Below are 56059 nucleotides of genomic sequence, written 5' to 3' on the forward strand. Positions count from 1 at the left end.
AGTCGGCGACGTCGGCGGTGCGGAAGGCCGCCCGCCTACGACCCCTTCGCGGACGCCGCCGCCCCGGCGGCGGGGCTTTCGCCCGCGCCGCCCACGACTGCTCCCGCGGCCGTCAGCGCCAGGGCCAGCCCCGCCACCGCGGCCGCGAGCCGCCACTTCCGCAAGCCCGCGACGGGCATCACAGCACCGCCCCGTCGCGCCGCCGCATGCGCCACCACGCCAGACCGAGGCCCACGAGCACGATCCCTGCGCCCGCGGCCACCAGCGAGGTGGTGACCAGGGTGCCGTTGTCGCCGGCCGACGCCGTCAGTTCGGCCGAGCCGCCCTCCAGCTGGCTCCGGTTGCCGCCGCCCTGCCCCTGGGCGAGCGGGCCGTTCGAGCCCGATGCCGGCAGCGCGACATACGGGAAGGCGTCGCCGAAGGGCTGGTCGTTGGCGTTTACCGCGTCGCCCAAGTCGTTCTTCTGGCCGAGCAGTTCGCCCTCGACGACCTGCAGAGAGATGTCGATGACGTCGTCGGTGAGCCGCCGCCCGTTCGGGAAGCCCGCGTTGTCCCCGTCCAGCACACCGAGGCGCTTGGGCTCGGAGGCGGGCGGGATCGCGGTGTTCAGGCGCAACGCCTCGGCGGGCCGGACGTTCGGCGGCTGATTGAGGTCCTTCACGCCGGTGAGGAACACGGACACGAGGTCGTTCCGCGGCTCCTGCGGAGCGTCGATCTTGTAGATGGCCTCGATCAGCTTCGGCAGCTCGGGCTTGGTGACGAACGGCAGGAAGTCCGCGTCGTTCCACGGCGACGACGCGTTGAAGCGGTCCTTCGCATTGAGGGGAACGACGACCTCGTTCACGAGCGGCATCCCGAGCCGTGAGACCTGGGTCCAGTGGCCGCTCGCGTTCCTGCGGTGCGTGGTCGACCAGATGCCGATCACCGGCTGCCCGACCGACTGCCTGATGTGGTCCGACGGCACCTGGAGGGCGATGGTGTTGACGTTGTAGCCCTTGAGCGTGTCCCGGCCGACCTCCGACAGATCGCCTCCGTAGAGCAGGTCGAAGACGCGCAGATCGAGGAAGAACGGGTCGTCGGCCTGCCCGGCGAACGCCGTGCTGCCGTCGGGCAGTTGACGGATCGCCTGCTCCCTCAGCTTCGCATAGTCCGGCATGGAGGCTTTGCCCACGTTGGAGGGGGCGACCGGCACATCGTCGGCGATCTTCGTGGTGGAGATCACATGCTGGTTCCGCAGCCGCAGCAGTTCGATGTCGTACGTCTGGGTGATGTTGAGGTCCGGGTCGTCGAGGCTGGTCACCGGGCCGGTGTTGTGCAGGAAGGTGTCGCCGTTCCGTACGTGGTCCTTGAACGTCCAGCGGTAGAGCAGATCGCCCTGCGCGTCGCCGTCCGAGTCGATGTGGATGTCGTAGCGGGCGTCCTTGGCGAAGCGGTAGAAGTTCGGCCCGCCCGCGGGCTCCTCGAACGGCAGCCAGTTGGCGACGATCGTCGTCGTGTCCGGCTTGTCCGGGCTCACGAAGGCGTACACGTCGGTGTTGTCGTACTGCGGCTGGCCCGAGATCAGCGGCGCCTCACGGTGGCTGGAGGCGTTCGCCGCCCCCGGCGCGAGGGAGGTGGTGACGCCGGCGGCCGCGAGCCCCCCGGCGGCCAGCGCACCGCAGACGAGCGCGGCGAGACTCTTGCGCCCCCGTGCGCTCCTGTTCACAGTGGTCATCGCATCCGTCCTGTTCCTGAGCGAGGTATCCGGAAGTGCCTGGTGACCTGCATTCGGAGACAGGGGGCCGGAGGATTGGTGGCTGTTCGGCAACTGTCCAACTCGCCCTGGAATCAGATGGATTCGTAGAGTAGTCGTCAACACCCGTACGAGTGCGGTGAATCCTGCGACCGGGATACACGAGTGTCGTCGCGGGGCGATAGGGTTAACCTGCCCGGGCCGGGTGCCCTCGAACGGGTGGGGAGTGACATGGAACAGATAACGGTGCGCAGCAGGCCGCGAGTGCCTGCGATCACATGCGGGAGCAGTGCGACCAGCTCGCGTCTCGACCGCCATCTCTCGGTGCTGGGCGGCCCCGCCGTCCCGCAGGTCGAGACGGCAGAGGCGACGTCGCTGATGCGCGAGCTCACGTCGCGTGACGTGGCGCACACCCACAGAAGCAAGAGCGCGCGCGTCTCCCTCTTCGCGCCGCTGCGCAGGCTGCGGCGCTCACTGTTCGGCAGCCGCGGCCAGTAGCCAGGCGGGGTGGCCGGCCGGCGGTGCCGGGCTCGCGTGACCGTTCACGCGCACCCGTCCCCCGCGCTTCGCCCGGCCTGCACGGTCCGACCACCCCGACACGGCCCCTCATTCCGTCCACACCGGTCTTCTCCACACGCCCTGTTTGTGAGCCCCTGCCGGGTGAATCCCCGCCGGCGGGGGCCGGACCCCCTCTTGCCCAGGCCCCACGTGCGCGGCACCCGGTCGGCCCCGGACGCACGTGTCAGCGGCGCTGCTGCGGCAGGGCCGGCAGCTTCGTCTCGTACAGCCACATCGTGAACAGCTTGTCCAGCGGTCGCGCCGAGTGCCGGCGGGCGAGGGCGACGAACTCCTCCGTCGTCACCACGCCGTGCCGATGGGTCGCCGTCCACTCGCGCAGCAGCCCCACGAAGGCCGCGTGCCCGATCTCCGTGCGCAGCGCGTGCAGGGTCAGCGCGCCCCGCTCGTAGACCCGGTCGTCGAACAGCCGCCGCAGTCCCGGATCGCCGATCCTGACGTCCTGCCGCATCAGCGCGAGCCGCGCCCGGGACTTCGCCGCCATGGCCGACGCCGACGGGCCGCCGGACATCTCGGACCACAGCCACTCGGCGTACTTGGCGAAGCCCTCGTTGAGCCAGATGTGCCGCCAGTCGGCGACGGTCAGGCTGTTGCCGAACCACTGGTGGGCCAGCTCGTGCGCGACCAGGCGCTCGCTGCCGCGCCGCCCGTCGACATGGTTGGCGCCGAAGATCGAGAGGCCCTGGGCCTCGACGGGCACCTCGAGCTCCTCGTCGACGACCACCACCGCGTAGTCGTCGAAGGGGTACGGGCCGAAGAGGTCCGTGAACACGGTCATCATCTGCGGCTGCCGGGCGAAGTCGCGCTCGAAACGGCCGATCAGCTCGCGCGGCACCGCGGCCGGCTGCGGGACGGCACCCGCGTGCTCCACCTCGACCAGGTCGTACGGCCCGATCTGGACGGTCGCGAGATAGCTCGCCATCGGCGCGGGCTGCTCGTACACCCAGGTGGTGGTCGAGGCGCTGATCGTACGGGAGGTGAGCATGCCGTTCGCGACCACCGTGTACGGCGACGGGGCGGTCACCGCGATCCGGTAGGGCGCCTTGTCGTCGGGGCGGTCGTTGCACGGGAACCAGGACCGTGCGCCGCTCGGCTGCGAGGCCACCAGCGCGCCGTCCTCCAGGTGCTCCCAGCCCACGTCGCCCCAGTCGCGGGTGCGCACGGGGTGCGGGACGCCGGTGTAGCGCACCTCCACGGTGAAGGCGGCCCCGGCGCGCAGCGGCCGTGCCGGACGTACCCGCAGCTTGTCGGCGCGATGGGTGTACCGGGCCGGGCGGCCGCCGTCCACCAGAACCTTGGTGAGGCGGAACTGCCCGAGGTCGAGGACGACCTCGGGCAGCGCGCGCTCGGCGACGCCGCTGATCCTGGCCCGGCCGGCGAGCCGGCCGGTGTGCGGACGGTAGTCCAGCTCCAGGTCGTACTCGGTCGTCCGGTAGCCGCTGTCGCCGTGTTGCGGCAGGTACGAATCCGTCACGGTGGTGCGTCCTCCGGTCATGCCCTGTGCCGCGCTGTCGCGCTCGTGCTGCGCGGCCGCGCCGGTGCTCGCCGCACCGGCACGTGCCGCTCCTGTGCTCACGGCCTCGTCGCGGGCCGCGCCCGTCGTCACTGCTTCCATGCCGCGATCGGGTTGCCCAGCCAGCGGGTGTCCGCGGGAACGCTCTCCCCGCGCATCACCAGCGAAGCCGGACCGACCGCCGCGCGGTCGCCGATCACCGCGCCGGGCAGCGCGATGCCGTGCGGACCCAGCGTCGCACCCGCTCCGACAACGACATTGTCCATGCGCATGATCCGGTCGTGGAAGAGGTGGGTCTGCACGACACAGCCCCGGTTCACGCTGGCGCCGCTGCCGACGGTGACGAGGTCGGCCTCCGGCAGCCAGTACGTCTCGCACCAGGCGCCGCGGCCGATGCGGGCGCCGAGGCCGCGCAGCCACAGGTTCATCAGGGGCGTGCCGACGGTCGCGCCGACCAGCCACGGCACGGCCAGCACCTCCACGAACGTGTCGGCGAGCTCGTTGCGCCACACGAACGACGACCACAGCGGATGCTCGACCGTCCGGAACCGGCCGACCAGCAGCCACTTCATCGTGATCGCCACCAGACAGGCCACCAGTCCCGCGGCCGCCAGCACCACGCCACCGCTCAGCACCGCGACCGCGAAGCCGAAACGCCCGGCCAGCAGAGCGAAGGCCATGAACGCGAGCACGGCGAGCGCCACGCCGCACATGACCGGCACGACCCGGAACAGTTCGACGCACGCACGGGCCCACTTCAGCCGCGTCGGCGGGGTGAAGGTGCGGCTCTGGTCCCCCTCTTCGGCCGCCCGGGGCAGCTTCATCGGCGGCATGCCGAGCCAGGAAGAGCCCGGCTTCGCCCGCTTCGGTGTCGCGGACAGCACACCCACGAGGCCCCGCTTCGGCACCCGGCGGCCCGCGGCCGTCATCCCGGAGTTGCCGAGGAAGGCGCGCTTGCCGACACGTGCCTCGGCGATGTGCAGCCAGCCGCCGCCGAGCTCGTAGCTCGCGACCATCGTGTCGTCGGCGAGGAACGCGCCGTCGCCGACCGCGGTCATCGCCGGCAGCGCCAGCACCGTCGACACCTCGACGCCGCGGCCCACCTTCATGCCGAGCGCCCGCAGCCACACGGGCGTGAACAAGCTGGCGTACAGCGGGAACAGATGCACCCGCGCGATGTCCATGAGCCGCTCGGTGGCCCACGCCTGCCAGGCGATCCGGCCGTGGACCGGGTGGTAGCCCTCGCGCAGGCCGACGCCGAGTGCACGTACCCCGGCGAGGATCAGCAGGGCGTACGTGATCATGGCGGCGACCGTCGCGAGCGGGACGGCGGCCAGCGCGGCCGCCAGCGCCTCGCCGACGGCGGCACGGCCGCGCAGGAAGACGCCGATGACCAGCAGTCCGGGGACCGCCGCGAGGGCCGGCAGCAGCGTCAGGCCGAGGGACGTGAGGGAGTAGACGGCCGTCCAGCGGCGCCGGCGCACCGGCCGGTGTTCGGGGGTGCGACGGTTGGCTTTGCCCTTGCGGGACGCCGGCACGCCCGCCCAGCGCTCGCCCGCCGGGACGGTTCCGGCCACGCCGGAGCCGGCGGCGACCTCGGCCCGCTTGCCGATGCGTGCGCCCGGGAACAGCGTGCTGCGGGCGCCGACCGTGGCACCCGCCCCGATCCGGATGGAGCCGACCCGCAGCCGGTCGCCGTCCAGCCAGTGCCCGGACAGATCGACCTCCGGTTCGACGGCGGCGCCCTTGCCGAGCCGCAGCAGTCCCGTGACGGGCGGCAGGGCGTGCAGATCGACGTCCTCGGCGATGCGGACGCCGAGCGCCCGCGCGTAGTACGTGAGCCACACGCCGGCCAGGCCGGTCGCACCGCTCAGCTCGGCGAGCCGCTCGGCGGTCCACAGCCGGAGGTGGGTGCGACCGCCCCGCCGGTACGTGCCGGGGCGCACGCCGCGCAGCAGCAGCCGCGCTCCGCCCGCCGCGATCACGATCCGCCCGGGCGGACTGCCGACGAGCAGCCAGCCGAGCGCCACCCACCACCAGGACACGGTGGGCGCCCACGGCAGCCCGACGACGTTGTTGACGGCGGCGGCGACCACGCCCCAGCGCAGCCCGGCGACGCCGAGCAGCGGCAGCATGAGCAGCACCTGCACGGTCCCGGCCCACCGCGCCACAGGCCGCACGGCTCGGACCTTCGCCTTCCCGTCGGAGGTCTCCTCCAACGTCCGCGCGAGCGCTCCGAGCGCCGGGTTCTGGTAGACGTCACCGACGGACCCGGTGCCGTACCGCTCCCGGATCCGCGACACGAGCTGCGCGGCGGCGAGACTGCCGCCACCGCTCACGAAGAAGTCGGCATCGACCCCGGCGACGGGCACGCCGAGCAGCTCACCCCACTGCTCGGCGAGCCACGCCTCGGCCTCGCTGAACGCTGCCGCCCCGTCGGCGACCTCCGGAACAGCACTCGGCAGCGGCCACGGCAGCGCATCCCGGTCCACCTTCCCGGAGGTCCGGGTCGGCAGATCGTCCACGACGGCGATGAGCGGCACGAGGGCGGCGGGAAGCTCCTTGCGCAGTCGCGCCACCGCATCGACGACGTCGAAGTCACCCACGCCGTCGCCGGCTGGAACGGACATGTCCTCGGTGTCGGGGACCGCGCCGGCCGCGTCGGCGTCGCGGAGGGCGCCGGCCGTGGAGGTCGCCCCGAGGCCGTCGGGGTCCAGGTCGGCCGTGCCGCGGTTGGGGACCACATAGCCGACCAGGAGCTGGTGGCCCGCCGTGGTCGTGCGGACCGCAGCGGCGGCGCCGGCGACGCCAGGGAGGGCCTGGAGGGCGGCGTCGATCTCACCGAGTTCGATGCGGCGGCCGCCGAGTTTGATCTGTTCGTCGGCGCGGCCGACGAACAGCAGGCCCTCAGGCTCCGCCCGGACGAGGTCGCCGCTGCGGTAGGCGCGGTCCCAGCCCAGGGCGGGCAGCGGGGCGTACTTCTCGGTGTCCTTGGCCGCGTCCAGGTAGCGGGCGAGGCCGACGCCGCCGATGACGAGCTCGCCGGTCCCGCCCATGGCGACGAGCTCGCCGCCGGCGTCCACGACCGCGAGCTCCCAGCCGTCCAGGGGCAGGCCGATGCGTACCGGCCCTGAGCCGGTCAGCGGGGCCGCGCAGGCGACGACGGTGGCCTCGGTGGGGCCGTAGGTGTTCCAGACCTCGCGGCCCGCGACGGCCGTGCGCTCGGCCAGTTCGGGCGGGCATGCCTCGCCCCCGAAGATCAGCAGGCGTACGTCGTCCAGCGCGTCGGCCGGCCAGAGCGCGGCGAGTGTGGGGACCGTCGAGACGACGGTGATGCGCTGCTCGACGAGCCAGGGGCCGAGGTCGAGGCCGGTGCGTACGAGGGAGCGGGGGGCGGGCACCAGGCATGCGCCGTGCCGCCAGGCCAGCCACATCTCCTCGCAGGAGGCGTCGAAGGCGACGGAGAGCCCGGCGAGCACACGGTCGCCCGGGCCGAGCGGGGCGTCCGCCAGGAAGAGCCGCGCCTCGGCGTCGACGAAGGCAGCCGCGTTGCGGTGGGTGACGGCGACGCCCTTGGGCCTGCCGGTGGAGCCGGACGTGAAGATGATCCAGGCGTCGTCGTCCGGGCCGGGGCGGTGCCCGGTGACGCCGGACGGCGTGCCGATCGGGAGGATCCGGCGGCCCGCGCCGATCACGGCGCTGACCGCGGCCTCCTCGAAGACGAGATCCGCGCGCTCGTCGGGGTCCTCGGCGTCGACGGGGACGTACGCCGCGCCGGCCGCGAGTACGGCGAGGACGGAGACGTACAGATCGGCGGTCCCGGACGGCACCCGTACCCCGACCCGGTCGCCCGTGCCGATCCCGGCCCCGGCGAGCCGCAGCCGCAGCGTCTCGACCTCGTAGAGGAGGGCGCGGTACGTGAGGGGCCCGACGCCGTCGTCCACGGCCTGCGCGTCAGGGTGCCGGCGCGCGGTCTCGTCGAGGATGTCGAGGAGCGTACGCTCGGCCGGGGCGCCCCCGGCGGCGAAGAGCGCCGGTGCAGGTGCGGGCGTGTCGTCGAGGAGCGGGTCGATGAGGGCCGGGGTCTCCGGGGCGACGGTCATCCAGCGCACCGATCGCCGGCCGGCACTATGCACGAGGTCTCGTTCATACGTGTCTCACTCTCCGTCTGTCGGGCGATCGCGCTCCGCATTCTTGTTGCGCGCACGGCAAACGGGGAGTTTATCCAGCGTTCACTCGACTCGCCTGTTGTGCCTGGCCTCGGCTGCTGTAGGGGTTTCGTCGCTCTCGTGGGCCCTGGCCTGGCATCGTCACAGGTCAAAGGCCCGGAGCGGATGACGCTCCAGGCCTCGTGTCAGCCGTACGGGTGAACGTCCGGCTGTGTCGAAGGGCACGAACAAAACAGGCTACAAAGGGCATCCCGTCGAGGATCCGTGGATGCCGAAGGCGCCCGTACGGCGGTGGAGGCCGCGATCGCCCGTGCGGCGGATCAGACGCCCTGCCCGGCCGAGTGGTCTCTCACGCCACCACGCCGGCACCGCGCAGCTCCGTGATCTCCTCCTGCGTCAGGCCCGCCTCCCGCAGCAGCGCGTCGGTGTGCTCGCCCAGCGCGGGGATCGCGCCCATCGGCGCGTCCGGGCCGCCCGGCAGCGTGATCGGCGGCAGCAGGGCCCGCAGCGGGCCCGAGGGCGATGCGACCTCCCGCCAGCGGGAGCGGGCCGTCAGCTGAGGGTGGTCGGCCAGGTCCGCGACCGTGTTGAGGCGGGCGCAGGCGATGCCCGCCGCCTCCAGCCGGGCGACGGCCTCCGACGCGTCCAGGCGCGCGAGCGCCTCGGCGACGACCGTGTCGGTCTTCTCCCGGTTCGCGGTACGCGCCCGGTTCGTGGCGAACGCCGGATCCTCCGCGAGCTCCGGGCGCTCCAGCACCGACTCCGCGAGCCGCCGCCACTCGCGGTCGTTCTGCACCGAAAGGAGCACCTGTCCGCCGTCGGCCGTCGGATAGGCGTCGTACGGCGAGATGACGGCGTGCGCCACGCCGGTGCGCGCCGGTGCCTCGCCTCCGTGCATCCCGTGGTGCAGCGGATGCCCCATCCACTCCGCGAGTGACTCCAGCATCGAGATCTCCACGACCCCGCCCCGTCCGGTCGTCGCCCGCCGCAGCAGCGCCGCGAGCACACCCGAGAAGGCGTACATCGCGGCCGCGATGTCGGCGGCCGGGATCCCGGCCTTCACGGGGTGCTCGGCGGTCCCGGTCACCGACACGAGCCCCGCCTCGCACTGGACGAGCATGTCGTAGGCCCGCTTGTGGGCGTACGGTCCGTCCGCCCCGTACCCGGAGATGTCCACGGCGACCAGCCGCGGATGCGCGGCGCACAGTGCGGCCGCATCCAGCCCGAGCCGCTGCGCGGCCCCCTGCGCCAGGTTCTGTACGAACACGTCCGCGTCCGCGATCAGCCGGCGCACCAGCGCGACGCCCCGCGGGTCCTTGAGATCGACGGCGAGCGACTCCTTGCCGCGGTTGCACCAGACGAAGTGCGAGGCCAGCCCCTGGGCGGCGGTGTCGTAGCCGCGGGCGAAGTCGCCGCCGTCCGGGCGTTCGACCTTGATGACGCGCGCGCCGAGGTCGGCGAGCTGACGCGTGGCGAAGGGCGCCGAGACGGCCTGTTCGACGGCGACGACCGTGACGCCGTCCAGGGGCAGCGGTTGGCTCATGGGAGCCGTACTACCGTGTAGGTACCACCTTTGTCACCCTCGGGGCACCGGCGGACGGCGGAGGAACGCACCTCCTGGAGCCCCCTAGAGCAGCGCGAACTGTCCCTCCGGACCCTCCTCGTGATGATCGAGCACCGACGCCGGCCGCCGGGCCGACCCGGGCACGGGCGCCAGCCCCGGATCACCCGGCTCCGTGCGCGCGACCTCCTTGCCCAGCTCCGCCCGCGCCGCCTCCAGCTGACCGAGCAGCGCGAGCACGGTGATGAGTTCCAGCAGCTCCGACGTCCACTCCTGCGGCCAGGCTCCCGGCCGGATCGCCTCCAGCGTGCCCGGCTCGGCCTCGGCCGTCCGCCGCTCGAACCAGTGCTCCAGGACGCGCGCACCGGCCACCTGGAACTCCCACGCCCCCACCGGCACGGGTGCGATCCGCCCCTCACCGACCAGCAGTGCCTCCTCATCGGCGTCGTACGCGAGCTCCCCGGGCCGTGGCGGGATCGCGGCCCGCACATACGGCCGCCGGCCACCGGGCAGCCTCGGCCGCTCACCGCCGCGCGCACCCCTCAGCTGAATCCCGACGATCCGCCGCCCCAGGTCCACACCGCCCGCCCACACCCCGGGATCCGAGGTGAACGGCACGACGCACCCCTTGGCCGTCGCCCGCCCGGTGGCCACGACCCAGGCCAGCACGTCCTCCGGCGCGACCCCGCTCCCGTAACGACGTGTCAGCGCCTCCACCAGGCCGGGAGCGAGATTGGGCTCGACCCCGCCGGGCCTCCGGTACAAGGGCCGTATCCGGCCCGGGCGCCCGGCCGGGGAGCGCCCCTCGGGCAGCACCCCCGACACCAGCAGCGCGGGACCCGCGGCACCCGGCACGTACCCCTGCTCCACGGCGAACAGCTGCCGTCCGTCGGCGACGCGCCACAACTCCGGCCGGGCGACGTCGATCAGACGGTGATCGGGGACGACCCACTGCTCGTCGAACGGGCCATGGGCGATCCGCACGGGTTCGGGACACGGGCCGTGCTCACGCGCGAAACGCGCCGTCCCGGTGGACTGCCCCGGCAGCGCGGCGACGGCGGTGTGCAGGCTGCGCGCCCGCGTCTCGCGGAACAGGGTCCGGCGCGCGTCCCCCTCGGCCCGTACGAGCGTGTCCCAACGCGCCCCGAGCGTCCGCACATCCGGGGCGACCGGCCAGCTCCGGCCGAGCCGCAGGGGTCCGGTGGACCAGGGCATCACGTCGTCGAGCAGCACGGCGTCGCTCACTGCCGATCACTCCGTCTCGACGGTCACCGAGAACGAGAACCGGTCACCCCGGTACCGGATCCGCGCCACATCCACCACCCGCCCCTCGTCGTCGTACGTCACCCCCGTGTAGTGCAGGATCGGCGACAACAGCGGCACCTGGAGCAGTTCCGCCGTCTCCGGGTCGGCCAGCCGCGCCTCCACGGTGTCGGTGATCCTGCTGATCCTCACCCCGACGGAGTCCCGCAGCACCTTCGTCATCGGCCAGCGCTCCAGGTCCGCGACCTTCAGCCCGGCCGCGATGTCCGTCCGCACCGCGTTCTCCGCCCAGTTCGTCGGCTCGCCGCTCTCCCCGTCGCAGCGCAGCCTGCGGTACGTCACGATCTCGTCCACGTCCGTGAAGTACTCGGCGAGTTCGCCCGGCACGGGGGAGGGGCCGTGCCCCAGCACCGTCGTCCGCTCGCCCGACTGCTGGGCCACGATCGCGTCGATCGAGCCCAGCAGCCGCCTCGGCGCACTGCGCCGCGCCCCCGGTTCGATGAAGGTGCCGCGCCGCCGGTGCCGGCTGATCAGCCCTTCCGTCTCGAGCTCCTTCAGCGCCTGCCGCATGGTCAGCACGCTGACGCCGTAGTGCTCGGCGAGCTGCTCCTCGGTGGGCAGGCGCAGCGGATCGTGCGGCCGGCGCCCCAGTATCGAGGCCCGGAGGGACTGCGAGACCTGGTACCACAGCGGCAGCTTGCGGTTCAGGACGAGCGAGTCGGGGGCGAAGGCGGTCACGGCAACTCCGTATCAGGACCGGAAGTGGCGTTCAAGACCCTGCCACACGTCGTCGTACCCCCTCTGCAGATGGTCGGCGTTCGCGGCCTGGGCGGTGGCGGTCACCGGCCAGCGGGTCTCGAACATGAAGGCAAGACCGTCGTCGATCTTCTGCGGCTTGAGTTCGGCGGCGCTCGCCCGGTCGAAGGTCTCCCGGTCCGGCCCGTGCGCGGACATCATGTTGTGCAGCGACCCGCCGCCCGGGACGAAGCCCTCCGCCTTGGCGTCGTACGCGCCCTCGACGAGGCCCATGTACTCGCTCATGACATTGCGGTGGAAGTACGGCGGCCGGAAGGTGTTCTCGCCGACGAGCCAGCGCGGTGCGAAGACCACGAAGTCCACACCCGCGAGCCCGGGGGTGTCGCTCGGCGAGGTGAGCACCGTGAAGATGGACGGGTCCGGGTGGTCGTAAGAGATGGTCCCGAGCACATTGAACCGATGCAGGTCATAGACGTACGGCACATGGTTCCCGTGCCAAGCCACGACGTCGAGCGGAGAGTGGCTGTACGTCGCGGTCCACAGATTCCCGCAGAACTTGTTGACCACCTCCACCTCGCCCTCGACGTCCTCGTACGCGGCGACGGGCGCCCGGAAGTCCCGTGCGTTCGCGAGACCGTTCGCCCCGATCGGGCCCAGATCCGGGAGCTGGAACGGCTGTCCGTAGTTCTCGCACACATAGCCCCGGGCCGTCGGGCCCTGCCCGCCATCGGACGCGGTGTCGAGGAGCTCCACGCGGAACCGCACGCCGCGCGGGATGAGTGCCACCTCGCCGGGCCGGGCGGCGAGCAGCCCGAGCTCGGTGCGGAGCAGCAGCCCGCCCTGCTCGGGGACGATGAGCAGCTCACCGTCCGCGTTGCTGAACACCCGCCGCTCCATGGAGGCGTTGGCGTGGTAGAGGTGCACGGCCATGCCCGTGCGCTGCGTGGCGTCGCCGTTGCCGCCGAGCGTCCACAGACCGGCCAGCCAGTCCGTGCCGGGGGCGGGCTCCGGCAGCGGGTTCCAGCGCAGCCGGTTCGGGTCGGGCACGGTCTCGGTGAAGGGCGCGGAGCGGAGGGCGCCGTTGTCGGCGCGTACGAAGGGGGGATGCGCGGCCGACGGACGGATCCGGTACAGCCACGAGCGCCGGTTGTGGGCGCGCGGCTCGGTGAAGGCGGATCCGCTGAGCTGCTCCGCGTAGAGCCCGAGGGGTGCCCGCTGCGGCGAGTTCCGACCGAGTGGCAGCGCGCCGGGCAGGGCCTCCGAACTGTGCTCGTTGCCGAAGCCCGACACGTACTCCAGCCCTTCGGCCGTTTTCCTCGCCTGCTCGATGCCGCTCATCCGCACTCCCGATGCGTCCGGTACCCGTCCAAGGAATCCTATGGTTGACAGTAGGATTGCGTGGCGGCCCTCGTCAACGACATCCCCCGCCCATGCCAACGGCATCCCCCCGTCGCGCCGGCGGCGGCATGATGGAGCGATGGCCTCAGCCCACTCCCTCCGCCGTACGCCCGTGCAGCAGCGCAGCGCCGAGCGGCTGACCCGGATCCTGAACGCCTGCGCCGAACTCCTGGACGAGACGGGCTACGAGGACCTGTCCACGCGCGCGGTCGCGGCCCGCGCGGGCGTCCCCATCGGCTCGGTGTACCGCTTCTTCGGCAACAAGCGGGCCATGGCCGAGGCGCTCGCACACCGCAATCTGGACACGTATGCCGAGCGGGTCACGGCACGGATCGCCGCGCTGACGGCCGCGGACCGGCGCGGCGTCGTCGACGCCGTGCTCGACGAGTACCTGGCGATGAAACGGACCGTGCCCGGCTTCGCGCTGGTCGACTTCGGGTACTGCATCCCCGTCGCCGCGCCCGCCGCCGGGGCCAACCGCGAGGTCGCCGACCGCCTCGCCGAACTGCTCTCCGGCCATCTGGGCCGCAGCGCCGACGCGGCCCTGCGGCGTACCACCCTGATCGCGGTCGAGGCCGCGGACGCTCTCCTCCAACTCGCCTTCCGCGTCGACCCGTCGGGCGACGCGGAGATCATCACCGAGACCCGGGAGCTGCTGTACGCGTACCTCGCCCGTGTGCTGGACTGAACCGGACGGCTGCCACCCGGACGCGGCACCGGAAAGCCCTTCCCCGTCGCCGGCACCTCCCCATCATGCGTACCGGTCGGTATGCTCTGGGGCGCCCGCGCGTCATCGCTGCCGCCGCCCCGGGAGGGCCCCATGTCAGGAACCGACGCCACCCGTACCGCCCTGCGCATCTGCCCCCTCTGCGAGGCCACCTGCGGGCTGACCCTCACCATCCGGGGCAGTCGCGTCACAGGGGCACGCGGCGACCAGGACGACGTCTTCAGCCAGGGCTTCATCTGCCCCAAGGGAGCATCGTTCGGTCAGCTGGACGCCGACCCAGACCGCCTCCGCAGGCCTCTCGTCCGCGACGACAGCGGCGAGCTGCGCGAGGCGACCTGGGACGAGGCCTTCGACACCGTCGCCGCCCGGATACGCCCGCTGATCGAGGAACACGGACCGAACGCCGTGGGCGTCGTCCTCGGCAATCCGAACGTGCACACCATGGCCGGCGGGCTCTACCCGCCCGTCCTGCTCTCCGTGCTGCGCACCCGCAGCATCTTCACCGCCTCCACCCTCGACCAGATGCCCAAGCACGTCTCCAGCGGACTGCTCTACGGCAGCGCGATCGCCATTCCCGTCCCCGACCTGGACCGCACCGACCATCTGCTGCTCCTCGGTGCGAACCCGCTGGAGTCCAACGGCAGCCTCTGCACCGCCCCCGACTTCCCCGGCAAGCTCAAGGCGCTGCGCCGTCGCGGCGGCAGCCTCACCGTCGTCGACCCGCGCCGCACCCGCACCGCCGAGCTCGCCGACCGCCATGTCGCCATCCGCCCCGGCACCGACGCGCTGCTGCTCGCCGCCCTCGCCCACGTCCTCTTCGAGGAAGGGCTCACGGACCTCGGGAACCTCGCCCCGCACGTGCAGGGCGTGGCCGAAGTGCGCCAAGCAGTACGGGACTTCGCCCCCGAAGCCGTCGCCGCGGCCTGCGACATGGACGCCGACGACATCCGTACGATCGCCCGCGAGCTCGCCGCCGCCCCGACCGCCGCCGTGTACGGACGCATCGGCAGCTGCACCGTCGAACACGGCACCCTCGCCAGCTGGCTCGTCGACGTCCTCAACATCCTCACCGGCAATCTCGACCGGCCCGGCGGCGCTCTCTTCCCGCTCGCGGCCACCGACCGCGCCCCCCGCCCGTCCTCCGGCCTCCGGCACGAGGAACCCCACCCCGGCAAGGGCTTCGTCCTCGGCCGCTGGACGAGCAGGGTCAGCGGCCACCCCGAGGCCAAGGGCGAACTGCCCATCGCCGCGCTCGCCGAGGAGATCGAGACGCCCGGTGACGGGCGGATCCGGGCCGTGATCGCCGTGGCCGCGAACCCGGTGCTGTCCGCGCCCGACGGCGACCGCCTCGACCGTGCGCTGGGTGACCGCCTGGACTTCATGGTCAGCGTCGACCCCTACCTCAACGAGACCTCGCGCCACGCCGACGTCGTCCTGCCCCCGCCGCCGCCCTCCCGCAGCGCCCACTTCGACTTCGCGTTCAACGCCCTCGCCGTACGCAACCAGGCCCGCTACACGCCTGCTGCCGTACCGCTCGACGCCGGACTCATGGACGAGTGCGAGATCCACGCCCGGCTCATCCTCGCCGTGAGCGGAATGCACGGCGCAGCCCCTTCCGCGGTCGACGACATGGTCATCGAGCGTGCGCTCGCCAAGGCCGTCGCCGATCCGCACTCGCCCGTGCACGGCCGCGACGCCAAGGAAGTGGCGGCCGAACTGAGCGGTGGCACGGGACCCGAGCGGCGCCTCGACATGATGCTGCGCCTCGGCCCGTACGACATCACCCTCGACGATCTGCTCGCCCACCCGCACGGCATCGACCTCGGCCCGCTGCAGCCCCGGATCCCCCAGATCCTGAAGACCCGCAGCGGGCGCGTGGAACTGCTCCCGGCGGAGGTCGAAGCCGATCTGCCGCGGCTGCGGCGTGCCCTGGAGGAGCGGGACGAACGGCTCGTCCTCGTCGGCCGCCGGCATCTGCGCTCCAACAACAGCTGGATGCACAACGTCGCCACGCTCGCCGGCGGTTCCAATCGCTGCACGCTCCAGATCCACCCCGCCGACGCCGCCCGGCTGGGCCTCGACGACGGAGACCGGGCCAGGATCGCGGCGGACGGCGGTGAGCTGGAGGTCCCGGTCGAGATCACCGACGCCGTCCGGACCGGCGTGGTGAGCCTCCCGCACGGCTGGGGCCACGACCGCCCGGGCACACGGATGTCGGTGGCGGCGGCCAGTCCCGGAGTCAATGTGAACCAGCTGCTGGACGGCTCGCGCCTCGATCCGCTGTCCGGCACCGCGGTGCTCAACGGCTTCCCCGTGGAGGTATCGGCAACGCGATGACCTGGGCTTTTGCTCGTATTGCTCACACGTCAACACCTTGTTGACGGCGATGAACGGCACCTGACGTCATCCGGACCGCCGGCTCACCGGGAGGTACGCGGTGAGGATGTCCGTCGCCGACAGCACCGCGATCGGTGAGCACCGGGGAATCGCCCCGTCCGTCATCGGGCTGCTGCTGAGCCTGCGCGCCGCCGCGACGATCGCCTGCCGGCTGGTCATGACCCCGATGATCCGGGTCCTCGGCCGCACCGCTCTGCTCACGGTCACCTGTCTGCTCGCCGGTCTGCTGTGCGCCGGCGTGGCGCTGCCCGTCCCGGTGTGGGCGCTCGCCGTGATGCTCGCGGTGCTCGGTTTCTGCCTCGGCGTGGGCCAGCCGCTGTCGATGACGACGGTCGTCCGGGCCGCCCCCGCCGAGGCCCGCTCCACCGCGCTCGCCCTGCGCCTCATCGGCAACCGTCTCGGCCAGGTCGCCGCGCCCGCGTCGGCGGGTCTCGTCGCAGGGGTCGCCGGCACCGGCGCCGTTCGTGATGCTCGGGGCCCTCCTGCTGGTCGCGGCGGGGCTGGGGCTGCGGGCGGGCGGCTCCGAACGGGGCGCTGAACACGGGACGCGCACGGTACGTACTACTGGCCGTCCGGAGAAGCGTCCTTGCGTCAACGACGGGAGCCGCAATGAGCGAAGGTGACGGTCCGATCATGAAAGGCCTCCCGGACGGAGGCGCCGAACTGTCGGTGGTGCTGCGGCTGCGCTGGGACGATGTGGCCGCGCTCGGCCGCGAGGCGAGTCGGCTGGCCGAGCAGCGCGGGGCGCCCGTGAGTCTCGACGAGGCGGCCAGCCATCGGCTGCGCACGTGGTCGTCGGTGGCGAAGACCCCCGACGAACGGGGGCAGGCCCAGCCGGCGAACCCGCCCACGGCGGCCGCGCCCCACGCGATCGCGAGCACCCCGGCGGCGCGTGTCACGTCCATCTCGCCCCCCACGGTCCGCCCGGCCCAGCCGCCGACGACGGCCCTCGGCCAGGCGCCTGCCTGACCGGGGGCTTCTCCCCACCCCGCGTTCCCGGCCGCGTCGACTTGCGGCTCCGCGCCGTGGGGGGCAGGCCCCCGGACCCAGGTACGCCCCCGGACCCAGGTACGCCCCCGGACTCCCGGGACGTGCCCGGTCCCGGGGGAAATGGTTCCGGTACCGGCGAGTGGGCCCGGGTGGCCGTGCTCAAGCGCGAGGGGCTGGAAACGGCCCCGGCGCCGTGGGACATGGCCCCGGCGCCGCTGGAATCGGCCCCGGCACGCGAGGGCGGAGCCCGGAGCGGGCTGCGGGGCGAAGGCCTCCCGCCACGGGGCGGAGCCGCAGGTCGAGGTCGCCGGGAGGCGCGCGTGGGGGAAAATCGGGGGGCCTCAGCCCCCGGCCCGCCCTGGCGCACAGGAAACTAACACCGCTAGTTTGGGCGTCGACGACGGACGAGCACCGAGTCACGCCCGAAGGAGACAGCGGATGAAGGCCCACGACGGCATGTACATCGGCGGCACCTGGCAGCCCGCCGCCGGCGCCGACACCATCGCGGTGGTGAACCCCGCGGACGAGCAGGTCATCGCCCACGTCCCGGCCGGCACCCCGCAGGACGTGGACGCCGCGGTACGTGCCGCGCGCGCCGCCTTCCCCGGCTGGGCCGCCACCCCGCCCGCCGAGCGCGCCGCGAAGCTCGTCGCGCTCCGGGACGTACTCGCCGCCCGCAAGGACGAGATCGCCGCGACCGTCACCGCCGAACTCGGCGCGCCGCGGCAGCTTGCCGAGGCCGTCCACGCGGGCCTGCCCCTCCTCGTCGCGGGCTCGTACGCCGAGCTGGCCGCCTCGTACTCCTTCGAGGAGACGATCGGCAACTCCACCGTGCTCCTGGAGCCGGTCGGCGTCGTCGGCGCGATCACGCCCTGGAACTATCCGCTCCACCAGATCGTCGCGAAGGTCGCCCCCGCACTCGCCGCCGGCTGCACGGTCGTCCTCAAGCCCGCCGAGGACACCCCGCTGACCGCGCAGCTCTTCGCGGATGCCGTGCACGAGGCCGGGCTGCCTGCGGGCGTGTTCAACCTGGTCACCGGCCTCGGACCGGTCGCGGGACAGGCACTCGCCGAGCACCCCGGTGTGGACCTCGTCTCCTTCACCGGCTCCACCGCCGTCGGCCGGCAGATCGGCGCGACCGCGGGCGCCGCCGTCAAGCGCGTGGCCCTCGAGCTCGGCGGCAAGTCCGCCAACGTGATCCTGCCGGGCGCCGATCTCGCCCGCGCCGTCAACGTCGGAATCGCCAACGTCATGTCCAACTCCGGTCAGACGTGCAGCGCCTGGACCCGGATGCTCGTGCACAGGGACCACTACGACGAGGCCGTGGCACTCGCCGCCGAGGCCGTCGCCAAGTACACGCCCGGCGAGCGGCTCGGCCCGCTCGTCAACGCCAAGCAGCAGCGGCGGGTCCGCGGCTACATCGAGCAGGGCATCGCGGAAGGTGCGCGGGTCGTGGCAGGCGGCCCCGAGGCGCCGCGCGAGACCGGCTACTACGTCGCGCCGACCGTCTTCGCCGACGTCACGCCCGAGATGACGATCGCGCAGGAGGAGATCTTCGGCCCGGTCGTCTCGATCCTGCGGTACGAGGACGAGGACGACGCCCTGCGGATCGCCAACGGCACGGTGTACGGCCTCGCGGGCGCGGTGTGGGGACAGCGGGAGGAGGCCGTCGCGTTCGCGCGGCGCATGGACACCGGCCAGGTCGACATCAACGGCGGCCGCTTCAACCCGCTGGCACCGTTCGGGGGTTACAAGCAGTCGGGCGTCGGGCGGGAGCTCGGGCCGCACGGCCTCGCCGAGTACCTCCAGACCAAGTCCCTGCAGTTCTGAGCCGTTCCGAACCGGCCCGAGTCCAGCCGCCCCGTTCTGTCACGATCCGTTCCGAGGAGCCCGCAACCGTGGTCCGCGCAGCCGTACTTCCCGCCGTCGGTTCCCCGCTGGAGATCACCGGCATCGAACTTCCCGAGCCCGGCCCCGGCCGGGTGAGGGTGCGCCTCGCCGCCGCCGGGGTCTGTCACTCCGATCTGTCCCTGTCCAACGGCACGATGCGGGTGCCCGTGCCCGCCGTCCTCGGCCACGAGGGCGCGGGCACGGTCGTCTCCGTCGGCGAGGGCGTCACCCATGTCGCGCCCGGCGACGGCGTCGTGCTCAACTGGGCGCCGTCGTGCGGAAAGTGCCACCACTGCTCGATCGGCGAGGTCTGGCTCTGCGCCGACGCCCTCACGGGTGCGGGGAGCGTGTACGCCGTCACGGAGGATGGCACGGAGCTGCACCCGGGCCTCAATGTGGCCGCGTTCGCCGAGGAGACCGTCGTCGCGGCCAACTGCGTCCTGCCGGTCCCGGACGGTGTCCCGCTCACCGATGCCGCGCTCCTCGGCTGCGCGGTCCTCACCGGCTACGGGGCCGTCCACCACTCGGCGCGTGTCCGCGAGGGCGAGTCGGTCGTCGTCCTCGGCGTCGGCGGGGTCGGCCTCGCCACGCTCCAGTCCGCGCGGATCGCGGGGGCCGGGCCGGTCGTCGCGGTCGACGTGTCGCCGGAGAAGGAGGGCCTCGCGCGCCGGGCCGGAGCGACGGAGTACGTCGTCGCCTCCGCCACCACGGCGAAGGAGATCCGCAAGCTGACCGGCGGTCGGGGCGCGGACGTGGCCGTCGAGTGCGTGGGCCGTGCCGAGACGATCCGCACGGCCTGGGACTCGACCAGGCGCGGCGGGCGTACGACGGTGGTCGGCATCGGCGGCAAGGACCAGCAGATCACCTTCAACGCGCTGGAGCTGTTCCACTGGGGCCGTACGCTCTCGGGCTGCGTGTACGGGAACTCCGATCCGGTGCGGGACCTCCCGGTGCTGGCGGAGCACGTCCGGGCGGGGCGGCTCGACCTGAGCGCGCTGGTCACCGAGCGGATCGGTCTGGACGGCATTCCGGCGGCCTTCGACAACATGCTGGCGGGCAAGGGCGGTCGGGCGCTGGTCGTGTTCTGACGCTGCCGACCGGGCCACGGCGCTCACCGGGCGGCGCCGACCGGGCCCCATCGCCTCACCGGTCACCCCGGCCGCACACCTGTGCGGCCGGGGTGCTCGTGCTGCTGTCCGACGCGATGGTTACCAGCGGGTAATGATCGAGCAAAAACTCCTGCTGCGCGACCCGTTGACCGTCATACCCACCGGTCGGTACGGTCCCCGCACTCCTCGTCCCCCGCACCCATCGGAGTGTGCACCCATGGACACGACTCCCCCTTCCCCGGTCGCCGGTACGTCGCACGCGACCGCCCCCACCGACCGGCACCGCCGACGCGTGGCCACCGCGGCCGCCCTCGCGTCGGCCGTCGAGTGGTACGACTACTTCGTCTTCGGCATCGCCGCCGCCCTCGTCCTCGGGGATCTCTACTTCCCCGCGGGCAGCGCGTCGGCCGGAGTGCTCGCCGCCTTCGCCACCTTCGCGGTCGGCTTCCTCGCCCGCCCCGTCGGCGGAATCATCGCCGGCCAGCTCGGCGACAAGCACGGCCGCAAGCCGATGCTCGTCCTCGCGCTGGCCCTGATGGGCGTGGCCACCGCCGGTATCGGCCTCCTCCCCACGTACGAGACGATCGGCATCGCCGCGCCGGTCCTGCTCGTGCTGCTCCGCGTCATGCAGGGCATCGCCGTCGGCGCCCAGTGGGGCGGCGCGATGCTGATGGCCACCGAGTACGCCCCCGAGGGCAAGCGCGGGCTGTACGGCAGCCTCGTCCAGCTCGGTGTGCCCATCGGTGTGGTCACCGCGAACACCGTGTTCCTCGTCGCGGGTTCCCTCACCGACGACGCCACCTTCGCGTCCTGGGGCTGGCGGGTGCCGTTCTTCGTCGGCTTCCTGGTCCTCGTCCTCGCCTGGTACATCCACACCCGCGTCGAGGAGACCCCCGAGTTCCGCCAGGCCGAACGCGCCCTGGCCGAGCAGGAGAAGAGCGAGGCCCGCTCCCCGCTCCGGACGATCCTGCGCAAGCACCTCGGCACGGTGTTCCTCGCCGGCGGCTCCTTCGCCGTGAACACCGCGACCTTCTACATCATCATCACCGGGGTGCTGGACTACTCGACCCGCGAACTCGGCATGGAGCGAAGCGCGGTGCTCACCGTCTCGCTCGCCGTCAGCCTCACCCAGCTCGCGCTGATACCCGCGTCCGCCGCACTCTCGGACCGCATCGGACGGCTGAAGATCTACGCGTTCGGCGCGGTCGGCCTGCTGGTCTGGGCCGTTCCGCTCTTCCTGCTCATCGACACCAAGTCACTGCTGTGGCTGGCTGTCGGCACCTTCGTCACCAGCTGTTTCCTGAGCATCATGTACGGGCCGCAGGCCGCGCTCTTCGCCGAGCTGTTCACGGCCGAGATGCGCTACACCGGCGCCTCGCTCGGCTACCAGATCGCCGCCGTCTTCGGCGGCGGCCTGGCGCCGTTCGTCATGGTGCTGCTGCTGGAGGCGACCGGCACCTCGATGGCCGTCTCCGGCTACATCATCGGCCTGGCCGTCATCGCACTCGTGTCGATCAGGATTCTCGCGAAGCGGGCGGCTGCCCGGGAGTGATCCCTGCCGCCGAGGCGGCTTCCGTGGCGCCGGTCCGGTCCTCCCGGACCGGCCCGCGGGACCTCGAGCGCGACACGGCCACACCCGCCAGGCACACCACACCGCCCAGCAGGGTCAGCCGGCCCGGCACCTCGTCCAGGAACAGCCAGGACATCAGCACCACCAGCGCGGGCACGGCATACGTGGTCGCGCCCATCTTCCCCGCGGTCGTACGGGCCAGGGCGTACGCCCACGTCGTGAAGGCCAGCGCGGTCGGGAACACGCCCAGGTAGACCATGTTGAGCGTCGCGGACACCGAGGCGTCGGCGGCCTCGCGGAGCAGCACCCCCGCGAACGGCAGACACGCCACCGCCCCGATCACGCAGCCCCACGTCGTCACCTGGAGCGCGGACGCGTGCCGCAGCGCCGGCTTCTGGCCCACCACCCCGCCCGCGTACGACACCGCGGCCAGCAGGCACAGCACGACGCCGAGCACCGACGCCGAGCCCTCGCCCGACATCGACAGGCCGACCAAGGCCGCGCCCGCGAACGACACCCCCATCCCGGCGAGCAGCCGCGGCGGCAGCCCTTCCTCGAGCAGCCACCCCGCGAGCAGCGCCATGACCAGCGGTCCGACATTGACCACGAGCGCCGCCGTGCCCGCGTCCACCTTCTGCTCACCCCAGTTCAGGGCCACCATGTACAGCCCGAACCAGAGCAGGCCGGAGACCGCGATCCCCGGCCAGGCGGCCCGGGGCGGCAGTCCCTCCCGGCGCACGGCACATATCGCTCCCAGCACCAGGGTCCCGGCGAGCAGCCGGCCGAGGGCGAGCGCGCCGGGGGAGTACTCCGCACCGGCGCTGCGGATCGAGACGAAGGCCGAGGCCCAGAGCACGACGGTGGTCCCGGCCGCCGCGAAGGCGCGCCACTGCGTGTTGGTCATGCGGCGACCGTACGTTGCCGACTCTTCGGTGCCCACCGGAACATGTCTCATCGCAGCGCCGCCGCATCGATGCCGAGCAGCGCGCCGAGGGCCCGCTCACCGTCGGCGGTGACCTTCACCGCGCGCTCGGAGCCGATGCGTACGCACCAGCCGGAGTCCAGCGCGTGCCGGCACAGCCGGGCGCCCGCGACCCCGGCCAGGTGGGGCCGGCGCTCCGTCCAGTCCAGGCAGGAGCGGGCGAGCGGGCGGCGGCCGCCCGTGGGCAGCGGCATCCCGGCCTCCACGAACCAGCCGAGGCCTGCGTCGGTCAGCGCGAATCCGGTGTCCTGGCGCAACAGGCCGCGGGCCTCCATGGCATCCGTGATCGCGATGCCGAGCCGCCCCGCGAGATGGTCGTAACACGTCCGGCCCCGGGCCATCGCACTGCGTGTGCTCGCCGCCCGAAGGCCGCGCGGCGGCTCGTCGGACAGGGCGGCGTGCGCGGCGAGGACTTCCACGAGACGCGCGGCCGGCTCGCCGGCGAGCCGTACGTACCGGTGTCTGCCCTGCCGCTCCTCGGTCATCAGCCCGCCCGCGACGAGCTTGCCCAGATGCTCACTGGCGGTCGACGGCGCCACCCCCGCATGACGCGCGAGCTCACCGGCCGTCCAGGCCCGCCCGTCGAGCAGGGCGAGGCAGAAGGCGGCGCGGGTCTCGTCGGCGAGCAGCGCCGCGAGGGCGGCGACATTCCTGGAAGCCATGCCTCCAGGGTGGCGCACTCACTGTTCGGTGGACGCCGAAACGTCGTCCCGGACCGTCTCGGCGGGGCCCGTCGCCCCGGTCCGGCGCCGCAGCTCTTCGGCCGCGCCCGTCTCCTACCAGCTCCGGGCCGGGTCGAGGAGCCGTTCCCGTGCGGGCTCCCGCAGCCGCAGCCGCGGTTCGGTGCCCAGCACGGTGGTGAAGAGCGCCGGGGAGCCGGGATCGACGGCTCGCAGCAGTGGTGTGGTCCCGTCGGGCAGCGGCCGGTCCGGGTCCGCGCCGCCCGCCATCAGGGGCTCGGCGACCGGGTCCACGTACGCCGCAACGGCGGTGCACGGCACCGGGAGGCCGTCCGTGTCGAGCGCGTCCCGATCGGCGCCCTCCTCGAGCAGGGCCCGCACCGCATCGGCGTCTCCCGCCCGTACGGCCGCTACGAGCCGCCCGTGGAGCCCCTCTTCGCCCACGCCACCCGTACCCCCGCCTCGTACTGCACCGCCAGCCCGTCCAGCAGCGCCCGCAGCCCCGTCTCGAACGCGCCCTCGTCCACCTGCTCCTGACGACCGGCGAGCAGATGGGCCTGGCCGAGGTGAGGGTAGTCGGCCGGGTCGTACGCGGTCTCGTCGTTCACGAAGCCGCGTGCGAAGGAGCCGAGCGCGGAGCCGGTGATGAAGTACCGCATGAGGGCGCCGATGTACGTGGCCTGGACGGGCGGCCAGCCGGCCCGCACCATCGCGCCGAAGACGGCGTCGGCGACCTTCAGCCCGGCCGGGCGGCGGCCCGGGCCGTGGGCGAGGACCGGGACGATGTTGGGGTGGTCCGTGAGGGCCGCCCGGTAGGAGACGGCCCAGTCGTGCAGCGCGGTGCGCCAGTCGCGTCCGTCGGTCTCGTCGAACATCGACAGATCGACCTTGGCGCTGACCGCGTCGGCGACCGCGTCCAGGATCTCGTCCTTGTTGCGGAAGTGGTTGTAGAGGGACGGGCCGCTGACGCCCAGTTCGGCGGCGAGGCGGCGGGTGGAGACCGCGTCGAGGCCCTCCGCGTCCACGAGCGCGCCCGCTGTCCCGACGATGCGGTCTCTGCTCAGGAGGGGCTTGCGCGGTCGGGCCATGCGGCACATAGTAGGCCCTGCCAACCAGAAACTAGCAGTGATAGTTAAAGGCGGGATGTCCAGTGGTGAACCTGGAGCTCGGCGAGGAGCAGAAGGCCGTCCGCCGCCTCGCCCGCGACTTCGTCGACCGTGAGATCGCCCCGCATGTCGTCGACTGGGACCGGTCCGAGAATGTCGACAGGTCGATCGTGAAGAAGCTGGGCTCCGTCGGCTTCCTCGGGCTCACCGTCGACGAGGAGTACGGCGGCTCGGGCGGCGACCACCTCGCGTACTGCCTGGTCACGGAGGAGCTCGGGCGCGGCGACTCATCGGTCAGGGGCATCGTGTCCGTGTCCCTCGGCCTGGTCACCAAGACCATCGCCGCCTGGGGGAATGAGCCGCAGAAGCGGCACTGGCTGCCGCGTCTCACCGCGGGTGAGGCCCTCGGCTGCTTCGGGCTGACGGAACCGGGTACCGGCTCCGACGCGGGCAACCTCGCCACCAGGGCCGTACGGGACGGGGATGCGTACGTCGTCAACGGCAGCAAGATGTTCATCACCAACGGCACCTGGGCCGATGTCGTACTGCTCTTCGCCCGTACCGGCGACACGCCCGGGCACCGCGGCGTCTCGGCCTTCCTCGTCCCCACCGACACGCCCGGGCTGACCCGGCGCACCATCCACGGCAAGCTCGGCCTGCGAGGCCAGGCGACCGCCGAGCTCGTCCTGGAGGACGTCCGGGTGCCGGCGGACGCGATGCTCGGGCCGGAGGGCAAGGGGTTCTCGATCGCCATGTCCGCGCTCGCCAAGGGGCGGATGTCGGTGGCCGCGGGCTGCGTCGGCATCGCTCAGGCGGCGCTGGACGCCGCCGTCGGCTACGCGGGCGAGCGCGAGCAGTTCGGCAAGCCGATCGCCTCGTACCAGCTGGTGCAGGAACTGATCAGCGACATCGCCGTGGACGTGGACGCCGCGCGCCTGCTGACCTGGCGGGTCGCCGATCTCATAGACCGCGGCGAGGACTTCGCCACCGCCGCGTCCCAGGCGAAGCTCTTCGCCTCCGAGGCCGCCGTGCGTGCCGCGAACAACGCGCTGCAGGTCTTCGGCGGCTACGGCTACATCGACGAGTACCCGGTCGGCAAACTCCTGCGTGACGCACGGGTGATGACCCTGTACGAGGGCACCAGCCAGATCCAGAAGCTCATCATCGGCCGTGCGCTGACCGGCGTCTCGGCGTTCTGAGTACGCGGCTGAGTACGGGAGCGGATGCGGGCCCCGGCACCTTCCGCGCATCCTCGCGGCATGAGTGAGACACCGGTCAAGCAGCAGAACACGGCGGCGTACTACGGCCAGGCCGTCGCCTCCTTCGCGGTCGCGCTCGCGGCTGTCGCCGTCGGGATCGTGAATCTGGACGCCGACGCCTGGGTGCGCGCCTTCCTCGGCATCGCGGTCCTCTACCTCACGACCTCGGCGTTCACCCTGGCCAAGGTGGTGCGGGACAGACAGGAGGCCGGGCAGATCGTGAGCCGCGTCGACCAGGCACGGCTGGAGAAGCTCCTCGCCGAGCACGGCCCGTTCCAGAAGCTGTGACCATGCACTAAGCGCTTGCTCAGGTTCGAGGTATGGTGTTCGTCCTGCTGGATGGAAGGGGCGAGCGATGAGTACGGCGGAGAAAACGGCCGGCGCCGAGGACGTGCCGTGGGGCGAGGTCACCCCGGAGGCGGCCAGGAGGCTGCTCGTCGCCGCCGTCGAGGCCTTCGCGGAGCGCGGCTACCACGCCACCACGACGCGCGACATCGCCGGCCGCGCCGGAATGAGCCCGGCCGCGCTCTACATCCACTACAAGACCAAGGAAGAGCTGCTCCACCGGATCAGCCGCATCGGCCACGACCGGGCGCTGGAGATCCTGGAGGGAGCTGCGGACGCCGAGGGAACGGCGGCCGAGCGGCTCGCCGCCGCCGTGCGCTCCTTCGTCCGCTGGCACGCGGGACACCATATGACCGCGCGCGTCGTGCAGTACGAGCTCGACGCGCTCGGCGACGAGCACCGGGACGAGATCGTCGAGCTGCGCCGCAAGTCCGACGCCGCGGTGCGGCGGATCCTCAACGAGGGTGTGGCGGCGGGGGAGTTCGACGTCCCGGACGTCCCCGGCACGACCGTCGCCGTGCTGTCCCTCTGCATCGATGTCGCCCGCTGGTTCAACGTGCACGGGCGCCGGACGCCGGACGAGGTCGGCGCGCTCTACGCCGACCTCGTCCTGCGGATGGTGGGAGCGGGCGCTCAGAAGAAGTAGCGGGAGACGGACTCGGCGACGCACACCGGCTTGTCGCCGCCCTCGCGCTCCACGGTGACGACGGCCGTCACCTGCACACCGCCGCCCGACTCCTCGACGCTCTTGAGGACGGCGGTCGCGCGCAGCCGTGAGCCGACGGGCACGGGGGAGGGGAAACGGACCTTGTTGGTCCCGTAGTTGATGCCCATCTTCATGCCCTCGACCCGCATGATCCGGGGGACGAGGGTCGGCAGCAGCGACAGCGTGAGATAGCCGTGCGCGATCGTCTTCCCGAAGGGCCCGGCCGCGGCGCGCTCGGGGTCCACATGGATCCACTGGTGGTCGCCGGTGGCGTCGGCGAAGAGGTCGATCCGCTTCTGGTCGATCTCCAGCCAGTCGCTGTACCCCAGTTGCTCGCCGACCCCGGCGGTCAGCTCCTCGGCGGATGTGAAGATCCTCGGCTCGGCCATCCCTGTTCCCTGCCTCTCGCCCGGTCCCTGCTCGTTGTCTAAGCGACTGCTTAGCATGGTCGGGGGGAAGGGTTCTGTCAACGGTGGCGCAGCGCCCGTCACGTAGGCTCCGGCGAGTGCCGCAGATTCCCGGGAAGATCCACGAACTCACCGTCGGCCAGCTCTCCGCGCGCAGCGGAGCGGCCGTTTCCGCCCTGCACTTCTACGAGTCCAAGGGGCTGATCAGCAGCCGCAGGACCGCGGGCAACCAGCGCCGCTACGGCCGGGACGCGCTACGCCGGGTCGCCTTCGTCCGGGCGGCCCAGCGGGTCGGCATCCCGCTCGCCACGATCCGGGACGCGCTGGCCGAACTCCCCGAGGGGCGCACGCCGAACCGCGAGGACTGGGCGCGGCTCTCACAGACGTGGCGCGCGGAGCTCGACGCCCGCATCCAGCAGCTCGGGCGGCTGCGCGACCATCTCACCGACTGCATCGGCTGCGGCTGTCTGTCCCTGGAGACCTGTGTCCTGTCCAACCCGGACGATGTTTTCGGTGAGCGCATGGCGGGCTCGCGGCTGCTCCCGGAACGCCGGCGCGCGCCGGAGGACGGGGCCTGACGCCTCGGCGGGCCCGATCAGCCGGGCTCCGGGGTGGCCTCGCGCGGCGCGAAGGCGAAACCGAGCGCGACGGCCAGCACATAGGCGGCGATGACCAGCAGGACCACCGGCGGGGCGAGCCGGTCGTCGTGGATCATCCACGCCCCCAGCAGACCGCCCGTGAACATGGCCGTCACCGAGCCCGCACGCCGGGCCTCGTTCCGCGCACCAGGTGCGATCCGGGTGTCGAGCGCGAGGGGGGAACCGCCGATGAGAGCGGTGAACGCCCGGGTGGTGACCGTGGTGGGCATGCCCACCACCTTCGCCCGCAGGGTGGTGACATTGCGGACCCCCATGGCCATCGCCACCAGTGCGGACACCAGGTGGTGCCGGCCGGTGAGCGGCTCACCGCCCCGCTCGATCCCCCACGCCACCAGTGCGGCGACTGCCAGCAGCGCGGCCTCGACGTACAGGGCGTGCATGAACCAGCGGCGGCCGTGCACCTGTGCGTGCGACTCGAAGCGCGCGGACAGCACAGCCCCCACGGTGAACCCCACCAGCGAGGCAGCACACGCAGACACGGACAGGCCACCGACGCCGGCGAGTGCGAAGGACATCAACAGCATGTTGCCTGTCTGGACAGCCGTGAAGACCGGGCCCAGTGCGAGAAAGCTGACCGCCTCGACCATCCCTGTCGTCATGGTGAGCGCCATCATGGCCCACATCAGGGACGGTTCACGTGTTGGCTTCACGCGCTGAGTCTCGGCGCAGCGGCCCGGCCGCACGGCGGATTGCGCCGAGTGTGGGCCGGGCTGTCCAGGGCGCCGGGCGGCCCGCACCCCCGTGACGGGCCGCCCGGCACCCGGTCCGTGCCCCCGGCCGTGGTGCCGGTGGCCCGCACCCCCGTGACGGGCCACCGTGCGCCGAGCGGTCACTCGTACTCGGTGCCGCCCTTGCGGGTCAGATACGCCGGGCTGACCGACTTGGCTATCGCCCGGCCGCCCACCGCCGGGCTGTACCGCTCGGTGACCGGGCGGATCACGACACCCTCGCGCAGATGCAGATCCCTGCCCGAGACCGTCTCGCGGCCGCTCGCGAACTCCAGGACCTTCTCCAGCACATACGGTCCCTCGTACAGCCGTGGCACCAGCGGCAGTTCGCCCTCGAGCAGCTGCGCCGCGTCCAGCCAGCGGATCTGGCCGTCGATCTCGGCCGACACGTCGAACACCGCGAACCCGAGTTCCGTCGAGCGGGCGTTCGCGCCGTACGACAGGTCCTGCACCCCTGCGCCGTACACCTCGCCGAAGATGCCGACCCGGCTCGCCCCCAGCTTGCCGGCGAGACGCGCCGCGGCCTCCGCCACACCGTGGCCGTGCACCGCGCGCCAGTAGAGATTGCGCGGGTCCTCCTTGAGGGCGAGGCCCTTCGCGCCGAACCCCTTCGACGACACCAGCACCCTCCCCCGTGGCCCTGCGGGCACGGGAGGGATTCCCACGTCCTCGGCCACGTACGTGACCAGACAGGCAGTGCCGTGCAGCTTCTCGGTCAGCACGACGGGCTCACCGGGCTCGAAGATGTCCGGATAGCGCTGCAGGTTCTCGACGTCGACCCAGGGGAGCAGGTCGGGTGCCGACTCCACGTCACCGCTCATCGTCGGCGGGATCGGGGGCGACCACTTCGTGATGCCGAGCAGCTCGGCGAAGTCCGTACCGTCGGCCACGGCCCGCTCCAGGTCGGTCTCCGCGAGCGCCTTCGGCCGGCACACGATGCCCTGCGACAGCTCACCGCGCAGCCGCACCGCCTTGACCCGGTCGGACGCCTTCCCGGCAAGCCGCCCGGTCAGCCCGAGCTCCTCGATCAGCCCCGTCGGCAGCACGGCCTGCTCGGGGATGTAGACGGCGATGTCACCGCTGCGGTAAGCGCCCTTGGCGACGACCGCGCGGTAGAGGCCCACCTGGGCCAGCTCCAGGGCGTCGGCGTTCGGATGCTCATGGATCGTCAGCAGTTCGGCGGTGACGCGCAGCGTCGACATGTCAGGGCTCCTCGGGTGCGGTTCTCATCGCGTCAACTGTGGCCGCACGGAATTCCGGTGGGCCACCCGATATCCGCTCTGGTACCGTCGCCGCCGCCCCGACGAGCTCGGCATTGGATGACGCGGGCCGCCCGTCGGGCAGGGCCAGCACGTCCTCCAGGCCGATCCGCGTGTCCAGCCCCAACCGCCGCGCCAGCCGCAACACCGGCCAGGCCCCGCCGTCCTCGCCGTGCAGCAGCACCGGAAGGCCGGGCCGTGCGCCCAGCCCGTCCAGCAGCGCACGGGCCGAGTCCTCGGCGCTCATCGGGTCCGGGTCCGTCACCTCGGCGAGCACCCGCAGCACCCGGGGCGCGAACGGCGAGCGCAGGAACCGCTCAAGGCCGTCCGTCCCGGACCAGAGGCCCGCCTCCACGCCCACACCGCGCTCCAGCAGCGCCGCAGCGGCCTGCTCCGCGCCCTCCTCGTGCCAGTTGACGGAGGCGTGGTCGGGCAGCACCGTCCAGGAGCGGATGCGCTCGGCACGGCGCACCGGATCGGGCTCGGCCCACGCGCCGGTCGTCACCCCGACCGGAACGTCCACCGCGGCCCGTATCGCCATGAGCACGGGAGCGACCACGCGCGGCGACAGCGAGTCGCTCCCGCACGGCGTCTTCGGGTGCACATGCACCTCTGCCGCACCGGCGGCGACCGCGGCTGCGGCCGACTCGGCCAGCGCGGCCGGTGACATGGGCACCGCGGCCGAATCCCCCGCGCCGCGGGCCCCGTTGAGGCAGACCTGAATCATGGCCCCGATGGTGCCAGGCACCACTGACAACGCGGCGTCCCCGGCCCCGCCGGGGGTGTCAGGCCACCGAGGCCAGTTCCCTGCCCCGCATGCGCCTGGCGGCCCTCAGGGCCTCGTCCGTCAGCACCGGCTGGGGCACGACGACCCCGCACCCCGTGCACACGGGACCGCACCACGGCTCGTGCTCCAGGTCCTGCCGCCACACGATCCGGCTGCCCGCACACACGGGGCAGACGGCCCCGGGTTCCGCGCCCAGCGCGGCGATCAGCCGCCGCAGCACGTCTGCCAGCGGGGACGTCGGATGCACTGACGGGTCGTCGCAGCGTGCGACGCCGTTGCCGCCCCAGGTCCGCCGGTGCCAGTCGTCGAACGCTCCCGGCCGCCGCAGCCCGTCGTGCTTCTCGCGCCTGCGGCGTTCCGCGAACTTCCTCTCGTACGCGAGCCATACGGCCCGCGCCTGTTCCAGTTCGTCGAGCGCGGCCACCAGCCGCGCCGGATCGGGCGCCCGGTCGTCGGGCTCGATGCCGTGCCTGGCGCACAGATGGTTCCAGGTCGCCCGGTGCCCGTACGGGGCGAACCTCTCCAGGCACTTGCGCAATGAGTAACGCCGCAGCGCCAGATCACTTCGCGGGTCGCGCACCTGTCTCGCAAGACTCCGGAAACCGGCCATCGCACTGCCACCTCCGTCGCTCGTACTCGTCGCTCGTACTTCCGCGTCGAGGAATGGACGTACGAGTACCCGATCGGGCTCCATCGAACATCCGTACAGAAGTCGATGGGTGCGTCCGGGGTGCGGTGGGGCAGTGGGGCGGTGTGTCGGAGAAAGTGACGGTTGTTCATCTTCCCGATGAGTCGTCCGGCAGTAACCTCCGCCGCACCCGCCACTCCGAGGGGCATCCGTGCGACGACGCACCGGACCCCCCACCGGACGACTCGAACCGCCGGACCCGCGGGCCCGCCGCACGGCACCGGGCCTTCCCGAAGGCCGCGCCCGCAGGGCGAACAGGGGTCGGGGCGGAGCCGCGGGCGGAAGGGTCAGCGCCCCACCCGCCCTGCCGCCAGCACCACCCTCGCCAGCTCCGGGTGCAGGATGTCGCTGTGCGCCCCGGACGGGGGACCGCCGCGCCGCACCACCGAGGCCGCGTCGACATTGACGCAGCCGCTCGAGGGCAACCCGTCCCGCAGGGCCGCGTCCAGCGTCAGCTGCCGCGTGCCCGCGACCGCCTGGATGCCGTCGTGCCCGACCGCCCACCAGCGCTGGTCCAGCCCGACCACGGTCGACGAGTCCCCTGCCATGCGGGAAGCCAGCGGATAGATCACGCCGAGCGCGGTGTCATGTTGTGAGTAGCAGGCGACCACGGGCCCGTCGACACGCTGCTGCATGTCCCGGAGCGCCCCTGCACTGCCCTTCGCATGCGGCAGCGACGGTGCGAACGCGTAGTGCGAGAACGCCCCTTGGAGCAGCGTCACCGACTTCACCGGCCGCGCACCGTCCGGCAGCCCGCGCAGTGCGAAGGCGACGAGCCTGGCACCCATGCTGTGCCCGACGAGGTGCACCCGCAGGCCGGGGGAGGAACGGGCCAGCCGCCCGAGCACCGGTCCGAGGCCCCGCTCGCCGACCGTTCCCGCGCGGCGCTTCATGGTGTAGTAGGTGGCCTGTCGCAGCACCTCCTTGGCGCCCTTCCACAGGTTCTTGAGCCCGCCGCCGATCGCGAGCGACGGCTCTGTCCCGCCGAGCGCCTCCGTGAACAGCCGGCAGACCTCGACCGGGTCCTCCTGCAGGAACGCCGGAACGCCCTCCCCGGCCGCGACCCCGGCCATGTCCCCGACGAGGCCCTCCTCGGGTACCTCCACCAACTCCCGTACGAGCGACCCGAATTCGGCGAACGCCGCTCGCGACTCCGGTTCCTCCCCGAGCAGCGTCGCCAGCCGCCCCAGTACGGGCTCCCGCCCCGGGAAGACCCCGGCGAGCGCGCCGAAGTCCGGTATCGGCTCGTCCGTGAACATCATCGAGGGCCACACCACCCCCGTGTAGCCCACCCGTGTCCCAGGTGGGAGCAGCCCGGGGAAGGGTGCGAAGAAGCGCGCGTAGAAACGGGTGGCCAACGAACGGGAGTTGTTCCACCCATGGGCGAACATCACCAGATCCGTCACCTCCAGCCGCCCGAGGGCCTCCCGCTGAGCGGCGTTCACATCGCCGTCCGCGTCGAAGGTGATCTCCCGGTACGGCTGCACGCTCATCTCGTTCACGGGCGCGTCCCTCCTCCCCCTGGGACTTCGTCCCGGGTGGACTCCCAGCGCGGACCGCTGCCCGCCCAGCATCCCGCGGCCGAGGACAAACGGCCAGACCCGTCGCGTGTGCGGTGCGTCAGTCCGCGACCGCCTTCGCCCAGCCCCGGGCGACCGTCTCCCTCGCCCTGTCCCACTGCGCATCGGTGGGAAATCGCGGCGTCCCCTCAACCGTCGGCAGCTGTGCGGCGGCCACTTCGTCGAGGGTGCCTTCCTCCCTCATGACGTCCATCAGCACCGGGCGGGCGTATCCGAGGAGCCGGAGGTTCTGGCCCTCGGTGCTGAACAGGTACTCCTGCCACAGGCGGGCAGCCGCCGGGTGCGGGGCGTCCTTGTTGATCGCCAGCGCGAAGTACTGGGCGAAGCTGCCGTCGAAGGGGATCGAGACCCGCCAGTCCAGGCCCTTGCCGCGGAACCGGTCGGCGTAGGCGAGGTTGGAGTAGTCCCAGTCGATGCTGATGGGCGTCCGACGGTTCTCCACCGCGGTCGCGGTCGACTCGACGGGGTTGAAGTTGCCCGCCTTCCTGAGCTTGCCGAAGAAGTCGATACCGGGCTGGATGTCGTCGAACGACCCGTTGTCCGCCAGGGCGGCCGCGTACACGCCGGCGAGGCCGGTGCCGGACCGGGTGGGGTTGCCGTACAGCGAAACCATGCCCTGGTACTGGGGTTTCAGCAGGTCGGAGAAGGTATGGGGACAGGTCTCGACGAGCTTGGCATCGCAGCCGATGGAGATGTAGCCACCGTAGTTGTTGTACCAGCGGGCCTCAGGGTCCTTCTGGCTGCTCGGGATCGAGTCGAACGCGGCGACTCTGTACGGCGCGAGCAGGTTCTGCCGAGCCGCCGACCGCGCGAAGGCATCCCCCAGGTCGAGCACGTCGGGGGCGTCGGCCCGCCCTCGCCGCTTCTTCATGGCGTCGATCTCGTCCTGGCTGTGGCCCTCCGGATCGTCGACCGTCACTTCGATCCCGTACTTCTTCTCGAAGCCGTCCATCAGGCCGCCGTAGTTGGCCCAGCCGCTCGGAATCGCGATCGCGCGGAGCACGCCCTCCTTTTTCGCCGCGGCGACCAGCGAGGCCATGCCGCCCGCCTCCTCGGCGGAGGTGGCCAGCGACGGCTTCCGGGAGGTCTCGGTCGCTGTGCCGCCGCATGCGGCCATGACCAGCGCCACGACGGCGAGGCAACCGGAGACGGCCGCTGTCCGGGCACGAGGCGCAGTCACGACGACTCCCTCCGGCCGACCGACCGGCCGCCTGTCGCCCTTCGTTGTGCCTCCCTGGTCCACCGGGTCGGCGAAGCGGCCATCGAGGCCAGGGTACTCGGCCACCTCGACACATTCGGCGGCCGGCGAGGCCGGCAACGGTGTCCTGTCCGCCGTGACCACCGGCCTGAGGCCGGGGCCGGGCCCGTGAGCCGTTCCTGACGGCCGGCCGTGCGGCGACACGGCACGATCACCCTCACAACTCCGTGTCGTCCCACTGGCCGAGCAGCATTTCGCCGAGGCCGTCCGCCGCCGGGGTTGCGCCGTTGCGGAGCGACTGTTCGGTCCAGATGACCTTGCCGGTGGGCGTGTGGCGCGTGCCCCAGCGCTCGGCGAGCTGGGCGACCAGGAAGAGCCCGCGGCCGCCCTCGTCGGTGACCTTGGCCCGGCGCAGGCGGGGCGAGCTGCTGCTGCCGTCCGAGACCTCGCAGATCAGGGTGCGGTCGCGGAGCAACCGGACGGTGATGGGCTCGGTGCCGTAGCGGATGGCGTTGGTGATCAGCTCACTGAGGATGAGCTCGGCGGTGAAGGCGATCTGTCCCAGGCCCCAGTCCTCCAGCCGGCGGACGCAGGCGGTACGAGCCGGGGACACTGCCGCCGGGTCGCAGGGCACGTCCCACTCGGCGACCTGCGCGCCGTCCAGCCGGCGCGTGCGCGCCACCAGGAGCGCGATGTCGTCCCTGGGCTGGGTGGGCTGCATGGCCTCGATCACCGAGGTACAGGTGGCCTCCGGGGTGCGGTCGGGCCCGGCCAGGGCACCACGCAGGGCCTCCAGCCCGGCGTCGGGGCCGCGGACGCGGTCCTCGATCAGCCCGTTGGTGTAGAGCACCAGCCGGGACCCCTCGGGCACGGTCAGTTCGGCGCTCTGGAAGGGCAGGCCGGCACCGAGGCCCAGCGGCGGGGAGACGGGCACCCGGGGGAAGGCCGGCGTCTTGTCGGGGTGGATCACGGCGAGGCCCGGATGGCCGGCGCTGGCGGCTGCCACCTGCCCGGAGGTGGGATCGTAGATGGCGTACTGGCACGTGGCCCCGGTGATCCCCTGTCCGTTCGCCCCGGCGGCGGCCTCGTCGGCGTCGATGGCCGTCACCAGCTCGTCCAGCCGGCTCAGCAGCTCCTCCGGCGGCATGTCCAGGGCGGAGAAGTTGTGAACGGCGGTGCGCAGCCGGCCCATGGTGGCCGCGGCGTGCAGGCCGTGGCCGACCACATCGCCGACGACCAGGGCCACCCGTGCACCGGACAGAGGGATGACATCGAACCAGTCCCCGCCCACCCCGGCCCGGGCCGGCAGGTAGCGGTATGCCACCTCGAGGGCGGTCTGCTCGGGCAGCCCGCGGGGCAGCAGTCTGCGTTGCAGGGTGACGGCCATGGTGTGCTCGCGGGTGTAGCGGCGGGCGTTGTCGATGCACACCGCTGCCCGGGCGGCGAGCTCCTCGGCGAAGGACACTTCCTCCTCCTCGAACACCGGAGAGGCGTTCGCCCGCCAGAAGTCCGCCGCGCCGAGCACCACGCCCCGCGCCCGCAGCGGGACCACGATCAGGGAGTGGATGCCGTGGTCGAGGACTCTCCGGGCACGTTCGAGGTCCTGGCCCCGCCAGTCGTCGGAGGAGCTCAGGTCGGCCACAAGGGCGGCTCTGCCGCTGTCCGCCCCCGCGGCGAAGGGGTTCGCGGCGACGAAGCGGACCAGCTCGCCGACGGGATGGGGGAAGTGCTCCGCCTTCCGGCCGATGACGGCGGTGCTGCGCATCTCGGTGCTCGTACCGGACGGCTCCTCGCCGCGCAGGACCGGGTCCAGGAGCTCGACGGTCACGACGTCCGCGAATCGGGGGACCGCCACCTCCGCGAGCTCCTCGGCGGTGCGCATGACATCCAGCGTGGTCCCGACCCGTCCCCCGGCGTCGTGGAGCAGCTTCAGGCGTTCGTGGGCCGTCTCGGCCCTCCCGGAGAGCGCGTGCAGCTCGGTGGTGTCCCGCAGCGTCACCACGCAGCTCGCCGGCCCGTGGGAGGCGGTGAGCCGCTTGCTGACCGCCAGCAGCCGGTCGGCCGCCAGGTGTACCTCGTCGGTGACCGGACGATCGGAGGCCAGCAGCTCGGCAAGGTCCGCCTCCAGCCCCAGATCGGTGATCCGGCGACGCTCCGCGTCCACCGGCACGTTCAGCAGCCGCCGGGCCTCGTCATTGGCCAGCAGCAGCCGGCCGTCGCTTCCGACGATCAGCACGCCCTCCCGCACCGCCTGGAGGACCGCGTCATGGTGCTCGTACATCCGGGTCATCTCGGCCGGGCCCAGGCCATGGGTCTGCCGCAGCAACCGGCGGCTCACGAGTCCCGCCCCACCTGCGGCGAGGGCCAGAGCCGCGGCCGCGCCCCCGAACAGGAGCGGCAGCTGCCGGTTCACCCGGTGCTCCACGTTCCCGATCGTGACGGGGGAGGAGACGACGGCGACGACCGAGCCGTCGGCGCCCTTCACGGGCACCGCCGAGACGACGGAAGGACCCAGTGCCCCTTGGAAGGTTCTGGTGAAGGCCCTGCCGGCCGCCGCCTCCGCGTAGGGGCCGATGACGTGCTTCCCGATCTGACTCGGGTCGCTGTGGGTGAGGGTGATCCCGTCCAGCCTGTAGACGATGATGGCGTCGACGCCTGCCGCCTTCCGGGCCGCCTCGGCGCCCGGCTGCAGCACCCCCGTCGGGTCGGGGCCGTGCAATGCCGGCAGGACCCCGGGGGAGTGCGCGAACGTCTCGGCCGCGGCAAGCGTTCGGTTACGGGCATCCGTCAGACCGGCGTGCCGAGCCTGCACCACGAGAGCCGCCAGCGCGGCGCCGACGAGCAGCACCACGACCGGGAGTTCCAGGAGGAACACCTGGCCGGCGAGGCTGTGCACGCCCAGCAGCGAACGTACGCGCCGCAGCAGCCGCCATGGCCTTTCCCGACGGGGGCGGTCGTGCTCCTGGGGCCCTCGACGGCCATGTCCCGGACGACGAGGGCGACCGGTTTCACGGTGGCGCATGGGTGAGCCGGGCAATGCACGCCTGACTCGACCCAGAAATCCGCGCATAAGCCATTTGTATCCCTTTCGGGTGCTGGTCACGGGGTGACCGGGGCACGATCGGGCCAGGGGGCGGTCCGAGCGCCGGGCCTTGCCGCTGCAGGGGGTCGCCCGCACCGGTCCGCCCTGGGCGCGCCCCCGGCCCGTCGTGGTCCGCCCGGTCGTGCTCCGGTCCACCCTGCTCAGCGGTACAGCAAGTACCCCTTCCGCACGGCCCGGAAAGCCGCGAGGTCCTGCTGCCAGGCCCCGACGACCTCGTCCGTCCCCGCCCCCGCGTCGATCAGCGTGCGCACCCGCGTCGACCCGGTCAGCTTGTCGATCCAGTTGTCCGGCCGCCACGCGAAGCCGCTCCAGCTGTGCTTCGCCGTCACCAGCAGGCCGATCCCGGTGCGCACCGGGTCGTACTCCTCCCGGTCGTGGACGTGCACCTGGACGCCGCCGACCGTCTTCCCCTGGAACTTGGAGAAGGTCGGGGCGAAGTACGCCTCGCGGAACCGCACACCGGGCAGCTCCAGCGCGTTCGCCGCCTCCGCCCATGCGCGGTCGACGCCCTCCGCGCCGAGCAGCTCGAACGGGCGGGTCGTCCCGCGCCCCTCCGACAGGTTCGTGCCCTCGAACAGGCAGGTCCCGGAGTAGACGAGAGCCGTGTCGGGCGTCGGCATGTTCGGGCTCGGGGGCACCCAGGGCAGCCCGGTCGTGTCGTAGAAGTCGTGGCGGCGCCACCCCGACATCCGGACGGTCTCCAGCTCCACCGGCTGCGCCAGGAACTCGCCGTTGAACAGCCCGGCCAGCTCGGCGACCGACATGCCGTGGGCCTGTGCGATGGGCTCGCGGCCGACGAAGGTCGCGAACGCCCGGTCCAGGACCGGGCCGAGCGCCGCCCGCCCCGTGGCCGGGTTCGGCCGGTCGAGCACGACGAAGCGCTTCCCCGCGAGCGCGGCGGCCACCATGCAGTCGTACATCGTCCAGATGTACGTGTAGAAGCGGGCGCCCGCGTCCTGGATGTCGAACACGATCGTCTCGACGCCGGACGCGGTGAAGATGTCCGCGAGCGGCTGCCCGCTCTTCAGATACGTGTCGTAGACGGGCAGCCCGGTCGCCGGGTCGTCGTAGCGCCCCTCGGAGCCGCCTGCCTGGGCGGTGCCCCGGAAGCCGTGCTCGGGGCCGAAGACGGCCATCAGGTTCACCCGGTCGTCGGCGTGCATGACGTCCACGATGTGGCTGGTGTCGCGGGTGATCCCCGTCGGGTTGGTGACGACACCGACCCGTTGCCCGGCGAGCAGCCCGTATCCGTCGGCGGCGAGCCGCTCGAATCCGGTGCGGACCCGGCTCCGGCCGTCCCGTGCCGCGGCCGGTGAGGCCACGGCCGCCAGGGCGCCGACCGAGCCTCCTGCCGCGAGCAGACCCCGTCTGGACAGGCTCATCGCACCACCTCCGTGATCGCTACATCTGTCATGGGCACGCACGCTAGCGTGCGTCCGGGCCGCGCGGAACGAGCCGGACGTGACGGTTCGCGCCGGCCCCTCCGTGGGTTCGCGCCGGCCCCTTCCGCAGGAACATACCGACTGGTTAGTCTGCCGTCTGGAGTGAGCCACGACGGAGAGGCAGGTCCCATGAGTACGGTGCAGGGCGCGCATGTGGTGGTCACGGGAGCGGGCGGAGGCATCGGGGCCTCGCTCGCCCGCCGGTTCGTCGCCGAGGGCGCACGGGTCGTCGTCAACGACATCGACCCCGGCAGGACCAAGGCGATCGCCGACGAGATCGGCGCCACCCCCGTCCCCGGCGACGCCTCCGCCGTCGTGGCCGAGGCCCGCGAGGCGCTCGACGGCACCGTCGACATCTACTGCGCCAACGCCGGTCTCGCCTCACCCGGCGACGCGTTCGCCGACGAGGACGTCTGGGCGGCCGCCTGGGACGTCAACCTCATGGCCCACGTCCGTGCCGTGCGGGCCCTGCTCCCCGACTGGCTGGAGCGCGGCAGCGGCCGCTTCGTCTCCACGGTCTCCGCCGCCGGACTGCTCACCATGATCGGCGCCGCGCCGTACAGCGTCACCAAGCACGGGGCCGTCGCCTTCGCCGAGTGGTTGTCGCTGACGTACCGTCACCGCGGCCTCAAGGTCCACGCCATCTGCCCGCAGGGCGTCCGTACGGACATGCTCACCGCCGCCGGTTCGGCCGGCGAACTCGTGCTCGGGCCCACCGCCATCGAGCCCGAGGACGTCGCCGACGCCCTCTTCGAGGGCATGGAGGCCGACCGCTTCCTGATCCTGCCGCACCGCGAGGTCGCCGGGTACTACCAGGCCCGCGCCACCGACACCGGCCGCTGGCTCGACGGGATGAACCACATCCAGCAGAAATGGGAAGGGGCGCGCCGGTGACGTGGCCGCAGTCGATCTACGCCGCCATGCCCTGGCTCGCCCAGCTCACGAACGTCCAGCGCGCGCCCGTCTCCCCGCCGGCGACCGTCGTCCACTCCTTCCGTGCCGCGGTCGCGCGGGCCCCGGAGCAGACCGCGCTCGCCTGCACGGACTCACCGAGTGCACCGCGCCGTGCGCCTCCGTTCCGCCCGAGAAGGAGGCCCCGGTCGACCCGGCCTCCGGCACCCTCTCCGTAGGCCTCCCCGGCCCCGACACGGTCGTCCGCATCATCGACGACAACGGCGAGGACGTGCCCTTCGGCGAGCAGGGCGAGACAGCCGCCCGCGGGCCGCAGCTCGCGCTGGGCTACTGGAACTGCCCGGCGTCACCGCGGCCGGCTTCCCCGAAGGGGAGCTGCGCACCGGCGACATCGGCTTCATGGACGCCGACGGCCGGCTGTACGTCGTCGACCGCAAGAAGGACATGATCAACGCGTCCGGCTTCAAGGTCTGGCCGCGTGAGGTGGAGGACGTCCTCCACACCCACCCGGCGGTCCGGGAGGCGGCCGTCGCCGGCGTCCCCGACGAGTACCGCGGCGAGACCGTGAAGGCGTACGTCAGCCTCCGTCCGGGCGCCTCCGTGGACCCGGATGAGCCGGCCGCGTACTGCAAGGAGCGGCTGGCCGCGTACAAGTACCCACGGCAGGTCGAGGTCCTGGAGGAGCTCCCCAAGACGACAAGTGGGAAGATCCTCAGGCGGGAACTGCGTTCCCGGGCATGACGCGACTGCTCCAAGAACACGTTCCGAGAGAAAGGCGGGTGGCGGCAATGGCCAGGACGACGGACGGGAACGGCACTCCCGTCCCCCAGAGGCTGCTGGCCGCCGCCACCCGGCTCTTCGCCGAGCAGGGTTACGACCGCACGTCTGTCCAGGAGATCGTCGAGGCGGCGGGCGTCACCAAAGGCGCGCTGTACCACTACTTCGGCTCCAAGGAGGACCTCCTCCAGGAGGTCTACTCCCGTGTGCTGCGACTGCAGCAGGAGCGTCTCGACGCCTTCGCCGAGGCGGACGCCCCGGTCGAGGAGCGGCTGCGGGACGCGGCCGCCGACGTCGTCGTGACCACCATCGAGAACCTCGACGACGCCGCGATCTTCTTCCGGTCCATGCACCACCTCAGCCCCGAGAAGAACAAGCAGGTCCGTGCCGAGCGCAGGCGCTATCACGAGCGCTTCCGGGCGCTCATCGAGGAGGGGCAGCGCAGCGGGGTGTTCTCCGACGCCACCCCCGCGGACCTGGTCGTGGACTACCACTTCGGCTCGGTCCACCATCTCTCGACCTGGTACCGCCCGGACGGGCCGCTCACGCCGCAGCAGGTCGCCGATCACCTCGCCGACCTGCTGCTGCGCGCTCTGCGCCCTTAGTCAGGCCTGTCCTCCGGATCCTGCCGGGTCCCCGATCCGGCAAGATCCGGAAAGACGGACCCTGGCCCCGGCTACAGGTACTTCTTCAGCTCCTGCCGTGCCAGCGACCGCTGGTGCACCTCGTCGGGGCCGTCGGCCAGCTTCAGCGTCCGCGCCGCCGCCCACAGTTCGGCCAGCGGGAAGTCCTGGCTGACGCCGCCGGCGCCGTGCACCTGCACCGCCTTGTCGAGGATGTCCACCACCGCGCGCGGGGTGGCGATCTTGATGGCCTGGATCTCGGTGTGTGCGCCGCGGTTGCCGACCGTGTCCATCAGCCACGCGGTCTTCAGCACCAGCAGCCGCAGCTGCTCGACGGCGACCCGGGCGTCCGCGATCCAGGCCTGCACCACGCCCTGCTGGGCGATCGGCTTGCCGAAGGCGGTACGCGACACGGCCCGGCGGCACATCAGCTCGATGGCCCGCTCGGCCATGCCGATCAGCCGCATGCAGTGGTGGATCCGGCCCGGGCCGAGGCGCGCCTGGGCGATCGCGAAGCCGCCGCCCTCCTCGCCGATCAGGTTCGACGCCGGTACGCGGACGTCGTCGAAGACGACCTCGGCGTGGCCGCCGTGCAGATGGTCCTCGAAGCCGTACACCTGCATCGCGCGGCGGACCTCGAGTCCGGGCGTGTCGCGCGGGACGAGGATCATCGACTGCTGACGGCGGATGTCCGGGCCGTCCGGGTCGGTCTTGCCCATGACGATGAAGATCCCGCAGTTCGGGTTCATCGCCCCGGAGATGTACCACTTGCGGCCGTTGATGACGTACTCATCGCCGTCCCTCTCGATCCGCGTCTCGATATTGGTCGCGTCGGAAGAGGCCACCTCGGGCTCGGTCATCGCGAAGGCGGAGCGGATCTCACCGGCCAGCAGCGGCTCCAGCCACCGCTTCTTCTGCTCGTCGGAACCGAAGAGGGCGAGCACCTCCATGTTGCCGGTGTCCGGCGCCGCACAGTTCAGCGCGGTGGGCGCCAGATGCGGGGAGCGGCCGGTGATCTCGGCGAGCGGCGCGTACTGGAGATTGGTCAGCCCGGCCCCGTACTCCGCGTCGGGGAGGAAGAGGTTCCACAGGCCCTGCCTGCGGGCCTCGGCCTTGAGGTCCTCGATCACCGCCGGGGTGTCCCACGGGGAGGCGAGCCGGGCGTGCTGCTCGTGGGCGACCGCCTCGGCCGGGTACACGTACTCGTCCATGAAGGCGAGGAGCCTGTCCCGCAGCTCCTCGGTGCGTGCGTCGAATCCGAAGTCCATGGGTGTGATCAGCCTTCCTGCAGGGTGGTGAGGCCGTGCTCGATGAAGACGGGGACGAGTTCGCCGATGCGGTCGAAGCCGGCGCCGACGGTCTGTCCGAGTGTGTAGCGGTAGTGGATGCCCTCCAGGATCACGGCGAGCTTGAACCAGGCGAACGCCGTGTACCACGAGATGGCGGAGGTGTCGCGGCCGGAGCGCGCGGCGTAGCGCTCGATCAGCTCCTCCGGGTCCGGGTGGCCGGCGGCCCCGGCCGTCGTGCTGACCGGGGAGTCGGGGACCTCCAGCTTCTGGCTGTACATCACGAGCAGCCCGAGGTCGGTGAGCGGGTCGCCGAGCGTGGACATCTCCCAGTCGAGGACGGCCTTGATCCGGTCGTCGTCGCCGATCAGGACGTTGTCGAGGCGGTAGTCGCCGTGGATGACGGCGGGTGCCGGTGACTCCGGCAGTGCGCGGCCGAGGGTCGCGTGCAGCTCGTCGATGCCCACGAGCTCGCGGCCCCGGGAGGCTGCGAGCTGCTTGCCCCAGCGGCGCAGCTGCCGGTCGAGGAAGCCCTCGGGCCGGCCGAAGTCGCCCAGGCCCACGGACCCGGGGTCCACGGCGTGCAGCTCGACGAGCGTGTCGACGAGGCCGAGGACGGCGTTGCGGGTGCGCTCGGGGCCGAGCGGGGCGAGTTCTTCGGCCGTGCGGTACGGGGTGCCCTCGACGAACTCCATCACGTAGAAGGGCGCACCGAGCACCGACTCGTCCTCGCACAGCAGCAGCGGCTGCGGTACCGGGACGGCCGTCGGGTGCAGCGCTTCGATGACGCGGTGCTCGCGCTTCATGTCGTGGGCGGTGGCGAGGACATGCCCGAGCGGGGGCCTGCGGACCACCCAGCGGCCCGTGCCGTCGGTGACGGTGTACGTGAGGTTGGACCGGCCGCCCTGGATCAGCCGGGCGCTGAGCGGTCCGCTCACCAGGCCCGGCCGCTCGCGGTCGAGGAAGCCGCGCAGCTGCTCGGGGTCGAGGCCTGGCGGGTGGACTGAGCTCATCGGGGGCACCTCCTGGGCGGCTGGCGAATCCCGACCATGATGACCGACCAGTCGGTATGTCGTCCAGAGCGTGACCCGAAAGCCTGCTCCATGCTCTGGCCGTGGGTCGTATCCCTGAATAGAGTTCACGTATGAATACCGCGCTGCTCATCGACACGGTCCGGCTCACCCCGATCCTCATGGCCGATCCGCCGTTGCTCAACACCCAGGGCGTCCACCAGCCCTACACCCCGCGTCTCATTGTGGAGGTCGTGACCCGAGACGGCGTGACGGGCGTGGGCGAAACGTACGGCGACGGGAAGTACCTCGACCTCGCCCGCCCCCTCGCCGATGCGCTGCCCGGCCACTCGGTCACGGATCTGAACGGGCTCTTCGGCCTCGCGGAGACGGTGTGCGGCGATTCACGGGCCGCCGACGACAGCGTCGACGCGGGCGGACTGCGCGGCGTCCAGACCGCCGACAAGCTCCGGCTCTCGGTCGTCTCCGGTTTCGAGGTCGCCTGCCTGGACGCGCTCGGCAAGACGCTCGGGCTGCCCGTGCACGCCCTGCTGGGCGGCAAGGTCCGCGACTCCGTCGAGTACAGCGCGTACCTCTTCTACCGCCTCGCCGCCCACCCGGCGGGCGGCGAGGCGGACGACTGGGGCGCCGCGCTCGACCCCGCGGGTGTCGTCGCCCAGGCCCGCCGCTTCGAGCGCGAGCACGGCTTCACGTCCTTCAAGCTCAAGGGCGGCGTCTTCGAGCCCGACGCGGAGATCGCGGCGGTCCGGGCGCTCGCCGAGGCCTTCCCAGGCCGGCCGCTGCGCCTCGACCCCAACGGTGCCTGGTCGGTGGAGACGTCCCTGTACGTCGCCGAACAGCTCAAGGACGTCCTCGAGTACCTGGAGGACCCGGCGAGCGGCACCGACCGCATGGCCGAGGTCGCGGCGGGCACCGATGTGCCGCTGGCGACCAACATGTGCGTGACGACCTTCCCCGAGATCCCGGACGCCTTCGCACGTGGCGCCGTGCAGATCGTGCTCTCCGACCACCACTACTGGGGCGGACTGCGCAGGACGCGTGAACTGGCCGCGATCTGCCGGACGTACGGTGTCGGCCTCTCGATGCACTCCAACACGCATCTGGGGATCAGCCTCGCCGCGATGACGCATGTCGCGGCGACCGTCCCGGATCTGCACCACGCCTGCGACAGCCACTACCCCTGGCAGACGGAGGACGTCATCACCGCCCGCCACACCTTCGAGCACGGACGGCTGACCGTCTCCGACGCGCCGGGCCTCGGCGTCGAGCTCGACCGGGAACGGCTGGCCGTGCTGCACCGGCGGTGGCTGGAGGACGACGGCACGATGCGCGAACGCGACGACGCGGCGGCGATGCGCCGCGCGGACCCGTCGTGGCGCACCCCACCGGTGCCGCGCTGGTAGCGGGGGCAGGGGCTGGGGACGAGGCCTGCAGCCGGGCGCGCCGCTCGGTGGCGGCGGTGTCGACGAGGAGCGTGGACACCCCGTCACCGACGAATCCGGCTTGTTCAGGCACCAGCCGCCGTCGGGCTGCACATACGCGTGCACGGTCGGCGCGAGCTGGACGGTGTACGGATCGGTGGCAGGCACCGTGGCTCCCCCAGGAGAGTGGTCGAACCGACGAGGTCGGACTGCCGGTCGACCGCTTCCTGGGGGAAGCGCGGTCAGTGGTCGTCCCAGTGCCCGTCGTGGGCGGCGTGGCGGTGGCCGTCGTGGACGTAGTCGAGGTGGTTCCCGTGGCGCACCGCGGTGTGCCCGCAGCCGTTGCCGTGCTGGTGGGTGTGCTCGCCGTGGGTGACATGCCCGCCCGGCTCGCACTCGTCCCAGTGCCCTTGGTGCGAGCGGTGCAGATGACCGTCGTGCGCGTAGTCGATGTGGTCGCCGTGCACGATCTCGGTGTGCCCGCAGGCCGGTCCGTGGGTGTGCTCGTGGGTGGAGTGCTCCTGGTGGAGAACGGTCATGACGCTCACCTTCGGGGTGTTCGGCGTGTTTTCCGACCTCGCTCAGGCTAGTCCGGAATAGCTGTTTCCTCCCGGTTTCGGTGGCGTGCCGCGGTAAAGGTCTCCCATAAGGCTTCCCCCCGGAGCGGCCCGTCCGGCTTGCGCGAGCCCCTGGCGCGCCGGAGGGTCGGAGCATGAAGGCGATCAGCTACCGCCGCTACGGCGGTCCCGAGGTCCTGGAGTACGGCGAACTCCCGGAGCCGAAGGTCGGCCCCGACCATGTTCTGGTCAAGGTGCGGGCAGCGGCCGTCAACCCGGTCGACTGGAAGTCCCGCGAGGGTCTCCTGGACGGGCTCTTCGACACCGTCTTCCCGGTGATCCCCGGCTGGGACGTCTCCGGGGTCGTCGTCCAGCCCGGGCTGGCGGTGCCCGAGTTCGCCGTCGGGGACGAGGTCATGGGCTATGTCCGCGAGGACTTCCTCTGCCGCGGCACCTTCGCCGAGTACGTCGCGGCCCCGGTCCGCGCGCTCGCCCGCAAGCCCCGCAACCTGAGCTTCGAGGAGGCCGCCGGGCTGCCGCTGGCCGGACTCACGGCGTACCAGGTGCTCACACAGGCACTGGGTGTCGGGCAGGGTGACACGATCCTCGTGCACGCCGCGGCCGGCGGTGTCGGGTCCATGGCCGTACAGCTCGCCCACCACTTCGGCGCCCGCGTGATCGGCACCGCCAGTGAACCGTCGCACGAACATCTGCGCGACCTCGGCGTGGAGCCGGTGGCGTACGGCGAGGGGCTCGTCGAGCGGGTACGGGCCCTGGCGCCCGAGGGAGTCCAGGCCGTCTTCGACATGATCGGCGGCGACACGCTCGCGCTCTCCCCGGAGCTCCTGGCCCCGGGCGGCCGGCTCGCCTCCATCGCCGATCCGGCGGTGACCACGCTCGGCGGGCGCTATGTCTTCGTACGACCCAACACCGCGGACCTGTACCGGCTGAGCGAGCTCGCCGAGGAGGAGGTCATCGAGGTCCGCGTGGCCCGCAGCTTCCCGCTCGAGAAGACCGCGGACGCCCAGCGGCTCAGCCAGGAGGGCCACACCCACGGAAAGATCGTCGTCACCGTCGACTGGGAGAGCTGACCAGCCCCTCGGGCCACGTGCGTCACGTCAGGCGTCACCACACGATCGCGACGCCGAACGCGGCGAGCGCGAGCGTGCACAGGGTGGCGCCGACGGCCTGCCCGGCCGGCATCGCGCCCGGTGGCCGTCCCGTGCTCACAGCCCCGATGCGCCAGTGGGCCACGAGCAGGAACCCCAGCCATACGAGCGCGCTGAGCGCCAGGGCGACCAGGTCGTCCGCGGTGACGTCCTCGCGGTGCACGACCTGCCGTGCCGCCAGCACGGCGACCACCGTGAACGACAGCGTCGTCCGCCGCCACGCCAGCCGGGTCCGCTCCGGCTGCAGCCCCGGATCCCGGGCCCCCGCCCCGCTCACCCGCGCCCCCACGCCACGACCACCACCATGGCGACCGACACGGCCCCCACGACCAGCGCCAGCACCGTCGGAAAGCGCGACACGGGCAGATCCTCACCGTGCCGCATCGCCCGCTCGCACCGCACCCAGTGATTGACGGCCCGCAGCGCACAGAGCACGCCCGCCCCGATCAGCGCGAGCGACAGCCCCACGCGCACACCCCAGCGCAGGTCGGGAAGGAACTGGTCGACGGCGAAGCCGCCGCCGATGAGCGCGAGCGCGGTACGGATCCAGGCGAGGAAGGTGCGCTCATTGGCGAGCGAGAAGCGGTAGTCGGGGGTCTCGCCCTCGTCCCGGATCCGCCGCGGTGCGAACCAGAGCCGCAGGGTCTGCACGAAGTCGCTCACGCGTCGCACCCTACCGGCGGCGTTGTCGGTGCCGGTGGGTAGCGTTCCCGGCATGATCGATGAGGTGCGCGTCCCCGAGTACCTGGAAGAGGCCGAGCTGACCGCGGGAGAGGAGCTGGCCGATGACCCGGCGTTCTGGCTCGCCCATCTGTGGATATCGGCGGCCGAGGTCGAAGAGGTGACGGACGTCGGGGACTTGGAGGAGATGCTGGACAGGCTCAGCGACGCGGACGCGCCCTGGCCGGTGCTGCGGGTGCCCTTCGGACGCGGGCACACGGCCATGGTGGTGTTCCGCACCTTCGAGGACGAGGGCGGTGGTGTGGACTACTTCATCCACCACCCGGAGTGGGGGCGACTCGGCCACCTCGGCCAGTACGACGCGGATCCCACGGGCCCCGGGCTGTCCTGGTCCGAGCTGACCGCCATCGCCGCGGCGGACGCCGACGGCGGGGCCGGACTCACCGACCCGGCACAGCGACTGCTGCTTCTGCTCCCGATGCTCGGCGACGCCGACACCCCCGACGAGGCCGTCGAGGTCGTCGAGCGAGCGCTCGTGTCCTGCGGCATACCCGCGGCCACGGCGCCGCAGCTGGCCGAGGTGCTGCGGAAGCACCACCTGGCGGACGGCCCGCGCTGGGTCCGCACGGACGCGAGCCCGATCGCCGTGTGCACGGACGGCTTCGGCCCCCGTACGATCCCGCTCGCCCAGGGCATCACCGACGCCCAGACCCGGACGCTCGCCGACGTCCTCGCCGGGCGGACTCAGTCCGTCGGGGCAGCGGACGCCCGGTAGGCGCGCAGCCTCTCGTACGCCGCGAGGCCGTCCGGCACCCACTCCCACTCGCCGAGACGCGCCTCCAGCTCCGCCTGCGGTACGAAGGCGTGCCAGGCGACCTCCTCGGCCTGCGGGTCCACCGGCAGTTCGCAGCGGACCTCGTACACGGCCGACCACCAGGTCTGCCAGATCTGCTCCGGATCGGATGATGGGGCCTCGTACAGGAATTTGAAGAGCGGGACCGGCCGGGGGAGTCCCGAGACGCCCAGTTCCTCCTCGGCCTCGCGCAGGGCCGCGTCGTCGTACGACTCGCCCGCGCCCACCACGCCGCCGACCCACATGTCGTACAGGGAGGGGAAGACGAGCTTGGTCGCCGTCCTGCGATGGACGAAGATCCGGCCGTCGGCGTCGCGGGCCTGGATGAACACGCAGCGATGGCGCATGCCTCGCGCGTAGGCCTCACCGCGCGGGGCCTGCCCGACGACCTCGTCGTTCTCGTCGACGATGTCGAGGATTTCGTCGGCGGGATTCGAATCGGCACTCATACCGCCATGAAATCACCGGCCCAGGACGTCCTTCTCCGTCGGCCCGCCGGTCCGTCCGTCCCGAACGGTTGACGGGTTACTGCCGCGTACCGAAGATCGAAGCCACCGAAGCACCGGCCCGCCGCTCCGAGAGGGACACCACCCATGGTCTACGACGCTGATGTCATCGTGATCGGAGCGGGGCTCGCCGGGCTCGTGGCCACCGCCGAACTCGTCGACGCGGGCCGCCGCGTCATCCTGCTCGACCAGGAGCCCGAGCAGTCCATCGGAGGGCAGGCCCACTGGTCGTTCGGCGGCCTCTTCTTCGTCGACTCGCCCGAGCAGCGCCGTATGCGTATCAAGGACAGTCACGAACTGGCGCTCCAGGACTGGCTCGGCACGGCCGGCTTCGACCGCGACGAGGACCGGTGGCCGCGCCGCTGGGCCGAGGCGTACGTCGACTTCGCGGCCGGTGAGAAACGGTCCTGGCTGCACGCGCAGGGCGTCCGGTTCTTCCCCGTCGTCGGCTGGGCCGAGCGCGGCGGGTACGACGCGAACGGGCACGGCAACTCGGTGCCGCGCTTCCACATCACCTGGGGGACGGGACCGGGCATCGTCGCGCCGTTCGAACGGCGCGTCAGGGAGGGTGTCGCGCGCGGCCTCGTCGAGCTGCGCTTCCGGCACCGGGTGACCGGACTGGGCCGTACCGGCGGAACCGTGGACACCGTGAGCGGCGAGGTCCTGGAGCCGTCCTCGGTGGAGCGGGGCTCGGCGAGCAGCCGTGAGGTCGCCGCGACCTTCGAACTCCGCGCCCAGGCGGTGATCGTCACCTCCGGCGGCATCGGCGGGAACCACGACCTCGTGCGCTCCCAGTGGCCGGAGCGGCTCGGCACGCCGCCCGAGAAGATGCTCTCCGGTGTCCCGGCGCATGTCGACGGGCTGATGCTCGGCATCGCGGAGGCGGCAGGCGGGCACCACATCAACCGCGACCGCATGTGGCACTACACCGAGGGCATCGAGAACTGGAACCCCATCTGGGCCCGGCACGGTATCCGGATCCTGCCCGGACCGTCCTCGCTCTGGCTCGACGCACGCGGACGCCGGCTGCCCGTGCCGCTCTTCCCCGGCTTCGACACGCTCGGGACGCTGGAGCACATCATGGCGTCGGGGTACGACTACACCTGGTTCGTCCTCGACCAGCGCATCATCGGCAAGGAGTTCGCGCTGTCCGGCTCCGAGCAGAACCCCGACCTGACGGGCAAGTCGGTGCGCGACGTCATCGGGCGTGCGCGGGCCGACGTGCCGGGCCCGGTCAAGGCGTTCATGGACAACGGCGTGGACTTCGTCGTCGAGAAGGACCTCGGCGCGCTGGTGCGCGGTATGAACGCGCTCACCAAGGAGCCGCTCATCGACGAGGACGCGCTACGCCGCGAAATCACGGCGCGCGACCGGGAGATCGCCAACCCCTTCACCAAGGACCTTCAGGTCACGGCGATCCGCGGCGCCCGCAAGTACCTCGGCGACAAGCTCATCCGCACGGCCTCCCCGCACCGCATCCTGGACCCCAAGGCCGGGCCCCTGATCGCCGTGCGTCTCAACATCCTGACCCGCAAGTCCCTGGGCGGCCTGGAGACCGACCTCTCCTCGCGCGTCCTGACGGCGGACGGCGAGCCGCTGCCGGGCATGTACGCGGCGGGCGAGGCGGCGGGCTTCGGCGGGGGCGGCGTTCATGGGTACCGCTCTCTCGAAGGCACCTTCCTCGGCGGCTGCATCTTCTCGGGCCGAGCCGCGGGCCGCGCGGCCGCCAAGGCGGTGGCATAGCGCCCCGGGTCCTGGCCCCGGGTCGCCTACGGGGGCTTGCTCCCTGCGCCACCCTTCCTGAAACCGCTGGGAGCGCCCGGCGCCGCCCGGTGGGCGGGGGTGTCCGTCCTCGGGCGTCGGCGGGTTTGTATGTGCTCCGGTGCCGCCGGGTGGGCCGGCTGGGCTTGATGCGGCCTGTGCCGTCCGGGACCCAACGGCTTGAGGCACTGGTGCTGTTCCGGGGCCGGGGTGTCTGTCTCAAGCGTTCGGGCGGGCTTGTGTGTGCTCTGATTCCGCCCGGTGGGCCGGCTGGGCTTGATGTGGCCGGTGCCGTGCCGGGCCGGCGGCTTGATGCACTGGTGCCGCCCGGTGGGCCGGGGTGTGCGTCCTCGAGTGTCAGACGGGTTCGAAGTGCCCGCCGTCAGGTGGGGGTCGGGTGTCCGTTCTCCAGTGCCCGACGGGTCGAAGGAGCAGCTCCCCACACCCCGGTCCCACGCCCGTCAGGGCGTAGGGGGCGGGGTCCGGGCGGAGCCCCGGGAACTCTGCCCCGCCGGAGTCCGAGGCGCGAGGGTTCGAGGGCGGAGCCCCCGCAACCGGGTCTGGGGCGGAGCCCCGGTTCGGGAAGGGGCGGGGAGGGGACAAAGCCCGCCGAAAGCGCCCCCTCCGCGCCCCTTTCGCGCCCTCGGGCGCCACCCGGACCGTTCAGGCCCACCAACCGCTCCAGCCAGGCGACTTGAGCCCGTCAGACCGCTCTTGACGTGGAGCCTTCCGTACCGCTTTGCTGTGCGCGATCACTCGCTCACATCCCGCGCTCACACGCTCACACCGCAGCAGTAAGGAAGCCCCGCGGATGCCCCCACCTCCGCCCCCGCTCGGCCGAGGCCGACGTCGCGCCGCACGCTCCGCGCAGGCTTTCGACTCGGCGCTCGACGACGCCGAACTCATGTCCGTACGGGCAAAGTTGGCGCAGGGGAGATGGACCGCGGCGCGGTCGATGCTCGCCGCGACGGCGGACGACTGGGACCGCCGCGGACACCGGCTCGTCGTGCTCGGCGAAGCCCCGTCGACCGCCGCCTGGGCTCGCGACTGGCTGCTCGCCGAGCCCGGCAGCCCGGACGCCACCGCGCTCCTCGCCTGTGCGTCCGTCCACGCGGCACTGCGCGGCAAGGAGCGTCCGGAGGACGCCCGTTCGGCATGCAGGGCCGCCGCGGATCTCGCCCCCGAGGACCCGACCCCGTGGCTCGCCCTGCTGCTCCTCGCCCGCACCCTGGGCACCGAGGAAGAGGTCGCCCGCCTCTTCGACGAGGTGCGCTTCCGGCACCCCGAGCACCACCACGCCCACCACCTGATGGCCGCCAGACTCGCCGAACGCCACCCCGCCGCCGGCCAGGACCCGCTCCACGAGGTGTACGACTTCGCCGCCTGGGCCGCCGAACAGGCCCCGGCGGACTCGCCGCTCGCCGTCCTGCCCGTCGTCGCCCACGCGGAGCGCTACCGGGTGCTGGCCACGGCCGGGATCGAGCCCGCCGACCTGCTCGCCTCCGGTCACTGGAGCGGCCGCCGTGCCCGGCAGGTCATGAAGACCGCCTTCGACTGGTGGCTGGAATGGGAGCGCGAGGACCACCCCCGCAATCGCGTGGACCTCAACTTCCTCGCCCACGCCAAGCACTGCGAGGGCAGGTCCGCGGAGGCCGCCGCGCTGTTCCACCGCATCGGCCCGCACGCCGCACCGGCCCCCTGGTCCTATCCGGACCGGGACCCGCACGACGCGTTCCATGCCGCGCGCAACGCCGCGCTCGGCACCGTCTGATCCGAGAGAGGACACACCCCGCCATGTCGCCGGGCAGTTCGAGTACGCGCGCCACCAGAACCGCTGTCACCGACAGCGAGATCAGCACCTACAAGGGACTGGAACGCGCCCTGCGCGCCGACCGCCTGGGCACCGCAGGCCTGCTCCTGTCCGTGCTCGCCGCCAGCGCGCCGCTGATGGTCGTCGCCGGAGTCATGCCCACCGTGTTCGGTGTGATGGGCATCGTCGGCCAGCCCCTGCTGTACGTCGTCCTCGGCGTCGTCCTGATGCTGTTCAGCGTCGGCTACGCGGAGATGAGCCGTCACGTCCACAACGCCGGTGCCTTCTACGCGTACATAGCCCGCGGCCTCGGCTCCACCGCGGGCGCCGGGGCCTCGTTCGTCGCCCTCGTCGCGTACAGCGCGATGCAGGTCGGCATCTACGGCATTCTCGGCTTCGAGATCTCGGGCCTGTTCTCGACCTATCTGGAGATCAGCGTCGCCTGGTGGGTGCCCGCCCTCGCCGCGGCCGCGCTCGTCGCCGCACTGGGCTGGCTGAAGATCGACCTCAACGCCAAGGTGCTCGGCATCCTCCTCATCGTCGAGTGCGCGCTCGTCGTCATCTTCGACGTCGCCGCCATCGCCGAGCCGGGCCCCGAGGGCGTCACCCTGGGAGCCTTCAACCCGGAGACCCTCACCGGCGCGGGCCTCGGCACCGCTCTCTGCTTCTGCATCGCCGCGTTCGTCGGCTTCGAGCAGTCCCCGGTGTACGCGGAGGAGACCAGCCGCCCCCACGTCGTCGTCTCGCGCGTGATGTTCCTCGCCGTCGCGTATGCGGCGCTGTTCCTCGCGCTCAGCGCCTGGGCGCTCACCGTCGCCACAGGACCGGGCGCCATCACCGGCCAGTCGGCCGAGCAGGGGCCAGGGCTGCTCTTCTCGCTCACCGAGGCCAGGCTCGGCAGCACCTTCACGGACGTCCTGCACGTCCTCTTCGTCACCGGCATGTTCGCGGCGCTGCTGAGCTTCCACAACGTCGTCGCCCGGTACGCCTTCGCCATGGGCCGCGAAGGCCTGCTGCCGGCCGGCTTCGGCCGTACGAACAAGTCCAGCGGCGCCCCCGCCACCGGCTCCGTGCTCCAGTCCGCGGTCTCCGTGCTCGTCATCGCGGCCTTCGCGATCACCGACGACATGCCTGCGGGCGACCCCACCACCCCGGTGCTGCGCCTGTTCGCCTGGATGGGCAACGTGGGCGCGCTCGGCGTCATCCTGCTGATGGCCGCCGCCTCCTTCGCGGTGATCGCCTTCTTCGTCCGCCGCGGCGCGGCCGGGGCGCAGACCTGGCGGCTGGTCGCCTCCGCCCTCGCCGGCCTCGCGCTCATCGCGATCGCCGTCTACACGGTCAAGGACTTCGACCTCCTGATCGGCGCGGGACCCGGCTCCGCACTCAACTGGATCCTGCCGGCCGTCATCGGCGTCACGCTGGTCGGCGGGCTGGTGTACGGCGCGGTGCTCAAGTCCACGCGGCCCGAGGTGCACGCGCGCATCGGCCTGGGCAACGAGGCGTTCCAGCTGGACCGCGCCGCCGAGTCCGAGGAGCCGGCCGGCACGCACGGGTGACGGAGGTCCGACGAAAGTCCGACGAAAGTCCGACGAACACCCGTGGCCACTGGAATCCGGCGGCCGCGGGTGTTCGAATCGTCATGTGAAGGACCCGACTCCCACCCCGCCCCGGGACCCGGACCGGGAAGGCACGCCCGTCGGTCGACGCGTCGTGCTCTCCGTGCTCGGCCTCGGCGCCGCCGGAGTGGCCACCGCCCCGTACCTCCAGCGCGGCTTCGAGGCCTTCCTCGGCTCGGTCGCCGACAAGGACCCCACCAAGCTCACCGGCCTGCTCCCCAACGGCGGCGGCTTCCGCTACTACTCGGTCGCCGCGTCCGTACCGCACAAGAACGACACGAACTACCGCCTCACCGTCGGCGGACTGGTCGAGCGGCCCGCGTCGTACACCCTGGACGCCCTGCGCGCGCTCCCGCAGACCCGCATCGTGCGGGACGTCCAGTGCGTCACCGGCTGGCGCGTCCCCGACACCCCGTTCGAGGGCGTGAAACTGTCCGTCCTGCTGGACGCGGCGGGCATACGGCCGGAGGCCCGGGCCATCCGCTTCACCTGCTTCGACGGGACGTACAGCGAGAGCCTCACCCTCGACCAGGCGCGCCGCTCCGACGTCCTGGTCTGCCTGCGCATGCAGGACGAGCCGCTCGGCCACGCGCACGGCGGTCCGGTGCGCCTCTACGTCGCGCCCATGTACTTCTACAAGTCGGCGAAGTGGCTCTCCGGAATCTCCCTGACCTCCGAAGTGCAGCCCGGGTACTGGGAGGAGCGAGGCTATGACATCGACGCCTGGGTCGGCAGGTCGAACGGCCGGGACGACGCCCCCACCGCCTGAACGGCCCGTGCGGCTGCGGAGGTTCAGCCGCGCCGAGCGCTGGGTGCACCGCACCACGGCAGCCCTGATGCTGCTGTGCGTCGCGACCGCCGCGGCCCTGTACGTACCCGAACTGGCCGAACTCGTCGGCCGCCGCCACCTCGTGGTCACCGTGCACGAGTGGTCGGGGCTGCTGCTGCCCGTACCGTTCCTGCTGGGTCTGGCCTCGCGCGCCTTCCGGGCGGATCTGGGGCGCCTCAACCGCTTCGGGCCCCACGACCGGCAGTGGCTGCGGGCCGTACGCCGCCGGGACCACAGCCCCGAGGCGCGCCCGGCCGGGAAGTTCAACGCCGGGCAGAAGCTCTACGCCGCCTGGATCGCGGGTGCGGTGCTGGTGATGCTCGGCACCGGGCTGCTGATGTGGTTCACGCATCTCGCCCCGCTGGTGTGGCGCACGAGCGCGACCTTCGTGCACGACTGGCTGGCGCTCACCATCGGCCTCGTGCTCTTCGGCCATGTCGGAATGGCGCTCGCCGACCCGGAGGCACGCCGTGGCATGCGCACCGGGTCGGTCGAGCGCCCGTGGGCCCGGCGGGAACACCCGCTCTGGGACCCGGATGACGACTGACCGCTACAACACCAGGGACAGCAGCAGGACGAAGACGATGCCGACCACCGAGATGATGGTCTCCATCACCGACCAGGTCTTGATCGTCTGACCGACGTTCATCCCGAAGTACTCCTTCACCAGCCAGAACCCCGCGTCGTTGACGTGGCTGAAGAAGAGCGAACCGGCACCGATCGCCAGTACCAGCAGCGCGGCCTCGGCCGTGCCCATGCCGGCGGCGAGCGGGGCGACCAGACCGGCGGCGGAGATCGTCGCCACGGTCGCGGAGCCGGTCGCCAGCCGGATCGCCACCGCGATCAGCCAGGCCAGCAGGAGCGTCGGGATGGCCCAGTCCTTGGAGAAGTCCAGGATCATCTGGCCGACACCGATGTCGATCAGCGTCGTCTTGAAGCCGCCGCCCGCGCCGACGATGAGCAGTACGCCCGCGATGGGGGCGAGGGACTTCTCCACGGTCGTGGCGATCCGGCCCTTGGTGAAGCCCGCGGCGCGGCCCAGCGTGAACATGCCGACGATCACGGCGGCGAGCAGGGCGATCAGCGGCGAGCCGATGACGTCGGTGACGCGCTGGACGGGGTTCTCGGGGTTGTCGACGATGATCTCGACGAGGGCGTTGGCCATCATCAGGACGACCGGCAGCAGCACGGTGGAGACGGTGGCGGCGAAGCTCGGCCGCTTGTCCAGATCCTCGGAGGACCGCTGGGGGATCATGTCGTCCGGCGCCGGGATGTCGACCCAGCGGGCGGCGTACTTCGAGAACAGCGGACCGGCGATGATCACCGTGGGTATGGCGACGACCAGGCCGAGCGCCAGGGTGACGCCGAGGTTCGCGCCGATGGCGTCGATCGCGACGAGCGGGCCGGGGTGCGGCGGGATGAGGCCGTGCATCACGGACAGGCCCGCGAGGGCCGGGATGCCGATCCGCATCAGCGAGTAGTTGCCCCGCTTGGCGACCATCAGCACGACGGGTATCAGCAGGACGATGCCGACCTCGAAGAAGAGCGGCAGGCCGATGATCGACGCGATGAGCACCATCGCCCAGGGCATGGACCGCCCGCTCGCCTTCGCGAGGATCGTGTCCACGATCTGGTCCGCGCCGCCGG

General features: G+C 72.2%; 50 protein-coding genes and 2 pseudogenes (1 of these 52 cut by a window edge). 23 read left to right on the forward strand and 29 right to left on the reverse strand.

The genetic code is table 11. The annotated features are described in order from the left end of the window. Window positions 1-35: 35 nt before the first annotated feature. Window positions 36-179: a hypothetical protein gene (locus ABT078_RS04635; RefSeq protein WP_351223781.1), complete on the reverse strand. Its 144-nt coding sequence runs from the start codon at window positions 177-179 to the stop codon at window positions 36-38. Beyond that, window positions 179-1714 carry a DUF4331 domain-containing protein gene (locus ABT078_RS04640; protein ID WP_351223783.1) on the reverse strand — a complete coding sequence of 512 codons (1536 nt, stop codon included), beginning with the start codon at window positions 1712-1714 and terminating at the stop codon, window positions 179-181. Before ABT078_RS04640 ends, ABT078_RS04635 begins: the two co-directional genes overlap by 1 nt. Before the next feature lie 249 nt (window positions 1715-1963). Here ABT078_RS04640 and ABT078_RS04645 point away from each other — a divergent pair, with 249 nt between their 5' ends. After that, entirely contained in the window at window positions 1964-2230 is a 267-nt protein-coding gene (locus ABT078_RS04645) for a hypothetical protein (RefSeq protein WP_351223785.1), read from the forward strand. 244 nt (window positions 2231-2474) lie between these two features. Here ABT078_RS04645 and ABT078_RS04650 read toward each other — a convergent pair whose 3' ends face one another. From ABT078_RS04650 to hmgA, 6 genes are all read right to left on the reverse strand, one after another. Further along, the gene (locus tag ABT078_RS04650; RefSeq protein WP_351224384.1) at window positions 2475-3803 is read right to left on the reverse strand and encodes a M1 family metallopeptidase; all 1329 of its coding nucleotides are present in this window, start codon (window positions 3801-3803) and stop codon (window positions 2475-2477) included. A 107-nt stretch (window positions 3804-3910) separates the two neighbouring features. Continuing rightward, window positions 3911-7924 carry a Pls/PosA family non-ribosomal peptide synthetase gene (locus ABT078_RS04655; protein WP_351223787.1) on the reverse strand — a complete coding sequence of 1338 codons (4014 nt, stop codon included), beginning with the start codon at window positions 7922-7924 and terminating at the stop codon, window positions 3911-3913. A gap of 415 nt (window positions 7925-8339) precedes the next feature. Next, on the reverse strand, window positions 8340-9533 hold the full coding sequence (locus ABT078_RS04660; protein WP_351223789.1) for a CaiB/BaiF CoA transferase family protein: 1194 nt from the start codon (window positions 9531-9533) through the stop codon (window positions 8340-8342). Window positions 9534-9617: 84 nt separating this feature from the next. Further along, entirely contained in the window at window positions 9618-10766 is a 1149-nt protein-coding gene (locus ABT078_RS04665) for a type ISP restriction/modification enzyme (RefSeq protein WP_351224386.1), read from the reverse strand. Window positions 10767-10802: 36 nt separating this feature from the next. Beyond that, window positions 10803-11552 (reverse strand): GntR family transcriptional regulator, encoded by a 750-nt coding sequence (locus tag ABT078_RS04670; protein ID WP_351223791.1) that lies wholly within the window; start codon window positions 11550-11552, stop codon window positions 10803-10805. 12 nt (window positions 11553-11564) lie between these two features. Next, a complete protein-coding gene (gene hmgA, locus ABT078_RS04675) occupies window positions 11565-12908 on the reverse strand; it encodes a homogentisate 1,2-dioxygenase (protein ID WP_351223793.1) in 1344 nt (447 codons plus the stop codon). Window positions 12909-13047: 139 nt separating this feature from the next. Here hmgA and ABT078_RS04680 point away from each other — a divergent pair, with 139 nt between their 5' ends. From ABT078_RS04680 to ABT078_RS04710, 7 genes and pseudogenes are all read left to right on the forward strand, one after another. After that, the gene (locus ABT078_RS04680) at window positions 13048-13656 is read left to right on the forward strand and encodes a TetR/AcrR family transcriptional regulator (RefSeq protein WP_351223795.1); all 609 of its coding nucleotides are present in this window, start codon (window positions 13048-13050) and stop codon (window positions 13654-13656) included. A gap of 132 nt (window positions 13657-13788) precedes the next feature. Further along, on the forward strand, window positions 13789-16032 hold the full coding sequence (locus tag ABT078_RS04685) for a molybdopterin oxidoreductase family protein (protein WP_351223797.1): 2244 nt from the start codon (window positions 13789-13791) through the stop codon (window positions 16030-16032). Between the two features lie 65 nt (window positions 16033-16097). Continuing rightward, window positions 16098-16715, forward strand: a pseudogene (locus ABT078_RS04690) (MFS transporter); the annotation flags it as partial. A 10-nt stretch (window positions 16716-16725) separates the two neighbouring features. Next, a complete protein-coding gene (locus ABT078_RS04695; protein WP_351223799.1) occupies window positions 16726-17061 on the forward strand; it encodes a hypothetical protein in 336 nt (111 codons plus the stop codon). Window positions 17062-17520: 459 nt separating this feature from the next. Next, window positions 17521-18912 (forward strand): aldehyde dehydrogenase family protein, encoded by a 1392-nt coding sequence (locus ABT078_RS04700; RefSeq protein WP_351223801.1) that lies wholly within the window; start codon window positions 17521-17523, stop codon window positions 18910-18912. Window positions 18913-18980: 68 nt separating this feature from the next. Further along, entirely contained in the window at window positions 18981-20060 is a 1080-nt protein-coding gene (locus tag ABT078_RS04705) for a Zn-dependent alcohol dehydrogenase (RefSeq protein WP_351223803.1), read from the forward strand. 238 nt (window positions 20061-20298) lie between these two features. Next, entirely contained in the window at window positions 20299-21633 is a 1335-nt protein-coding gene (locus ABT078_RS04710) for an MFS transporter (RefSeq protein ID WP_351223805.1), read from the forward strand. Here the strand turns inward: ABT078_RS04710 and ABT078_RS04715 are convergent. The 4 genes from ABT078_RS04715 to ABT078_RS04730 form a co-directional block, all read right to left on the reverse strand. Beyond that, complete coding sequence (locus ABT078_RS04715) at window positions 21596-22555, reverse strand: DMT family transporter (RefSeq protein ID WP_351223807.1); 960 nt, start codon at window positions 22553-22555, stop codon at window positions 21596-21598. The genes ABT078_RS04710 and ABT078_RS04715 overlap by 38 nt on opposite strands. Before the next feature lie 47 nt (window positions 22556-22602). Then, window positions 22603-23295, reverse strand: a complete 693-nt coding sequence (locus tag ABT078_RS04720) for an ArsR/SmtB family transcription factor (RefSeq protein ID WP_351223809.1) — start codon at window positions 23293-23295, stop codon at window positions 22603-22605. A 114-nt stretch (window positions 23296-23409) separates the two neighbouring features. Continuing rightward, complete coding sequence (locus ABT078_RS04725) at window positions 23410-23757, reverse strand: ankyrin repeat domain-containing protein (protein ID WP_351223811.1); 348 nt, start codon at window positions 23755-23757, stop codon at window positions 23410-23412. Continuing rightward, on the reverse strand, window positions 23724-24401 hold the full coding sequence (locus ABT078_RS04730) for a TetR/AcrR family transcriptional regulator (RefSeq protein ID WP_351223813.1): 678 nt from the start codon (window positions 24399-24401) through the stop codon (window positions 23724-23726). The genes ABT078_RS04725 and ABT078_RS04730 overlap by 34 nt, the downstream gene beginning before the upstream one ends. 65 nt (window positions 24402-24466) lie before the next feature. Between ABT078_RS04730 and ABT078_RS04735 the strand changes: the two genes are divergently transcribed. The 3 genes from ABT078_RS04735 (at window position 24467) to ABT078_RS04745 (ending at window position 26669) form a co-directional block, all read left to right on the forward strand. Beyond that, the gene (locus ABT078_RS04735) at window positions 24467-25618 is read left to right on the forward strand and encodes an acyl-CoA dehydrogenase family protein (RefSeq protein WP_351224388.1); all 1152 of its coding nucleotides are present in this window, start codon (window positions 24467-24469) and stop codon (window positions 25616-25618) included. Between the two features lie 60 nt (window positions 25619-25678). Further along, entirely contained in the window at window positions 25679-25966 is a 288-nt protein-coding gene (locus ABT078_RS04740) for a YiaA/YiaB family inner membrane protein (RefSeq protein ID WP_351223815.1), read from the forward strand. A gap of 67 nt (window positions 25967-26033) precedes the next feature. Then, a complete protein-coding gene (locus ABT078_RS04745; RefSeq protein WP_351223817.1) occupies window positions 26034-26669 on the forward strand; it encodes a TetR/AcrR family transcriptional regulator in 636 nt (211 codons plus the stop codon). Here ABT078_RS04745 and ABT078_RS04750 read toward each other — a convergent pair. Next, window positions 26657-27118 (reverse strand): MaoC family dehydratase, encoded by a 462-nt coding sequence (locus ABT078_RS04750; protein ID WP_351223819.1) that lies wholly within the window; start codon window positions 27116-27118, stop codon window positions 26657-26659. The genes ABT078_RS04745 and ABT078_RS04750 overlap by 13 nt on opposite strands. Window positions 27119-27234: 116 nt before the next feature. On the opposite strand from ABT078_RS04750, the gene soxR reads away from it, so the two are divergent. Beyond that, window positions 27235-27714 (forward strand): redox-sensitive transcriptional activator SoxR, encoded by a 480-nt coding sequence (soxR, locus tag ABT078_RS04755; RefSeq protein ID WP_351223821.1) that lies wholly within the window; start codon window positions 27235-27237, stop codon window positions 27712-27714. 17 nt (window positions 27715-27731) lie between these two features. Here the strand turns inward: soxR and ABT078_RS04760 are convergent, their stop codons facing one another. The 8 genes from ABT078_RS04760 to ABT078_RS04795 all read right to left on the reverse strand — a co-directional run bounded on the left by ABT078_RS04760 (window position 27732) and on the right by ABT078_RS04795 (window position 38520). Further along, window positions 27732-28445, reverse strand: a complete 714-nt coding sequence (locus tag ABT078_RS04760; RefSeq protein ID WP_351223823.1) for a YoaK family protein — start codon at window positions 28443-28445, stop codon at window positions 27732-27734. A 179-nt stretch (window positions 28446-28624) separates the two neighbouring features. Further along, window positions 28625-29725 carry an RNA ligase (ATP) gene (locus tag ABT078_RS04765; RefSeq protein ID WP_351223825.1) on the reverse strand — a complete coding sequence of 367 codons (1101 nt, stop codon included), beginning with the start codon at window positions 29723-29725 and terminating at the stop codon, window positions 28625-28627. Between the two features lies 1 nt (window position 29726). Next, entirely contained in the window at window positions 29727-30509 is a 783-nt protein-coding gene (locus tag ABT078_RS04770) for a 3-keto-5-aminohexanoate cleavage protein (RefSeq protein WP_351223827.1), read from the reverse strand. A 58-nt stretch (window positions 30510-30567) separates the two neighbouring features. Beyond that, window positions 30568-31179, reverse strand: coding sequence for a hypothetical protein (locus ABT078_RS04775; protein ID WP_351223829.1), 612 nt, complete (start codon window positions 31177-31179; stop codon window positions 30568-30570). 365 nt (window positions 31180-31544) lie between these two features. Next, window positions 31545-32750 carry an alpha/beta fold hydrolase gene (locus ABT078_RS04780; RefSeq protein WP_351224390.1) on the reverse strand — a complete coding sequence of 402 codons (1206 nt, stop codon included), beginning with the start codon at window positions 32748-32750 and terminating at the stop codon, window positions 31545-31547. Between the two features lie 127 nt (window positions 32751-32877). Beyond that, a complete protein-coding gene (locus ABT078_RS04785; protein ID WP_502981160.1) occupies window positions 32878-34017 on the reverse strand; it encodes an ABC transporter substrate-binding protein in 1140 nt (379 codons plus the stop codon). A 235-nt stretch (window positions 34018-34252) separates the two neighbouring features. Next, window positions 34253-37057, reverse strand: a complete 2805-nt coding sequence (locus ABT078_RS04790) for a SpoIIE family protein phosphatase (protein WP_502981161.1) — start codon at window positions 37055-37057, stop codon at window positions 34253-34255. A 221-nt stretch (window positions 37058-37278) separates the two neighbouring features. Further along, window positions 37279-38520, reverse strand: coding sequence for an exo-beta-N-acetylmuramidase NamZ family protein (locus ABT078_RS04795; protein ID WP_351223833.1), 1242 nt, complete (start codon window positions 38518-38520; stop codon window positions 37279-37281). Window positions 38521-38709: 189 nt separating this feature from the next. Between ABT078_RS04795 and ABT078_RS04800 the strand changes: the two genes are divergently transcribed. Beyond that, window positions 38710-39474, forward strand: a complete 765-nt coding sequence (locus tag ABT078_RS04800; RefSeq protein ID WP_351223835.1) for an SDR family oxidoreductase — start codon at window positions 38710-38712, stop codon at window positions 39472-39474. 16 nt (window positions 39475-39490) lie between these two features. Here the strand turns inward: ABT078_RS04800 and ABT078_RS04805 are convergent, their stop codons facing one another. Beyond that, window positions 39491-39622, reverse strand: coding sequence for a hypothetical protein (locus ABT078_RS04805; protein WP_351224428.1), 132 nt, complete (start codon window positions 39620-39622; stop codon window positions 39491-39493). Here ABT078_RS04805 and ABT078_RS04810 point away from each other — a divergent pair. Both ABT078_RS04810 and ABT078_RS04815 read left to right on the forward strand, forming a co-directional pair. Further along, a pseudogene (locus ABT078_RS04810) lies at window positions 39581-40233 on the forward strand (AMP-binding enzyme); the annotation flags it as partial. The gene ABT078_RS04805 and the pseudogene ABT078_RS04810 sit on opposite strands and share 42 nt — an antisense overlap. A 47-nt stretch (window positions 40234-40280) precedes the next feature. Further along, window positions 40281-40874: a TetR/AcrR family transcriptional regulator gene (locus ABT078_RS04815; RefSeq protein WP_351223837.1), complete on the forward strand. Its 594-nt coding sequence runs from the start codon at window positions 40281-40283 to the stop codon at window positions 40872-40874. A gap of 71 nt (window positions 40875-40945) precedes the next feature. Here the strand turns inward: ABT078_RS04815 and ABT078_RS04820 are convergent, their stop codons facing one another. Next, complete coding sequence (locus tag ABT078_RS04820; RefSeq protein ID WP_351223839.1) at window positions 40946-42160, reverse strand: acyl-CoA dehydrogenase family protein; 1215 nt, start codon at window positions 42158-42160, stop codon at window positions 40946-40948. Window positions 42161-42168: 8 nt separating this feature from the next. Further along, a complete protein-coding gene (locus ABT078_RS04825; RefSeq protein ID WP_351223841.1) occupies window positions 42169-43191 on the reverse strand; it encodes a phosphotransferase family protein in 1023 nt (340 codons plus the stop codon). A gap of 131 nt (window positions 43192-43322) precedes the next feature. Between ABT078_RS04825 and ABT078_RS04830 the strand changes: the two genes are divergently transcribed. Continuing rightward, complete coding sequence (locus ABT078_RS04830) at window positions 43323-44612, forward strand: glucarate dehydratase family protein (RefSeq protein ID WP_351223843.1); 1290 nt, start codon at window positions 43323-43325, stop codon at window positions 44610-44612. A gap of 260 nt (window positions 44613-44872) precedes the next feature. Here ABT078_RS04830 and ABT078_RS04835 read toward each other — a convergent pair whose 3' ends face one another. Further along, a complete protein-coding gene (locus ABT078_RS04835; protein ID WP_351223845.1) occupies window positions 44873-45169 on the reverse strand; it encodes a hypothetical protein in 297 nt (98 codons plus the stop codon). Window positions 45170-45342: 173 nt separating this feature from the next. On the opposite strand from ABT078_RS04835, the gene ABT078_RS04840 reads away from it, so the two are divergent. Then, window positions 45343-46278 (forward strand): NADP-dependent oxidoreductase, encoded by a 936-nt coding sequence (locus ABT078_RS04840; protein WP_351223847.1) that lies wholly within the window; start codon window positions 45343-45345, stop codon window positions 46276-46278. Between the two features lie 34 nt (window positions 46279-46312). Here the strand turns inward: ABT078_RS04840 and ABT078_RS04845 are convergent, their stop codons facing one another. After that, the gene (locus ABT078_RS04845) at window positions 46313-46633 is read right to left on the reverse strand and encodes a DUF202 domain-containing protein (protein WP_351223849.1); all 321 of its coding nucleotides are present in this window, start codon (window positions 46631-46633) and stop codon (window positions 46313-46315) included. Then, on the reverse strand, window positions 46630-47019 hold the full coding sequence (locus ABT078_RS04850) for a YidH family protein (RefSeq protein WP_351223851.1): 390 nt from the start codon (window positions 47017-47019) through the stop codon (window positions 46630-46632). Before ABT078_RS04850 ends, ABT078_RS04845 begins: the two co-directional genes overlap by 4 nt. A 52-nt stretch (window positions 47020-47071) precedes the next feature. Between ABT078_RS04850 and ABT078_RS04855 the strand changes: the two genes are divergently transcribed. Next, the gene (locus ABT078_RS04855; protein ID WP_351223853.1) at window positions 47072-47812 is read left to right on the forward strand and encodes a hypothetical protein; all 741 of its coding nucleotides are present in this window, start codon (window positions 47072-47074) and stop codon (window positions 47810-47812) included. Here the strand turns inward: ABT078_RS04855 and ABT078_RS04860 are convergent. Beyond that, window positions 47782-48339: an NUDIX hydrolase gene (locus ABT078_RS04860; RefSeq protein ID WP_351223855.1), complete on the reverse strand. Its 558-nt coding sequence runs from the start codon at window positions 48337-48339 to the stop codon at window positions 47782-47784. The two genes, ABT078_RS04855 and ABT078_RS04860, sit on opposite strands and share 31 nt — an antisense overlap. 144 nt (window positions 48340-48483) lie before the next feature. Between ABT078_RS04860 and ABT078_RS04865 the strand changes: the two genes are divergently transcribed. From ABT078_RS04865 to ABT078_RS04885, 5 genes are all read left to right on the forward strand, one after another. Beyond that, on the forward strand, window positions 48484-50139 hold the full coding sequence (locus ABT078_RS04865) for an FAD-binding dehydrogenase (protein WP_351223856.1): 1656 nt from the start codon (window positions 48484-48486) through the stop codon (window positions 50137-50139). Window positions 50140-50968: 829 nt separating this feature from the next. After that, window positions 50969-51928 (forward strand): hypothetical protein, encoded by a 960-nt coding sequence (locus ABT078_RS04870; protein WP_351223858.1) that lies wholly within the window; start codon window positions 50969-50971, stop codon window positions 51926-51928. Between the two features lie 23 nt (window positions 51929-51951). After that, window positions 51952-53523, forward strand: a complete 1572-nt coding sequence (locus tag ABT078_RS04875) for an APC family permease (RefSeq protein ID WP_351223860.1) — start codon at window positions 51952-51954, stop codon at window positions 53521-53523. Window positions 53524-53608: 85 nt separating this feature from the next. Further along, window positions 53609-54352, forward strand: a complete 744-nt coding sequence (locus tag ABT078_RS04880; protein ID WP_351223862.1) for a molybdopterin-dependent oxidoreductase — start codon at window positions 53609-53611, stop codon at window positions 54350-54352. Further along, complete coding sequence (locus ABT078_RS04885; protein ID WP_351223864.1) at window positions 54294-54959, forward strand: cytochrome b/b6 domain-containing protein; 666 nt, start codon at window positions 54294-54296, stop codon at window positions 54957-54959. Before ABT078_RS04880 ends, ABT078_RS04885 begins: the two co-directional genes overlap by 59 nt. Window positions 54960-54962: 3 nt before the next feature. Here ABT078_RS04885 and ABT078_RS04890 read toward each other — a convergent pair whose 3' ends face one another. After that, window positions 54963-56059, reverse strand: partial view of a GntT/GntP/DsdX family permease gene (locus ABT078_RS04890; protein WP_351223866.1) — the 3' portion only. The gene runs 301 nt beyond the window's last position; 1097 of the gene's 1398 nt are visible here — the last part of the coding sequence; the start codon falls outside the window, past its right edge; it ends in the stop codon at window positions 54963-54965.

The sequence above is a fragment of the Streptomyces sp. NPDC002133 genome, from assembly GCF_040296405.1.
Classification (GTDB): domain Bacteria; phylum Actinomycetota; class Actinomycetes; order Streptomycetales; family Streptomycetaceae; genus Streptomyces.

Excerpts from the sequence above, each read along its gene's own strand:
- ABT078_RS04635 (WP_351223781.1), bottom strand. The coding sequence starts at position 179 with ATGCCCGTCGCGGGCTTGCGGAAGTGGCGGCTCGCGGCCGCGGTGGCG.
- ABT078_RS04640 (WP_351223783.1), bottom strand. The coding sequence starts at position 1,714 with ATGACCACTGTGAACAGGAGCGCACGGGGGCGCAAGAGTCTCGCCGCG.
- ABT078_RS04645 (WP_351223785.1), top strand. The coding sequence starts at position 1,964 with ATGGAACAGATAACGGTGCGCAGCAGGCCGCGAGTGCCTGCGATCACA.
- ABT078_RS04650 (WP_351224384.1), bottom strand. The coding sequence starts at position 3,803 with ATGACCGGAGGACGCACCACCGTGACGGATTCGTACCTGCCGCAACAC.
- ABT078_RS04655 (WP_351223787.1), bottom strand. The coding sequence starts at position 7,924 with ATGACCGTCGCCCCGGAGACCCCGGCCCTCATCGACCCGCTCCTCGAC.
- ABT078_RS04660 (WP_351223789.1), bottom strand. The coding sequence starts at position 9,533 with ATGAGCCAACCGCTGCCCCTGGACGGCGTCACGGTCGTCGCCGTCGAA.
- ABT078_RS04665 (WP_351224386.1), bottom strand. The coding sequence starts at position 10,766 with ATGCCCTGGTCCACCGGACCCCTGCGGCTCGGCCGGAGCTGGCCGGTC.
- hmgA (WP_351223793.1), bottom strand. The coding sequence starts at position 12,908 with ATGAGCGGCATCGAGCAGGCGAGGAAAACGGCCGAAGGGCTGGAGTAC.
- ABT078_RS04680 (WP_351223795.1), top strand. The coding sequence starts at position 13,048 with ATGGCCTCAGCCCACTCCCTCCGCCGTACGCCCGTGCAGCAGCGCAGC.
- ABT078_RS04685 (WP_351223797.1), top strand. The coding sequence starts at position 13,789 with ATGTCAGGAACCGACGCCACCCGTACCGCCCTGCGCATCTGCCCCCTC.
- ABT078_RS04695 (WP_351223799.1), top strand. The coding sequence starts at position 16,726 with ATGAAAGGCCTCCCGGACGGAGGCGCCGAACTGTCGGTGGTGCTGCGG.
- ABT078_RS04700 (WP_351223801.1), top strand. The coding sequence starts at position 17,521 with ATGAAGGCCCACGACGGCATGTACATCGGCGGCACCTGGCAGCCCGCC.
- ABT078_RS04710 (WP_351223805.1), top strand. The coding sequence starts at position 20,299 with ATGGACACGACTCCCCCTTCCCCGGTCGCCGGTACGTCGCACGCGACC.
- ABT078_RS04715 (WP_351223807.1), bottom strand. The coding sequence starts at position 22,555 with ATGACCAACACGCAGTGGCGCGCCTTCGCGGCGGCCGGGACCACCGTC.
- ABT078_RS04720 (WP_351223809.1), bottom strand. The coding sequence starts at position 23,295 with ATGGCTTCCAGGAATGTCGCCGCCCTCGCGGCGCTGCTCGCCGACGAG.
- ABT078_RS04730 (WP_351223813.1), bottom strand. The coding sequence starts at position 24,401 with ATGGCCCGACCGCGCAAGCCCCTCCTGAGCAGAGACCGCATCGTCGGG.
- ABT078_RS04740 (WP_351223815.1), top strand. The coding sequence starts at position 25,679 with ATGAGTGAGACACCGGTCAAGCAGCAGAACACGGCGGCGTACTACGGC.
- ABT078_RS04745 (WP_351223817.1), top strand. The coding sequence starts at position 26,034 with ATGAGTACGGCGGAGAAAACGGCCGGCGCCGAGGACGTGCCGTGGGGC.
- ABT078_RS04750 (WP_351223819.1), bottom strand. The coding sequence starts at position 27,118 with ATGGCCGAGCCGAGGATCTTCACATCCGCCGAGGAGCTGACCGCCGGG.
- ABT078_RS04765 (WP_351223825.1), bottom strand. The coding sequence starts at position 29,725 with ATGTCGACGCTGCGCGTCACCGCCGAACTGCTGACGATCCATGAGCAT.
- ABT078_RS04770 (WP_351223827.1), bottom strand. The coding sequence starts at position 30,509 with ATGATTCAGGTCTGCCTCAACGGGGCCCGCGGCGCGGGGGATTCGGCC.
- ABT078_RS04775 (WP_351223829.1), bottom strand. The coding sequence starts at position 31,179 with ATGGCCGGTTTCCGGAGTCTTGCGAGACAGGTGCGCGACCCGCGAAGT.
- ABT078_RS04780 (WP_351224390.1), bottom strand. The coding sequence starts at position 32,750 with ATGAGCGTGCAGCCGTACCGGGAGATCACCTTCGACGCGGACGGCGAT.
- ABT078_RS04790 (WP_502981161.1), bottom strand. The coding sequence starts at position 37,057 with ATGCGCCACCGTGAAACCGGTCGCCCTCGTCGTCCGGGACATGGCCGT.
- ABT078_RS04795 (WP_351223833.1), bottom strand. The coding sequence starts at position 38,520 with ATGAGCCTGTCCAGACGGGGTCTGCTCGCGGCAGGAGGCTCGGTCGGC.
- ABT078_RS04800 (WP_351223835.1), top strand. The coding sequence starts at position 38,710 with ATGAGTACGGTGCAGGGCGCGCATGTGGTGGTCACGGGAGCGGGCGGA.
- ABT078_RS04815 (WP_351223837.1), top strand. The coding sequence starts at position 40,281 with ATGGCCAGGACGACGGACGGGAACGGCACTCCCGTCCCCCAGAGGCTG.
- ABT078_RS04820 (WP_351223839.1), bottom strand. The coding sequence starts at position 42,160 with ATGGACTTCGGATTCGACGCACGCACCGAGGAGCTGCGGGACAGGCTC.
- ABT078_RS04825 (WP_351223841.1), bottom strand. The coding sequence starts at position 43,191 with ATGAGCTCAGTCCACCCGCCAGGCCTCGACCCCGAGCAGCTGCGCGGC.
- ABT078_RS04830 (WP_351223843.1), top strand. The coding sequence starts at position 43,323 with ATGAATACCGCGCTGCTCATCGACACGGTCCGGCTCACCCCGATCCTC.
- ABT078_RS04835 (WP_351223845.1), bottom strand. The coding sequence starts at position 45,169 with ATGACCGTTCTCCACCAGGAGCACTCCACCCACGAGCACACCCACGGA.
- ABT078_RS04840 (WP_351223847.1), top strand. The coding sequence starts at position 45,343 with ATGAAGGCGATCAGCTACCGCCGCTACGGCGGTCCCGAGGTCCTGGAG.
- ABT078_RS04855 (WP_351223853.1), top strand. The coding sequence starts at position 47,072 with ATGATCGATGAGGTGCGCGTCCCCGAGTACCTGGAAGAGGCCGAGCTG.
- ABT078_RS04860 (WP_351223855.1), bottom strand. The coding sequence starts at position 48,339 with ATGAGTGCCGATTCGAATCCCGCCGACGAAATCCTCGACATCGTCGAC.
- ABT078_RS04865 (WP_351223856.1), top strand. The coding sequence starts at position 48,484 with ATGGTCTACGACGCTGATGTCATCGTGATCGGAGCGGGGCTCGCCGGG.
- ABT078_RS04870 (WP_351223858.1), top strand. The coding sequence starts at position 50,969 with ATGCCCCCACCTCCGCCCCCGCTCGGCCGAGGCCGACGTCGCGCCGCA.
- ABT078_RS04875 (WP_351223860.1), top strand. The coding sequence starts at position 51,952 with ATGTCGCCGGGCAGTTCGAGTACGCGCGCCACCAGAACCGCTGTCACC.
- ABT078_RS04885 (WP_351223864.1), top strand. The coding sequence starts at position 54,294 with ATGACATCGACGCCTGGGTCGGCAGGTCGAACGGCCGGGACGACGCCC.